General features: G+C 55.7%; 50 protein-coding genes and 5 tRNA genes. 39 read left to right on the forward strand and 16 right to left on the reverse strand.

What is annotated here, in order from left to right:
* The 3 genes from ACOT0L_RS04320 to corA all read left to right on the forward strand — a co-directional run.
* A partial coding sequence (locus ACOT0L_RS04320; protein WP_421637250.1) for a 3'-5' exonuclease occupies window positions 1-1,203 on the forward strand: 1,203 nt, incomplete at its 5' end.
* Between the two features lie 149 nt (window positions 1,204-1,352).
* The gene (gene ysgD, locus ACOT0L_RS04325) at window positions 1,353-1,409 is read left to right on the forward strand and encodes a YsgD/CorL family protein (RefSeq protein ID WP_212743980.1); all 57 of its coding nucleotides are present in this window, start codon (window positions 1,353-1,355) and stop codon (window positions 1,407-1,409) included.
* A 150-nt stretch (window positions 1,410-1,559) separates the two neighbouring features.
* On the forward strand, window positions 1,560-2,510 hold the full coding sequence (gene corA / locus ACOT0L_RS04330; RefSeq protein ID WP_003860807.1) for a magnesium/cobalt transporter CorA: 951 nt from the start codon (window positions 1,560-1,562) through the stop codon (window positions 2,508-2,510).
* 43 nt (window positions 2,511-2,553) lie between these two features.
* Here corA and rarD read toward each other — a convergent pair whose 3' ends face one another.
* Both rarD and yigI read right to left on the reverse strand, forming a co-directional pair.
* Entirely contained in the window at window positions 2,554-3,450 is an 897-nt protein-coding gene (rarD, locus tag ACOT0L_RS04335; RefSeq protein WP_032622061.1) for an EamA family transporter RarD, read from the reverse strand.
* A gap of 51 nt (window positions 3,451-3,501) precedes the next feature.
* Window positions 3,502-3,969, reverse strand: coding sequence for an acyl-CoA thioesterase YigI (yigI, locus tag ACOT0L_RS04340; protein WP_006812366.1), 468 nt, complete (start codon window positions 3,967-3,969; stop codon window positions 3,502-3,504).
* 160 nt (window positions 3,970-4,129) lie between these two features.
* On the opposite strand from yigI, the gene pldA reads away from it, so the two are divergent.
* The 3 genes from pldA to rhtC all read left to right on the forward strand — a co-directional run bounded on the left by pldA (window position 4,130) and on the right by rhtC (window position 7,601).
* The gene (pldA, locus tag ACOT0L_RS04345; RefSeq protein WP_022646666.1) at window positions 4,130-4,999 is read left to right on the forward strand and encodes a phospholipase A; all 870 of its coding nucleotides are present in this window, start codon (window positions 4,130-4,132) and stop codon (window positions 4,997-4,999) included.
* Window positions 5,000-5,089: 90 nt separating this feature from the next.
* The gene (gene recQ, locus ACOT0L_RS04350; RefSeq protein WP_032626543.1) at window positions 5,090-6,919 is read left to right on the forward strand and encodes an ATP-dependent DNA helicase RecQ; all 1,830 of its coding nucleotides are present in this window, start codon (window positions 5,090-5,092) and stop codon (window positions 6,917-6,919) included.
* A 61-nt stretch (window positions 6,920-6,980) separates the two neighbouring features.
* Complete coding sequence (rhtC, locus tag ACOT0L_RS04355; RefSeq protein WP_126502793.1) at window positions 6,981-7,601, forward strand: threonine export protein RhtC; 621 nt, start codon at window positions 6,981-6,983, stop codon at window positions 7,599-7,601.
* On the opposite strand, the gene rhtB is transcribed toward rhtC, so the two are convergent.
* Window positions 7,598-8,218: a homoserine/homoserine lactone efflux protein gene (rhtB, locus tag ACOT0L_RS04360; RefSeq protein WP_006812363.1), complete on the reverse strand. Its 621-nt coding sequence runs from the start codon at window positions 8,216-8,218 to the stop codon at window positions 7,598-7,600. The two genes, rhtC and rhtB, sit on opposite strands and share 4 nt — an antisense overlap.
* A 111-nt stretch (window positions 8,219-8,329) precedes the next feature.
* On the opposite strand from rhtB, the gene pldB reads away from it, so the two are divergent.
* From pldB to ACOT0L_RS04375, 3 genes are all read left to right on the forward strand, one after another.
* Window positions 8,330-9,322: a lysophospholipase L2 gene (gene pldB / locus ACOT0L_RS04365; protein ID WP_022646668.1), complete on the forward strand. Its 993-nt coding sequence runs from the start codon at window positions 8,330-8,332 to the stop codon at window positions 9,320-9,322.
* Window positions 9,323-9,353: 31 nt separating this feature from the next.
* Window positions 9,354-10,154: a sugar/pyridoxal phosphate phosphatase YigL gene (yigL, locus tag ACOT0L_RS04370; protein WP_023299050.1), complete on the forward strand. Its 801-nt coding sequence runs from the start codon at window positions 9,354-9,356 to the stop codon at window positions 10,152-10,154.
* Between the two features lie 82 nt (window positions 10,155-10,236).
* The gene (locus ACOT0L_RS04375; protein ID WP_045309031.1) at window positions 10,237-11,136 is read left to right on the forward strand and encodes a carboxylate/amino acid/amine transporter; all 900 of its coding nucleotides are present in this window, start codon (window positions 10,237-10,239) and stop codon (window positions 11,134-11,136) included.
* On the opposite strand, the gene metR is transcribed toward ACOT0L_RS04375, so the two are convergent.
* Entirely contained in the window at window positions 11,024-11,977 is a 954-nt protein-coding gene (gene metR / locus ACOT0L_RS04380) for an HTH-type transcriptional regulator MetR (RefSeq protein ID WP_015570000.1), read from the reverse strand. The genes ACOT0L_RS04375 and metR overlap by 113 nt on opposite strands.
* A 115-nt stretch (window positions 11,978-12,092) precedes the next feature.
* On the opposite strand from metR, the gene metE reads away from it, so the two are divergent.
* Window positions 12,093-14,354, forward strand: a complete 2,262-nt coding sequence (metE, locus tag ACOT0L_RS04385; RefSeq protein WP_023299051.1) for a 5-methyltetrahydropteroyltriglutamate--homocysteine S-methyltransferase — start codon at window positions 12,093-12,095, stop codon at window positions 14,352-14,354.
* Window positions 14,355-14,401: 47 nt separating this feature from the next.
* On the opposite strand, the gene ACOT0L_RS04390 is transcribed toward metE, so the two are convergent.
* On the reverse strand, window positions 14,402-15,208 hold the full coding sequence (locus ACOT0L_RS04390) for a dienelactone hydrolase family protein (protein ID WP_126502794.1): 807 nt from the start codon (window positions 15,206-15,208) through the stop codon (window positions 14,402-14,404).
* A gap of 259 nt (window positions 15,209-15,467) precedes the next feature.
* Here ACOT0L_RS04390 and udp point away from each other — a divergent pair, with 259 nt between their 5' ends.
* The 9 genes from udp to tatD all read left to right on the forward strand — a co-directional run bounded on the left by udp (window position 15,468) and on the right by tatD (window position 23,378).
* A complete protein-coding gene (gene udp, locus ACOT0L_RS04395) occupies window positions 15,468-16,229 on the forward strand; it encodes a uridine phosphorylase (protein WP_003860792.1) in 762 nt (253 codons plus the stop codon).
* A gap of 139 nt (window positions 16,230-16,368) precedes the next feature.
* The gene (gene rmuC, locus ACOT0L_RS04400; protein WP_046621691.1) at window positions 16,369-17,826 is read left to right on the forward strand and encodes a DNA recombination protein RmuC; all 1,458 of its coding nucleotides are present in this window, start codon (window positions 16,369-16,371) and stop codon (window positions 17,824-17,826) included.
* Window positions 17,827-17,892: 66 nt separating this feature from the next.
* Window positions 17,893-18,648, forward strand: coding sequence for a bifunctional demethylmenaquinone methyltransferase/2-methoxy-6-polyprenyl-1,4-benzoquinol methylase UbiE (gene ubiE / locus ACOT0L_RS04405; protein ID WP_022646673.1), 756 nt, complete (start codon window positions 17,893-17,895; stop codon window positions 18,646-18,648).
* A 13-nt stretch (window positions 18,649-18,661) separates the two neighbouring features.
* Window positions 18,662-19,267 (forward strand): ubiquinone biosynthesis protein UbiJ, encoded by a 606-nt coding sequence (gene ubiJ / locus ACOT0L_RS04410; RefSeq protein WP_022646674.1) that lies wholly within the window; start codon window positions 18,662-18,664, stop codon window positions 19,265-19,267.
* On the forward strand, window positions 19,264-20,904 hold the full coding sequence (ubiB, locus tag ACOT0L_RS04415) for a ubiquinone biosynthesis regulatory protein kinase UbiB (protein ID WP_022646675.1): 1,641 nt from the start codon (window positions 19,264-19,266) through the stop codon (window positions 20,902-20,904). Before ubiJ ends, ubiB begins: the two co-directional genes overlap by 4 nt.
* 76 nt (window positions 20,905-20,980) lie before the next feature.
* Window positions 20,981-21,235 carry a Sec-independent protein translocase subunit TatA gene (gene tatA, locus ACOT0L_RS04420; protein WP_022646676.1) on the forward strand — a complete coding sequence of 85 codons (255 nt, stop codon included), beginning with the start codon at window positions 20,981-20,983 and terminating at the stop codon, window positions 21,233-21,235.
* Window positions 21,236-21,238: 3 nt separating this feature from the next.
* On the forward strand, window positions 21,239-21,781 hold the full coding sequence (gene tatB, locus ACOT0L_RS04425; protein WP_038415050.1) for a Sec-independent protein translocase protein TatB: 543 nt from the start codon (window positions 21,239-21,241) through the stop codon (window positions 21,779-21,781).
* A gap of 2 nt (window positions 21,782-21,783) precedes the next feature.
* Window positions 21,784-22,554 (forward strand): Sec-independent protein translocase subunit TatC, encoded by a 771-nt coding sequence (tatC, locus tag ACOT0L_RS04430; RefSeq protein ID WP_022646678.1) that lies wholly within the window; start codon window positions 21,784-21,786, stop codon window positions 22,552-22,554.
* Window positions 22,555-22,595: 41 nt separating this feature from the next.
* Window positions 22,596-23,378, forward strand: a complete 783-nt coding sequence (gene tatD / locus ACOT0L_RS04435; protein WP_023299055.1) for a 3'-5' ssDNA/RNA exonuclease TatD — start codon at window positions 22,596-22,598, stop codon at window positions 23,376-23,378.
* On the opposite strand, the gene rfaH is transcribed toward tatD, so the two are convergent.
* Window positions 23,375-23,866, reverse strand: coding sequence for a transcription/translation regulatory transformer protein RfaH (gene rfaH / locus ACOT0L_RS04440; RefSeq protein ID WP_032626529.1), 492 nt, complete (start codon window positions 23,864-23,866; stop codon window positions 23,375-23,377). The genes tatD and rfaH overlap by 4 nt on opposite strands.
* A 172-nt stretch (window positions 23,867-24,038) precedes the next feature.
* On the opposite strand from rfaH, the gene ubiD reads away from it, so the two are divergent.
* The 3 genes from ubiD (at window position 24,039) to ACOT0L_RS04455 (ending at window position 28,110) form a co-directional block, all read left to right on the forward strand.
* Window positions 24,039-25,532, forward strand: a complete 1,494-nt coding sequence (ubiD, locus tag ACOT0L_RS04445; RefSeq protein WP_126502800.1) for a 4-hydroxy-3-polyprenylbenzoate decarboxylase — start codon at window positions 24,039-24,041, stop codon at window positions 25,530-25,532.
* A 39-nt stretch (window positions 25,533-25,571) separates the two neighbouring features.
* Window positions 25,572-26,273: an NAD(P)H-flavin reductase gene (gene fre / locus ACOT0L_RS04450; protein WP_003860778.1), complete on the forward strand. Its 702-nt coding sequence runs from the start codon at window positions 25,572-25,574 to the stop codon at window positions 26,271-26,273.
* A 217-nt stretch (window positions 26,274-26,490) separates the two neighbouring features.
* Window positions 26,491-28,110 (forward strand): ABC-F family ATP-binding cassette domain-containing protein, encoded by a 1,620-nt coding sequence (locus tag ACOT0L_RS04455; RefSeq protein ID WP_126502795.1) that lies wholly within the window; start codon window positions 26,491-26,493, stop codon window positions 28,108-28,110.
* A gap of 38 nt (window positions 28,111-28,148) precedes the next feature.
* On the opposite strand, the gene ACOT0L_RS04460 is transcribed toward ACOT0L_RS04455, so the two are convergent.
* On the reverse strand, window positions 28,149-28,436 hold the full coding sequence (locus tag ACOT0L_RS04460; RefSeq protein WP_003860776.1) for an HTH-type transcriptional regulator: 288 nt from the start codon (window positions 28,434-28,436) through the stop codon (window positions 28,149-28,151).
* Between the two features lie 330 nt (window positions 28,437-28,766).
* Between ACOT0L_RS04460 and ACOT0L_RS04465 the strand changes: the two genes are divergently transcribed.
* A complete protein-coding gene (locus ACOT0L_RS04465; RefSeq protein ID WP_126502796.1) occupies window positions 28,767-29,477 on the forward strand; it encodes a DUF3053 domain-containing protein in 711 nt (236 codons plus the stop codon).
* A 243-nt stretch (window positions 29,478-29,720) separates the two neighbouring features.
* The gene (gene cspE, locus ACOT0L_RS04470; RefSeq protein ID WP_003860775.1) at window positions 29,721-29,933 is read left to right on the forward strand and encodes a transcription antiterminator/RNA stability regulator CspE; all 213 of its coding nucleotides are present in this window, start codon (window positions 29,721-29,723) and stop codon (window positions 29,931-29,933) included.
* Between the two features lie 58 nt (window positions 29,934-29,991).
* Here the strand turns inward: cspE and ghrB are convergent, their stop codons facing one another.
* From ghrB to ACOT0L_RS04500, 6 genes are all read right to left on the reverse strand, one after another.
* Window positions 29,992-30,966, reverse strand: a complete 975-nt coding sequence (ghrB, locus tag ACOT0L_RS04475) for a glyoxylate/hydroxypyruvate reductase GhrB (protein WP_022646684.1) — start codon at window positions 30,964-30,966, stop codon at window positions 29,992-29,994.
* Window positions 30,967-30,992: 26 nt separating this feature from the next.
* Window positions 30,993-32,273, reverse strand: coding sequence for an MFS transporter (locus tag ACOT0L_RS04480; protein WP_001089079.1), 1,281 nt, complete (start codon window positions 32,271-32,273; stop codon window positions 30,993-30,995).
* Between the two features lie 117 nt (window positions 32,274-32,390).
* Window positions 32,391-33,329 (reverse strand): sugar kinase, encoded by a 939-nt coding sequence (locus ACOT0L_RS04485; RefSeq protein WP_126502797.1) that lies wholly within the window; start codon window positions 33,327-33,329, stop codon window positions 32,391-32,393.
* A 3-nt stretch (window positions 33,330-33,332) separates the two neighbouring features.
* Window positions 33,333-34,082: a sugar phosphate isomerase/epimerase family protein gene (locus tag ACOT0L_RS04490; RefSeq protein ID WP_032677165.1), complete on the reverse strand. Its 750-nt coding sequence runs from the start codon at window positions 34,080-34,082 to the stop codon at window positions 33,333-33,335.
* 102 nt (window positions 34,083-34,184) lie between these two features.
* On the reverse strand, window positions 34,185-35,201 hold the full coding sequence (locus ACOT0L_RS04495) for a LacI family DNA-binding transcriptional regulator (RefSeq protein ID WP_421637251.1): 1,017 nt from the start codon (window positions 35,199-35,201) through the stop codon (window positions 34,185-34,187).
* Window positions 35,202-35,359: 158 nt separating this feature from the next.
* Window positions 35,360-36,022, reverse strand: a complete 663-nt coding sequence (locus tag ACOT0L_RS04500; protein WP_022646688.1) for an OmpA family lipoprotein — start codon at window positions 36,020-36,022, stop codon at window positions 35,360-35,362.
* A gap of 122 nt (window positions 36,023-36,144) precedes the next feature.
* Between ACOT0L_RS04500 and ACOT0L_RS04505 the strand changes: the two genes are divergently transcribed.
* Entirely contained in the window at window positions 36,145-38,514 is a 2,370-nt protein-coding gene (locus ACOT0L_RS04505; protein WP_069596138.1) for a molybdopterin guanine dinucleotide-containing S/N-oxide reductase, read from the forward strand.
* Here the strand turns inward: ACOT0L_RS04505 and ACOT0L_RS04510 are convergent.
* Together ACOT0L_RS04510 and tag are read right to left on the reverse strand one after the other, a co-directional pair.
* Window positions 38,483-38,923 (reverse strand): N-acetyltransferase, encoded by a 441-nt coding sequence (locus ACOT0L_RS04510; RefSeq protein WP_022646690.1) that lies wholly within the window; start codon window positions 38,921-38,923, stop codon window positions 38,483-38,485. The two genes, ACOT0L_RS04505 and ACOT0L_RS04510, sit on opposite strands and share 32 nt — an antisense overlap.
* Window positions 38,901-39,482 carry a DNA-3-methyladenine glycosylase I gene (tag, locus tag ACOT0L_RS04515; RefSeq protein WP_022646691.1) on the reverse strand — a complete coding sequence of 194 codons (582 nt, stop codon included), beginning with the start codon at window positions 39,480-39,482 and terminating at the stop codon, window positions 38,901-38,903. The genes ACOT0L_RS04510 and tag overlap by 23 nt, the downstream gene beginning before the upstream one ends.
* Before the next feature lie 160 nt (window positions 39,483-39,642).
* Between tag and ACOT0L_RS04520 the strand changes: the two genes are divergently transcribed.
* The 9 genes from ACOT0L_RS04520 (at window position 39,643) to dppF (ending at window position 50,037) form a co-directional block, all read left to right on the forward strand.
* Window positions 39,643-40,185: a lipase gene (locus ACOT0L_RS04520; protein WP_023299064.1), complete on the forward strand. Its 543-nt coding sequence runs from the start codon at window positions 39,643-39,645 to the stop codon at window positions 40,183-40,185.
* Between the two features lie 236 nt (window positions 40,186-40,421).
* A complete protein-coding gene (locus ACOT0L_RS04525; RefSeq protein WP_023299065.1) occupies window positions 40,422-41,624 on the forward strand; it encodes an L-lactate MFS transporter in 1,203 nt (400 codons plus the stop codon).
* 239 nt (window positions 41,625-41,863) lie between these two features.
* Complete coding sequence (gene eptB / locus ACOT0L_RS04530; RefSeq protein ID WP_022646694.1) at window positions 41,864-43,558, forward strand: kdo(2)-lipid A phosphoethanolamine 7''-transferase; 1,695 nt, start codon at window positions 41,864-41,866, stop codon at window positions 43,556-43,558.
* Window positions 43,559-43,649: 91 nt separating this feature from the next.
* Window positions 43,650-43,726 (forward strand) — tRNA-Pro (locus ACOT0L_RS04535).
* Window positions 43,727-44,347: 621 nt separating this feature from the next.
* On the forward strand, window positions 44,348-45,955 hold the full coding sequence (gene dppA, locus ACOT0L_RS04540) for a dipeptide ABC transporter periplasmic-binding protein DppA (RefSeq protein ID WP_022646695.1): 1,608 nt from the start codon (window positions 44,348-44,350) through the stop codon (window positions 45,953-45,955).
* Window positions 45,956-46,116: 161 nt separating this feature from the next.
* Window positions 46,117-47,136: a dipeptide ABC transporter permease DppB gene (dppB, locus tag ACOT0L_RS04545; RefSeq protein ID WP_022646696.1), complete on the forward strand. Its 1,020-nt coding sequence runs from the start codon at window positions 46,117-46,119 to the stop codon at window positions 47,134-47,136.
* A 9-nt stretch (window positions 47,137-47,145) separates the two neighbouring features.
* Complete coding sequence (dppC, locus tag ACOT0L_RS04550) at window positions 47,146-48,048, forward strand: dipeptide ABC transporter permease DppC (RefSeq protein WP_126502798.1); 903 nt, start codon at window positions 47,146-47,148, stop codon at window positions 48,046-48,048.
* Window positions 48,049-48,058: 10 nt separating this feature from the next.
* A complete protein-coding gene (gene dppD, locus ACOT0L_RS04555) occupies window positions 48,059-49,042 on the forward strand; it encodes a dipeptide ABC transporter ATP-binding protein (RefSeq protein ID WP_010426220.1) in 984 nt (327 codons plus the stop codon).
* The gene (gene dppF, locus ACOT0L_RS04560) at window positions 49,039-50,037 is read left to right on the forward strand and encodes a dipeptide ABC transporter ATP-binding subunit DppF (protein ID WP_022646698.1); all 999 of its coding nucleotides are present in this window, start codon (window positions 49,039-49,041) and stop codon (window positions 50,035-50,037) included. The genes dppD and dppF overlap by 4 nt, the downstream gene beginning before the upstream one ends.
* Before the next feature lie 43 nt (window positions 50,038-50,080).
* Here dppF and coaA read toward each other — a convergent pair whose 3' ends face one another.
* Window positions 50,081-51,031 carry a type I pantothenate kinase gene (gene coaA, locus ACOT0L_RS04565; protein WP_032622068.1) on the reverse strand — a complete coding sequence of 317 codons (951 nt, stop codon included), beginning with the start codon at window positions 51,029-51,031 and terminating at the stop codon, window positions 50,081-50,083.
* A gap of 317 nt (window positions 51,032-51,348) precedes the next feature.
* Between coaA and ACOT0L_RS04570 the strand changes: the two genes are divergently transcribed.
* From ACOT0L_RS04570 to ACOT0L_RS04590, 5 genes are all read left to right on the forward strand, one after another.
* A tRNA-Thr gene (locus tag ACOT0L_RS04570) sits at window positions 51,349-51,424 on the forward strand.
* An 8-nt stretch (window positions 51,425-51,432) separates the two neighbouring features.
* Window positions 51,433-51,517, forward strand: a tRNA-Tyr gene (locus ACOT0L_RS04575).
* A gap of 116 nt (window positions 51,518-51,633) precedes the next feature.
* A tRNA-Gly gene (locus tag ACOT0L_RS04580) sits at window positions 51,634-51,708 on the forward strand.
* A gap of 6 nt (window positions 51,709-51,714) precedes the next feature.
* Window positions 51,715-51,790, forward strand: a tRNA-Thr gene (locus tag ACOT0L_RS04585).
* Between the two features lie 118 nt (window positions 51,791-51,908).
* A partial coding sequence (locus tag ACOT0L_RS04590) for a GTP-binding protein (RefSeq protein ID WP_240074714.1) occupies window positions 51,909-52,551 on the forward strand: 643 nt, incomplete at its 3' end.

The following is a 52,551-nucleotide window of genomic DNA, read 5'->3' on the forward strand; positions in this document are numbered from 1 at the left end:
TACTGCGCCTTCAACGAGCTCGACGAAGCCCGCTTCGTGGTGAACCGCATTAAAACCTGGCAGGAGAACGGCGGTGCGCTGGAGCAGTGTGCCATTCTCTATCGCAGCAACGCCCAGTCGCGCGTGCTGGAAGAGGCGCTGTTACAGGTGAGCATGCCGTACCGCATTTATGGCGGTATGCGCTTCTTCGAACGTCAGGAGATCAAAGATGCGCTCTCGTATTTGCGTCTGATTGCCAACCGTAACGACGATGCGGCGTTTGAGCGCGTGGTGAACACGCCGACGCGCGGCATCGGCGATCGTACGCTGGACGTGGTGCGTCAGGCCTCGCGCGATCGTCAGCTCACGCTATGGCAGGCATGCCGCGAGTTGTTGCAGGAAAAAGCCCTCGCCGGGCGCGCCGCCAGCGCATTGCAGCGCTTCCTGGAGTTAATCGACGCGCTGGCGCAGGAAACGGCCGACATGCCGCTGCACGTCCAGACTGACCGGGTAATCAAAGATTCCGGCCTGCGCACCATGTACGAGCAGGAAAAAGGCGAGAAGGGCCAGACTCGTATTGAGAACTTAGAGGAGCTGGTGACGGCAACGCGCCAGTTCAGCTACAACGAAGAAGACGAAGACCTGATGCCGTTGCAGGCATTCCTCTCTCACGCCGCGCTGGAGGCGGGTGAAGGGCAGGCCGATACCTGGCAGGATGCGGTTCAGCTGATGACCCTGCACTCCGCGAAAGGTCTGGAGTTCCCGCAGGTGTTCATCGTCGGGATGGAAGAGGGGATGTTCCCGAGCCAGATGTCGCTGGATGAAGGCGGGCGTCTGGAAGAGGAGCGTCGTCTGGCCTACGTGGGCGTGACCCGTGCGATGCAGAAACTGACCCTGACCTACGCGGAAACCCGCCGCCTGTACGGGAAAGAAGTGTATCACCGTCCGTCGCGCTTTATCGGCGAACTGCCGGAAGAGTGTGTGGAAGAGGTGCGCCTGCGCGCCAGCATCAGCCGTCCGGTCAGTCATCAGCGTATGGGCTCGCCAATCTCGGAAACCGATACCGGTTACAAGCTGGGCCAGCGCGTGCGCCACTCGAAGTTTGGCGAAGGCACCATCGTCAATCTGGAAGGCAGCGGCGAGCACAGCCGTTTGCAGGTCGCGTTCCAGGGGCAGGGGATCAAATGGCTGGTGGCAGCCTATGCCAAGCTGGAAAGTGTGTAACTTTCAGAAAAATATCACTATTTTGTAATAATCTGCTAGCCTTATACGTTGAAGGTCAATTAATGCCCTTCAGCGTTCCGTTGCGTGTTGACGCCACAGTTATTGCTGGCGTAACATGCGCGCACGATTACGCTAAGAGGACATTCGCCTTGGACACACCCAGTAGATACTGGCTCAATTCCCTGTCATCCAGGAACAACTCCTAAGGCTATCTCCTCTTGCTGATGGCCTTAGTGGTTGTCAGCGACTGCATCATTCCCGTCGCGCTGAGTCAGGCTGTTTAATGGTCTGAAACCCAATTTGTTTCTGTGTGCCCACCGAACTGTCCGATATTTTTTGCATTGGGAGTCCCGGTCATGTTGAGCGCATTTCAACTCGAAAATAACCGACTGACTCGGCTTGAAGCCGAAGAGTCACAGCCCCTCATTGATGCCGTATGGGTGGATCTGGTCGAGCCGGACGACGATGAGCGCCTTCGCGTACAATCTGAACTGGGGCAAAGCCTGGCGACACGCCCGGAACTGGAAGACATCGAAGCATCCGCCCGTTTTTTTGAAGACGAAGACGGCCTGCACATTCACTCCTTCTTCTTCTTCGAAGATGCCGAAGACCACGCGGGGAACTCCACCGTGGCGTTTACCATCCGCGATGGCCGCCTGTTCACCCTGCGCGAGCGCGAACTGCCTGCGTTTCGTCTCTACCGCATGCGCGCCCGCAGCCAGGCGATGATGGACGGTAACGCCTATGAGCTGCTGCTGGATCTGTTCGAAACCAAAATCGAACAGCTGGCGGATGAAATCGAAAACATCTACAGCGACCTGGAAAAGCTGAGCCGCGTGATCATGGAAGGCCATCAGGGTGATGAGTACGACGAAGCGTTGTCCACGCTGGCAGAGCTGGAAGATATCGGCTGGAAGGTGCGTTTGTGTCTGATGGATACCCAGCGCGCGCTGAATTTCCTGGTTCGCAAGGCGCGTCTGCCGGGCGGTCAGCTGGAGCAGGCGCGTGAGATCTTACGCGATATCGAATCCCTGCTGCCGCACAACGAATCCCTGTTCCAGAAGGTCAACTTCCTGATGCAGGCGGCAATGGGCTTTATCAACATCGAGCAGAACCGCATCATCAAGATCTTCTCGGTGGTTTCCGTGGTGTTCCTGCCGCCGACGCTGGTGGCATCCAGCTACGGGATGAACTTTGAGTTTATGCCGGAGCTGAAGTGGAGCTTTGGCTACCCGGGGGCGATTATCTTTATGATCCTCGCCGGGCTGGCGCCGTACCTGTACTTCAAGCGGAAGAACTGGTTGTAAAAATCAGGCGGGTGGCGCTGCGCTTACCCGCCCTACAAAGCACCTAAATTCCTCTGCGAGTCCTGCGCTGGGTATAAATTGCATCCGCAACGAAAATCGCCAGCGCCACCCAGATAAAGGCAAACGTCACCATCTTATCCGCACCCGGCACCTCGCCGTAAAACACCACCGCCAGCAGGAACATCAGCGTCGGGCCGATGTACTGGAAGAAGCCAAGCGTCGAGAGACGCAGACGCGTTGCCGCGCCGGTGAAGCACAGCAGGGGAATCGTCGTGACCACGCCCGCCGCCATCAGCATCAGGTTCAGCGACCATGGGTTGCTGCCCATGTGGCTGGTGGCGCTGTCGGCAATACCGAACAGGTAGATCGCGGCGACAGGCAGCAGCCACAGGGTTTCAAACAGCATTCCCGTCTGCGCTTCCACGGCGATTTTTTTACGCACCAGGCCGTAGAAGGCAAAGCTGAACGCCAGCCCCAGGGCGATAACCGGCAGTGAGCCGAAGGTCCACAGCTGTACCAGCACGCCGCAGAAGGCCAGAATCACTGCCACCCACTGCATCCGGCGGAAACGTTCGCCGAGGAAAATCATCCCCAGCACGATGTTCACCAGCGGGTTAATGAAGTAGCCCAGGCTGGCTTCGAGCATGTGATGGTTATTCACCGCCCAGATAAACAGCAGCCAGTTTCCGCCAATCAGCACCGCAGAGAGGGCAAGCAGGAAGACCTTCTTCGGGGTTTTTAGCAGCGTTTTGACGCCTGACCACTGACGGCTGATGCTCATCAGCGCGATCATAAAGAAAAACGACCAGATGACGCGGTGAGTGAGGATCTCGTCCGCCGGGACATAGGCGATAAGCTTGAAGTACGCCGGCGCGATACCCCAAATAAAATAAGCGGCAAGGGCGAGTAAAACGCCCTGCCGCGTCTGTTTAGCATCCATCGGGAAAATCCGTTACAAAAAAGTGAAGTAATTTTACCCGAATTTGCCGCCTCAACCCACCATATAAGTGGCGGTTGCGCTGGCGATATAAACCTGCTCCTCGTTATGCAGCTCAACGCGGGCGACGGCAACTTTATTCCCGGCGCGCAGCAGGCTGCTGGTGCAGGTGAAGCGGTTTCCGCGTCCCGGACGCAGATAGTCGACACGTAAATCGATGGTTCCCATGCGCGAGAGGCGCTGGCGTAACTCATCTTCGTTGATGGTGTCGTGGCGCGTCAGCGTGCTACCCACGCACACCAGACCGGCCGCCACGTCCAGCGCAGAGGCAATCACCCCGCCGTGCAAAATGCTTTGCGCCCAGTTACCGACCATCATTGGCTGATTATTGAAACTCAGCTGAGCGAAGTCTTTTTCGTATCGCTCCAGCTCAAGACCCAGTGCACGGTTGAATGGCATGTGGTACACAAAAATCTCGCCCACGAGCTTTAAGGTTTCTTCGGCGGTGAGTGTGGCTGACATCTGACGTGGCATCCTTGTTGTTAACAAAATGTTGATTTTATGCTTCAGGATAAAGGAATGCCACTTTAAGAAACGAGGAAGCGGAAGTTATCGCAGAAGTCTGTAGAATGCCCGGACAAAACTATTCATTAAATGTCACAATTTCAGGAGAACACCACCGATGCGGACGTATCTGGGTTGGTTACTGGCGGCGGTTGCGCTGCCCCTCACAGCATATGCGCAGGAAGCGACGATCAAAGAAGTGCATGATAAACCTGCCGTTCAGGGCAGCATCATCGCCAATATGCTTCAGGAGCATGACAATCCGTTCACGCTCTACCCCTATGACACAAACTACGTGATCTATACCCAGACCAGCGATCTCAACAAAGAGGCGATAAGCTCCTATAACTGGTCTGACAATGCGCGTAAAGATGAGGTGAAGTTCCAGCTCAGCCTGGCCTTCCCGTTATGGCGCGGCATCCTGGGGCCGAACTCGGTGCTTGGTGCATCTTACACGCAGAAGTCATGGTGGCAGCTCTCCAACAGCGGGGAATCTTCACCGTTCCGCGAAACCAACTATGAACCGCAGCTGTTCCTCGGTTTCGCCACTGATTATGAGTTTGCAGGCTGGACGCTGCGCGACGTGGAGGTGGGCTATAACCACGATTCCAACGGTCGTTCCGACCCAACCTCACGCAGCTGGAATCGCGTCTATACGCGTCTGATGGCGCAGAACGGCAATTTCATGGTGGAAGTGAAGCCGTGGTACGTGGTGGGCAGCACCGATGACAACCCGGATATCACCAAATACATGGGCTATTATCAGCTTAAAGTGGGCTATCAGCTGGGTGACGCGGTGCTGAGCGCCAAAGGGCAGTACAACTGGAATACCGGCTACGGCGGCGCAGAGCTGGGCCTGAGCTATCCGGTGACGAAGCACGTTCGTCTCTATACCCAGGTGTATAGCGGTTATGGCGAATCGCTGATTGACTATAACTTCAACCAGACCCGCGTTGGTGTGGGCGTCATGCTGAACGATATTTTCTAAGCTGCTCGAATGTTTTTGCGTTAAACGTTGAAGTTTCTCTCTCAGGCGCTGAAAATAGCGCCTGTTTCATTTCTGGCATATGGGGTTAACGTGGCGCAGGCGGAAGTATTGAATCAGGAATCGCTGGCTAAACAGGTTTTGCATGAAACCTTTGGCTACCAGCAGTTCCGTCCTGGCCAGGAAACCATCATTGAAACCGTGCTGGAAGGCCGCGATTGCCTGGTGGTCATGCCGACCGGCGGCGGAAAATCGCTCTGCTATCAGGTGCCCGCGCTGGTACTTAATGGCCTGACGGTTGTGGTCTCCCCCCTTATTTCCCTGATGAAAGACCAGGTCGACCAGCTGCTTGCCAACGGCGTGGCGGCGGCCTGTCTTAACTCGACGCAAACCCGCGAGCAGCAGCAAGAGGTGATGGCCGGGTGCCGCACCGGGCAGATCCGCCTGCTGTATATCGCGCCAGAGCGCCTGATGCTGGACAACTTCCTCGACCACCTGGCGCACTGGAACCCGGTGCTGCTGGCGGTGGATGAAGCGCACTGTATCTCCCAGTGGGGGCACGATTTCCGCCCGGAATATGCCGCCCTCGGCCAGCTGCGTCAGCGCTTCCCTGAGCTGCCGTTTATGGCGCTTACCGCCACGGCGGATGACACCACGCGTCAGGACATCGTTCGCCTGCTGGGGCTGAAAGACCCCTATATTCAGGTCAGCAGCTTCGACCGGCCGAACATCCGCTATATGCTGATGGAAAAATTCAAGCCGCTGGATCAGCTCCTGCGCTACGTGCAGGAGCAGCGCGGCAAGTCCGGCATCATCTACTGCAACAGCCGCGCGAAGGTGGAAGACACCGCTGCGCGTCTGCAAAATCGCGGCTTTAGCGCGGCGGCATACCATGCCGGGTTAGAAAACCACATCCGCGCCGACGTACAGGAAAAATTCCAGCGCGACGACCTGCAAATCGTGGTCGCAACGGTGGCGTTCGGGATGGGGATCAACAAGCCCAACGTGCGCTTTGTGGTGCACTTTGATATCCCGCGCAATATCGAATCCTATTATCAGGAAACCGGCCGCGCCGGGCGTGATGGCCTGCCTGCGGAAGCGATGCTGTTTTACGATCCGGCGGATATGGCGTGGCTGCGCCGCTGTCTCGAGGAGAAACCGCAGGGGCAGTTGCAGGATATCGAACGCCACAAGCTTAACGCGATGGGTGCCTTCGCCGAAGCGCAAACCTGCCGCCGTCTGGTGCTGCTCAACTACTTTGGTGAAGGGCGACAGGCGCCGTGCGGCAACTGCGATATCTGCCTCGACCCGCCGAAGCAGTACGACGGTCTGATGGACGCGCGCAAAGCGCTCTCGACTATCGGACGCGTGAACCAGCGCTTTGGGATGGGCTACGTCGTCGAAGTGCTGCGTGGGGCTAACAACCAGCGTATCCGCGACATGGGGCACGACAAGCTGCCGGTTTACGGCATCGGGAAAGACCAGAGCCACGAGCACTGGGTAAGCATCATCCGCCAGCTGATCCATCTCGGCTTTGCCACGCAAAATATTGCCCAGCACTCTGCGCTTCAGCTTACCGAAGCGGCGCGACCGGTCCTGCGCGGTGAGGTTGAACTGAAGCTCGCCGTTCCGCGCGTCGTCGCCCTGAAGCCGCGCGTGATGCAGAAATCCTACGGCGGCAACTACGATCGCAAGCTGTTCGCCAAGCTGCGCAAGCTGCGTAAAGCCATTGCCGATGAAGAGAACATCCCGCCATACGTGGTGTTCAATGACGCGACGCTGATCGAGATGGCCGAGCAAATGCCACTCAGCGCCAGCGAGATGCTCAGCGTCAACGGCGTCGGCACGCGCAAACTGGAGCGCTTTGGTAAAGAGTTTATGGCGCTTATCCGTTCCCACGCTGATGGTGATGATGAGGAGTAGTCAGCCGGGCGAAAAAGTGCCAGGATGATGACTCACTACATTATTTCCCCGCGAGCTAATTATGTTAATGCTATTTCTCACCGTGGCGTTAGTGCACATCGTTGCGCTGATGAGCCCTGGCCCTGACTTCTTCTTCGTGTCACAAACGGCCGTCAGCCGCTCCCGCAAAGAGGCGATGATGGGTGTGCTCGGTATCACCATGGGCGTTATGGTCTGGGCGGCGGTTGCGCTGCTTGGTCTGAACCTGATCCTGGCGAAAATGGCGTGGCTGCATAACATCATCATGGTTGGCGGCGGTCTGTACCTGTGCTGGATGGGCTACCAGATGCTGCGCGGGGCGCTGAAGAAAGAAGAGAAAAAGCCGGAAGAGCCAAAGGTTGAGCTGGCAACGGGCGGCCGTAGCTTTGTGAAAGGGCTGCTGACTAACCTGGCGAACCCGAAAGCGATTATTTACTTCGGCTCTGTGTTCTCGCTGTTTGTGGGGGATAACGTCGGTGCGGGCGCGCGCTGGGGGATCTTCCTGCTAATCGTTGTTGAGACGTTCGCCTGGTTTACCGTTGTGGCAAGCCTGTTTGCTTTACCGGCGATGCGTCGCGGCTACCAGCGCATCGCGAAGTGGATCGACGGCATTGCCGGCGCACTGTTCGCCGGATTCGGCATTCATCTCATCATTTCTCGCTAAGCATGACGCGCTGACGCAAGCAGCGCGCCAACCAGCATAAACAGCGAACCAAAGACTTTGTTCAGGGCCTTCATCTGCTTAGGCCCTTTGATCCACGCCGCAATTCGCTGCGCCAGCGTCGCGTAACCAATCATCACAATGATATCGACAATAATGGTGGTCGCGCCCAGCACCACGTACTGCATCACCTGGGGCTGATGCGGCACGATAAACTGCGGGAACAGGGCGGCGAGGAACACAATGCTTTTCGGGTTGGTCAGGTTAACGAATACCGCGCGCTTAAACAGGTGGCCGCGTGTTTGCGTCCGGGAGAGCGTATGCAGATCAATCGAGCCTGCGGCGCGCCACTGCTGAATGCCCAGCCAGATAAGATACGCTGCGCCAGCCCATTTCAGCACTTCGAAGGCCAGCACCGAACGGGAGAACAGCGTGCCCAGACCAATCCCCACCAGCACAATGTGAATGCCAAGCCCTGTCTGTAAACCGGCAATTGACGCCGCCGCGCCGCGATAGCCGTGATTAATGGAGGTGGTCATGGTGTTGATTGCGCCCGAGCCAGGTGAAAGGCTGAGGATGATGGATGTCAGCAGGTAAGCGAACCACCACTCGAAGGTCATTTGAAACTCCCGGATCGTCTGTTTTTATGCCACAATACGCTATTGTTGAGTCATTTTGTGACCGGTGACGAAAAAAACGATATTCCCTGAATTACGGGGGGTGGAAACCCAATGTTTCAGCAGAAAAAGGACTGGGAAACACGAGAAAACGCATTTGCTGCTTTCTCCATGGGGCCGCTGACCGATTTCTGGCGCCAGCGTGAGGAAGATGAGTTTATGGGCGTCGGGGATATCCCGGTACGCTTCGTTCGTTTCCATGATGAAAAAAATGACCGGGTGATTGTGGTTTGCCCCGGGCGCATCGAAAGCTATATCAAATATGCCGAGCTGGCGTATGACCTGTTCCATCTGGGCTTTGATGTGTTAATTATCGACCATCGCGGGCAGGGGCTATCCGGCCGGATGCTGCCGGATACCCATCGCGGCCACGTGGATAACTTCAGCGATTACGTCGACGATCTGGCCGCGTTCTGGCAGCAGGAAGTGCAGCCCGGACCGTGGCGCAAGCGTTATATTCTTGCCCACTCCATGGGGGGCGCGATCTCGACGTTGTTTTTGCAGCGCCATAAGCACCAGTGCGACGCCATTGCGCTGACCGCGCCGATGTACGGCATTGTGATTCGTTTTCCTGACTGGATGGTGCGCCATCTTCTCGACTGGGCTGAGGGCCATCAGCGCATTCGTGAAGGCTATGCCATCGGAACAGGACGCTGGCGGGCGTTGCCGTTTGCCATCAACGTGTTAACCCACAGTCGGCAGCGTTATCGCCGCAACCTGCGTTTTTATGCCGATGAACCGCGTCTGCGGGTCGGCGGCCCCACCTGGCACTGGGTGCGGGAAGGTATTCATGCCGGTGAGCAGGTACTGGCGGGCGTAGGCGATGATGACACGCCGACGCTCCTGATCCAGGCGGAAGAAGAGCGTGTGGTGGATAACCGCATGCATGACCGCTATTGTGAACTTCGCGCCGCGGCGGGCCATCCCTGTGAAGGGGGTAAACCGCTGGTCATCAACGGTGCGTACCATGAGATCCTTTTTGAAAAGGACGCTATGCGCTCAGTCGCGCTCAACGCCATTGTTGAATTTTTCAACAGGCATAACTGATTATTGTTTTCCACCAGAGGTTGAAATCCCTATGTACCAGGTTGTTGCATCTGATTTAGATGGCACGCTGCTTTCCCCCGACCACACCCTGTCGCCTTATGCGAAAGAGACCTTAAAACTCCTGACTGCCCGTGGCGTGAACTTTGTGTTCGCCACCGGCCGCCACCACGTGGACGTGGGGCAGATCCGCGATAACCTGGAGATCAAGTCGTACATGATCACCTCCAACGGTGCGCGCGTACACGACACGGACGGCAACCTGATTTTTACCCACAATCTCGATCGCGACATCGCCACTGATTTGTTCGGCATTGTGCATAACAACCCGGATATCGTCACTAACGTTTACCGCGACGACGAGTGGTTTATGAACCGTCATCGCCCGGACGAAATGCGTTTCTTCAAGGAAGCCGTCTTCAACTACTCCCTGTATGAACCGGGTTTGCTGGATCCGGAAGGGATCAGCAAGGTGTTCTTTACCTGCGAAAGTCACGAAGCGCTGCTTCCGCTGGAGCAGGCGATCAACGCCCGCTGGGGAGACCGCGTGAACGTGAGCTTCTCCACGCTGACTTGTCTGGAAGTGATGGCGGGCGGGGTGTCCAAAGGTCACGCGCTGGAAGCGGTCGCGAAGCGTCTGGGCTTTGATCTGAAAGACTGCATCGCGTTCGGCGATGGCATGAACGATGCCGAGATGCTCTCCATGGCGGGCAAAGGCTGCATCATGCAGAACGCGCACCAGCGCCTGAAAGATCTGCACCCGGAGCTGGAAGTGATTGGCACCAACGCAGACAACGCGGTACCTAAGTATTTGCGCAAACTGTTCCTTGAATAATCTTCATTTGATTGTTTATTGTTCAGATGTCAACTAAAGAGTTCGCTACAATGCCTCTCCTTCTTTCTGAGAGACAAGCATTGTGGCGCTACTCATTATCACCACTATCCTGTGGGCCTTCTCCTTTAGCCTGATTGGCGAATACCTTGCCGGATCGGTCGACAGCTACTTTTCGGTGCTGATGCGTGTGGGGCTGGCGGCGCTGGTGTTCCTGCCGTTCCTGCGTACCCGCGGGCAATCGCTGAAAACCATTCTGCTGTATATGCTGGTGGGCGCAATGCAGCTCGGCATCATGTACCTGTTCAGCTTCCGGGCTTACGTCTACCTCTCCGTCTCGGAATTTCTGCTCTTTACCGTGCTCACGCCGCTCTATATCACGCTGATTTACGACCTGCTCAGCAGGCGCCGCCTGCGCTGGGGATATCTGCTGAGCGCGGCGCTGGCAGTCATTGGCGCGGCGATAATTCGCTATGACAAGGTGAGCGATCACTTCTGGACCGGGCTGATGTTCGTCCAGCTCGCCAATATCAGCTTCGCCATCGGGATGGTGGGCTACAAACGCCTGATGGAGACCCGCCCGATGCCGCAGCATAACGCGTTTGCGTGGTTCTATATGGGCGCGGCGATTGTCGCGATTGCGGCATGGTTTATGCTCGGCAACCCGCAAAAGCTGCCGACCACCACCGTGCAGTGGAGCGTTCTGGTCTGGCTGGGCGTGGTGGCCTCGGGGCTGGGCTACTTTATGTGGAACTACGGCGCGACGCAGGTAGACGCCGGAACGCTGGGGATCATGAACAACGTGCACGTGCCGGCGGGGCTACTGGTGAACCTCGCCATCTGGCAGGAACAGCCGCACTGGCCGAGTTTCCTTATTGGGGGAACGGTGATCCTGGCTTCGCTGTGGGTACATCGCCGCTGGGTCGCTCCGCGCTCCGCACAAACGGAAGATGGTCGCACGCGTGGTTCCGCGCTGAGCGAATAAACGCTTCCGTAATCGGCTGACGCTGCTCGCCGTCGCGCACGGCGGCGTACAGCCGGCTCCACAGTCCTTCACCCAGGGTTTTGGTAACCACCAGACCCTGGCGTTCAACCGTCTCGACCACCCAGTGCGGCAGCGCCGCAATTCCCATTCTGGCCGCCACCATCTGAATTAACAGCAGCGTGTTATCCACGCTTTTCAGCTGTGGGCTGATGCCTGCGGGTTGCAGGAAATGGCGCCAGATATCCAGACGACTGCGCTGTACCGGGTAAATCAGCAGCGTCTCCGTTGCCAGATCTTCCGGCGTGATACGCGTTTTGGCGGCCAGCGGATGGTCCGGGGCCAGCACCAGACGCACCTCAAAATCAAACATTGGCGAATAGTGCAGACCGCTGCGCGGCAGAATATCTGAGGTCATCACCAGATCCAGCTCACCCTGCTGAAGCGACGGCTGCGGATCAAACGTGACGCCGGACTTGAAGTCCATCTCCACCTGCGGCCACTTCTGGCGGAAGTTCTCAAGCGCGGGGGTCAGCCACTGAATACAGCTGTGACACTCAATGGCGATGCGCAGGGTGGTCTGCTGCGGCTCGTTGCAGGACTGCAACGCGCTGGCAATCTGCGGCAGCACCTGGTTCGCCAGCTGAAGCAAAATTTCGCCCTGCGGCGTAAAGCGCAAAGGCTGGCTCTTACGCACAAAAAGACGAAAGCCGAGGCGTTGTTCCAGATCGCTGAACTGGTGAGAAAGGGCAGACTGAGTCTGGTGCAGCGTGGCCGCTGCCGCCGCAAGAGAACCGCAGTTCCGCAACGCTTGTAGCGTTTTCAGGTGTTTTATCTCGATCATGAAAGTCCTTCACTTCGCCATGAACATTTTGCGCTTGAGGAATATACAGTACCTGCCAATTATAGATGTGTAAACATCTGGACGTCTAAATAACGAATTTCACAAGGGGCATACCATGACAATCCGCACTCACACTCTCGGTTTCCCTCGCGTTGGCCTGCGTCGCGAGCTAAAAAAAGCGCAAGAAAGCTACTGGGCAGGTAACGCCACCCGTGAAGAACTGCTGGCGGTGGGACGTGAGCTGCGCGCGCGTCACTGGGATCAGCAAAAACAGGCGGGCATTGACCTGCTGCCGGTGGGCGATTTCGCCTGGTACGACCATGTTCTGACCACCAGCCTGCTGCTTGGCAACGTGCCGGCTCGTCATCAGAACAACGATGGATCGGTGGATATCGATACCCTGTTCCGCATCGGCCGTGGCCGCGCGCCAACGGGTGAGCCAGCGGCGGCGGCGGAAATGACCAAGTGGTTCAACACCAACTATCACTATATGGTGCCGGAGTTCGTTAAAGGCCAGCAGTTCAAACTGACCTGGACCCAGCTTCTGGATGAAGTGGACGAAGCGCTGGCGCTGGGTCACCAGGTGAAACCCGTGCTGCTGGGGCCGATAACCTACCTGTGGCTGGGCAAAGTGAAAGGCGAACAGTTCGACCGCCTCAGCCTGCTGAACGACATTCTGCCGGTTTATAAGCAGGTGCTGATTGAGCTGGGCAAACGCGGCATTCAGTGGGTGCAAATCGATGAACCGGCGCTGGTGCTTGAGCTGCCGCAGGCGTGGCTGGACGCCTTCAAACCGGCGTATAACGCGCTCACCGGGCAGGTGAAGCTGCTGCTGACCACCTACTTCGAAGGCGTAACGCCGAACCTGAAAACCATTACCGCGCTGCCGGTTCAGGGTCTGCACGTTGACCTCGTTCACGGCAAAGACGATGTAGCAGAGTTGCACAAGCGTCTGCCAGTGGACTGGCTGCTCTCTGCCGGTCTGGTGAATGGTCGTAACGTCTGGCGTGCCGATCTCACCGAGAAATATGCACAAATTAAAGACATAGTCGGTAAACGTGAATTGTGGGTGGCCTCTTCCTGTTCCCTGCTGCATAGCCCGATTGACCTGAGCGTGGAGACCCGACTCGACCCTGAGGTGAAAAGCTGGTTTGCCTTCGCCCTGCAAAAGTGTGAGGAGCTGGCTCTGCTGCGCGACGCGTTGAACAGCGGCGACACGGCAGCGATTAGCGACTGGAGCGCTCCGATCCAGGCGCGCCGTCACTCGACGCGCGTGCATAACCCGGCAGTGGAAAAACGTCTGGCGGCCATCACCGCCCGGGACAGCCAGCGCCAGAGCCCGTATGAAGTGCGCGCCGAAGCCCAGCGTGCGCGCTTTAACCTGCCCGCGTGGCCGACCACGACAATCGGCTCCTTCCCGCAGACTACCGAGATCCGCAGCCTGCGCCTGGACTTCAAAAAGGGCAATCTGGATGCGAATCACTACCGCACCGGTATTGCGGAACACATCAAACAGGCGATTATCGAGCAGGAACGTTTAGGTCTGGACGTGCTGGTGCACGGTGAAGCCGAGCGTAACGACATGGTGGAATACTTCGGTGAGCACCTGGACGGGTTTGTCTTTACCCAGAACGGTTGGGTGCAGAGCTACGGCTCCCGCTGCGTGAAGCCGCCGGTAGTAATCGGCGACGTCAGCCGCCCGGAAGCGATTACCGTGGAGTGGGCGAAGTATGCCCAGTCTCTGACCGACAAACCGGTAAAAGGCATGCTGACGGGTCCGGTGACCATTCTCTGCTGGTCGTTCCCGCGTGAAGACGTAACCCGGGAAACCATCGCCAAACAGATCGCCCTGGCGCTGCGCGATGAAGTTGCGGATCTGGAAGCGGCCGGGATTGGCATCATTCAGATCGACGAACCTGCGCTGCGTGAAGGTTTGCCGCTGCGTCGCAGCGACTGGGATGCTTACTTACAGTGGGGCGTGGAGGCGTTCCGCCTCAACGCGGCTGTCGCGAAGGACGATACGCAGATCCACACCCACATGTGTTACTGCGAATTTAACGACATCATGGACTCCATTGCCGCGCTCGACGCCGATGTGATCACCATCGAGACCTCGCGTTCAGACATGGAACTGCTGGAGTCGTTCGAAGAGTTCGACTACCCGAACGAAATCGGGCCGGGCGTGTACGACATTCACTCCCCGAATGTGCCAAGCGTGGAGTGGATTGAATCGCTGCTGCAAAAAGCGGCCCAGCGCATCCCGGCGGAACGTCTGTGGGTAAACCCGGACTGCGGCCTGAAAACCCGTGGCTGGCCTGAAACCCGCGCGGCGCTGGCGAACATGGTGCAGGCGGCGCAGAATTTGCGTCAGGCTTGATGAAATGTAGGCCCGGTCAGGCGTAGCCGCCACCGGGCTTTTTGCTTTTACGCTTTTTTCCCGCCGTACTGGCTAAACCATGTCAGCATCCGCTGCCAGCCATCTTTCGCCGATTCCGCATGATAGCTCGGACGATAATCGGCATTAAAGGCGTGCCCGGCTTCCGGATACACCACAATTTCCGCCTTCGCGTTTGCTGCGCGCAACGCATGGCGCATGGTCTCGACCGTATCAAGCGGGATCCCGGTATCCTGACCGCCATAGAGCCCCAACACAGGCGCATTTAAATCCGTGGCAATATCAACAGGTTGCTTCGGTGAATTCAGCGTTTTTTCACCCACCAGCTTGCCGTACCAGGCCACGGCCGCTTTTAGCTGCGGGTTATGCGCGGCGTACAACCAGCTAATGCGTCCGCCCCAACAGAAGCCAGTCACCATCAGACGATGCGCATCGCCACCGTTGCGCGCTGCCCAGCTGGCAACGTGGTCGAGATCGGCCAGCACCTGCGCGTCCGGCACTTTGCTGACCAGGTTGCTGAACAGCGTCGGGATGTCACTGTAATCATTCGGATCGCCCTGACGGAAATAGAGTTCCGGCGCAACGGCCAGGTAACCTTCCAGCGCCAGACGGCGGCAGAGGTCGCGAATATGTTCATGAACGCCAAATATTTCCTGCACCACGATCACGATGGGCAGCGGGCCATCGGCGGATTTTGGCCGCGCGTGGTACGCTGGCATGTTCTCTCCCTGGGAGGGAATGGAGGTCTCGCCTGCGGTAATGGTCTCTTCAGGGGTTGAGACGATGGTTGAAGCATGCGGGGCCGCAGCAGGTGCAAAACCGGTTTTTTCAGTCATGGCATTCTCCGTACCAATGAATGGATTAGCGCAAAGATAAATATAGACACCAGGTTAACAACCCACAGTGCCTTATAGCGTCTATCTTTTGTGCAGCACCCGGCGATATAACTTGTTAATGTGATGTGAATCACCATTTTATGGAAATTAACTGCAATCATTTTCATTCATGGTGAGGTGTGTCACGAAATAATGCACATTGCTTCTGTAAAGTACCGTTTTACTTCTTCTGACAAACCGACCCACAGAGGAGTCACCTATGTCTAAGTCTGATGTTTTTCATCTCGGCCTCACTAAAAACGATTTACAAGGGGCTACGCTTGCTATCGTCCCTGGCGATCCTGAGCGTGTGGAAAAGATCGCCGCGCTGATGGATAAGCCGGTTAAGCTGGCAGCGCATCGCGAATTCACCACCTGGCGCGCAGAGCTGGACGGTAAAGCGGTGATCGTGTGCTCTACCGGTATCGGTGGCCCGTCTACCTCTATCGCCGTTGAAGAGCTGGCACAGCTGGGCATTCGTACTTTCCTGCGCATTGGCACCACAGGCGCCATTCAGCCGCACATCAACGTGGGCGACGTGCTGGTTACCACCGCATCCGTGCGTCTGGACGGGGCAAGCCTGCACTTTGCACCGATGGAATTCCCGGCAGTGGCTGATTTCGAATGCACCACCGCGCTGGTTGAAGCCGCGAAGTCCGTGGGCGCCACCACCCATGTGGGCGTCACGGCATCTTCCGATACCTTCTACCCGGGCCAGGAGCGTTACGACACCTTCTCTGGTCGCGTGGTGAGCCGTTTCAAAGGCTCAATGGAAGAGTGGCAGTCGATGGGCGTCATGAACTACGAAATGGAATCTGCGACGCTGCTGACCATGTGCGCAAGCCAGGGTCTGCGTGCCGGTATGGTGGCGGGCGTTATCGTCAACCGTACCCAGCAGGAGATCCCGAACGCTGAAACCATGAAGCAGACTGAAAGCCATGCGGTGAAAATCGTGGTTGAAGCGGCGCGCCGTCTGATCTAATTCTCTCTTCAGTGCTAAAAGGCCGACATGCTCGGCCTTTCTTTTTTGCGTAACGCCTCGCAGGAAAACCCTTTCAAACTGGACGTTCATACAGCACAATTCTATTTTGTGCGGGTTACACGTGGATGCAGGGGGCATTGTGGATATCTCAATCCTGGTTTATGCGGTAGTTGCGCTGGTGAGCGTGGGGATTGGCTGGCTCATTTGCGGCTACCAACATGCTCAGCAGAAAGCCGATCAGCTGGCAGAGCGCGAAGAGATCGTCGCCGAACTCAGCGCGACGAAACAACAGCTTGCGCTGTGTGACCATTGGCGCGATGAGTGTGAACTGCTCAATAACGAACTGCGCAATCTGCGCGACATTAACACCTCGCTGGAGGCCGATCTCCGGGAAGTGACCACCCGCCTTGAATCCACCCAACTGCACGCCGAAGACAAAATCCGTCAGATGATCAACAGCGAGCAGCGTCTTAGCGAGCAGTTTGAGAACCTCGCGAACCGCATTTTTGAGCACAGCAATCGCCGCGTGGATGAGCAGAACCGCCAGAGCCTGAACAGCCTTCTGACGCCGCTGCGTGAACAGCTGGACGGCTTTCGCCGTCAGGTGCAGGACAGCTTTGGTCAGGAGGCCCGCGAACGCCACACGCTGGCGCATGAAATTCGTAATCTCCAGCAGCTGAATGCGCAGATGGCTCAGGAGGCGGTTAACCTGACGCGCGCACTGAAAGGTGATAACAAAGCGCAGGGAAACTGGGGCGAAGTGGTCATGACGCGCGTGCTGGAGGCCTCTGGCCTGCGTGAAGGATACGAATACGAAACGCAGGTCAGCATTGAAAACGATGCGCGCTCGCGGATGCAGCCGGATGTCATTGTTCGTCTGCCGCAGGGCAAAGATGTGGTTATCGACGCCAAAATGACGCTGGTGGCCTATGAGCGCTACTTCAACGCGGAAGATGACTATACCCGCGAGACAGCGTTGCAGGAGCATATCGCCTCCGTGCGTAACCATATCCGTCTGCTGGGCAGAAAAGATTATCAACAGTTGCCGGGGCTGCGATCGCTGGATTATGTGCTGATGTTCATTCCGGTTGAGCCAGCCTTCCTGCTGGCGCTCGACAGACAGCCCGAACTGATCACCGAAGCGCTGAAAAATAACATTATGCTGGTCAGCCCCACCACGCTGCTGGTGGCGTTACGTACCATTGCCAACCTGTGGCGTTATGAGCACCAAAGCCGAAACGCGCAGCAGATTGCCGATCGCGCCAGCAAGCTGTACGACAAAATGCGGCTGTTTGTGGACGATATGTCCTCGGTGGGGCAAAGCCTGGATCGCGCGCAGGATAACTACCGCCAGGCGATGAAAAAACTCTCCTCCGGGCGCGGCAATTTGCTGGCGCAGGCGGAGGCGTTTCGCAGCCTGGGGGTGGAAGTTAAACGCGAGATTAATCCGGAACTGGTGGAGCAGGCTACGGCTCAGGACGAAGAGTTTCGTCTGCGTGAAGGCGATGGTGAGCAAAATAGCCGCAATGAAGACAATGGGTTAGCGGCGAGTTTATCCCCCGAAGCGCAGTCGGCGCGTTTCTTTCGCGGTGGTTGAAACGTAGGGCAAATGCGCCCAATCTGTTACACTTCACGAACATTTGACTGATTAGCAGGCTCTGAGATGGTTGACGATTCACAAGACACAACGCACTTTGGCTTTCAGACTGTCGCCAAAGCGCAGAAAGCTGACATGGTGGCCCACGTATTTCATTCCGTGGCGGCGAAGTACGATGTGATGAATGATTTGATGTCGTTTGGCATTCATCGCTTGTGGAAGCGCTTCACTATTGATTGCAGCGGCGTGCGCCGTGGACAAAAGGTGCTGGATTTAGCCGGCGGCACAGGGGATCTGACCGCTAAATTCTCCCGTCTGGTTGGCGAAACCGGTCGCGTGGTGCTGGCAGATATCAACGACTCCATGCTGAAAATGGGACGCGAAAAGCTGCGTAACATCGGCGTGGTAGGCAACGTTGAATATGTTCAGGCCAACGCCGAAGCGCTGCCGTTCCCGGACAATACGTTCGACTGCATCACCATCTCCTTCGGCCTGCGTAACGTGACCGATAAAGATAAAGCGCTGCGCTCTATGTACCGCGTGCTGAAGCCGGGCGGCCGACTGCTGGTTCTCGAGTTTTCTAAACCAATTATCGACCCGCTGAGCAAAGCTTACGATGCCTATTCCTTCCACGTTCTGCCGCGCATCGGCGAGCTGGTGGCAAACGATGCAGAAAGTTACCGTTATCTGGCCGAATCCATCCGAATGCACCCGGATCAGGACACGCTGAAAGCGATGATGCAGGATGCGGAGTTTGAAAACGTGGAATACTTCAATATGACGGCGGGTGTCGTCGCGCTGCATCGTGGTTACAAGTTCTGAGTGGAGGTTTCCCGTGCCCATTAAACCCTTAGTCACCGCAGGCATCGAGAATGTACTGAATGCCTTTCTGTATCGCGCCCCGGCGCTGAAAACCGCACGTCAGCGGCTTAACGGAAAGGTGCTGCGTATCGTTTTAAAAGAGTTCTCGACGCCGCTTGTGCTGGTCTTCAGCGAACGCCAGCTTGACGTTCTGGGGGAGTGGGAAGGCGAGGCTGACTGCTCGGTGATTACGCACATGAGCGTATTGCCAAAACTGCGTGACCGTCAGCAGATGACGGCGCTTATTCGCAGCGGTGAGCTGGAGGTCGAGGGCGATATTCAGGTAGTACAGAACTTCGTTGCACTCAGCGATCAGGCTGAATTTGACCCCGCGGAACTGCTGGCGCCCTATATCGGCGACATCGCGGCTGAAGGGATAAGCAAAACGCTGCGCACGGGTTCCACTTTCCTGCGTAAAGGCCTGCTCCGTCAACAGCGCTATGCTGCCGAGGTGCTGACCGAAGAGTGGCGTATGGCGCCTGGGCCTTTAGAAGTCGCCTGGTTTGCAGAAGAGACCGCGGCAGTTGAGCGCGCAGTTGATGCGTTAACCAAACGGCTGGAAAAACTGGAGGGCAAATGACGCCTGGTGAAATTCGGCGCCTCTATTTTATCGTTCGCACCTTTTTGAGCTACGGGCTCGACGAGCTTATCCCCAGAATGCGTATTACCCTGCCGCTTCGGCTTTGGCGTCGCACGCTGTTCTGGATGCCGAATCGCCATAAGGATCAGGAGCTGGGCGCACGCCTGCGTCTTGCGTTGCAGGAGCTGGGACCGGTCTGGATCAAGTTTGGGCAGATGCTCTCAACGCGTCGCGACCTTTTCCCGCCGCAGATTGCCGATCAGCTCGCGCTATTGCAGGACCGCGTCGCTCCGTTTGACGGAGAGAGAGCGAAGAAACAAATCGAAGAAGCGATGGGCAATATCCCCATCGAGACCTGGTTTGATGATTTCGACATTCAGCCTCTGGCCTCTGCCTCTATTGCGCAGGTTCACACCGCGCGCCTGAAGGAAAATGGCAAAGAGGTGGTCATTAAGGTGATTCGCCCGGATATCCTGCCGGTTATCAGAGCGGACATGAAGCTGATCTATCGCCTGGCTCGCTGGGTGCCGCGTCTGTTGCCGGATGGCCGCCGTCTGCGTCCGCTGGAAGTGGTACGGGAATACGAAAAAACGCTCATCGATGAACTTAACCTGCTGCGTGAATCGGCGAACGCCATTCAGCTGCGTCGAAACTTTGAAGACAGCCCGATGCTGTATGTTCCTGAAGTCTATTCTGACTATTGCAGTCAGAACATGATGGTGATGGAACGTATCTACGGCATCCCGGTCTCGGACGTGGTAGCGCTGGAAAAACAGGGCACCAACATGAAGCTGCTGGCCGAGCGCGGCGTGCAGGTCTTCTTTACTCAGGTTTTCCGCGACAGCTTCTTCCATGCTGACATGCATCCGGGCAACATTTTCGTCAGCTATGAGCACCCGGAAGACCCGAAGTACATAGGCATCGACTGCGGTATTGTCGGCTCGCTGAATAAAGAGGATAAGCGTTATCTCGCCGAGAACTTTATCGCTTTCTTCAATCGCGACTACCGTAAGGTGGCCGAACTGCACGTGGATTCAGGCTGGGTTCCGCCAGATACCAACGTGGAAGAGTTTGAATTTGCGATCCGTACCGTCTGTGAGCCAATTTTTGAAAAGCCGCTCTCAGAGATCTCTTTCGGGCATGTTCTGCTCAACCTGTTCAACACCGCACGCCGTTTTAATATGGAAGTGCAGCCACAATTAGTTTTACTTCAGAAAACATTACTTTACGTTGAGGGCGTAGGCCGCCAGCTCTATCCTCAGTTAGACTTGTGGAAAACCGCGAAACCGTTCCTCGAATCCTGGATTAAGGATCAGGTCGGTATTCCAGCCCTGGTTCGCTCGCTTAAAGAGAAAGGCCCGTTCTGGATTGAAAAAATGCCAGAAATTCCTGAACTGGTTTACGACAGTTTGCGTCAGAGCAAGAACCTTCAGCACAGCATGGATAAAATCGCGCACGAGCTTCAATCCAGTCGCGTGCGTCAGGGGCAGTCCCGCTATCTCTTCGGAATTGGCGCGACGCTGCTGATAAGCGGCACGTTGCTGTTGATCAATCGTCCGGACTGGGAAATGATGCCAGCCTGGATTATGGCTGCCGGTGTGGTTGTCTGGCTTGCTGGCTGGCAAAAAACACGCTGAATTAGCGTCACTATCGAGGGATTGCATACGTATAATGCGATCTGACTAATTAATCATCTATCACTGGGGAACACGCATGGGTGGTATCAGTATCTGGCAGTTAGTGATCATTGCCGTCATCGTTGTGCTGCTGTTCGGCACGAAAAAACTCGGATCAATTGGTTCCGACCTGGGCGCGTCAATCAAAGGCTTCAAGAAAGCCATGAGCGATGATGAGAATAAGCAGGAAAAAAGCGGTCAGGACGCTGATTTTACCGCTAAATCTATCGCCGATAAGCAGGACGAAGCCAAAAAGGAAGAGGCCAAACGTCACGATAAAGAGCAGGTGTAATTCGTGTTCGACATTGGTTTTGGTGAGTTACTGCTGGTCTTTGTGATTGGTTTGATTGTGCTGGGGCCGCAGCGTTTACCCGTTGCGGTAAAAACTGTCGTGGGCTGGGTGCGTGCGCTCCGTTCGCTGGCAACGACCGTGCAGAACGAGCTGGCGCAGGAACTGAAGCTTCAGGAATTTCAGGACAGCCTGAAAAAGGTTGAAAAGGCGAGCATGGATAACCTGACGCCGGAGCTGAAAGCATCCATGGATGAGTTGCGCGAAGCGGCTGAATCCATGAAGCGCTCATACAGCGTTAACGATCCTGAGAAGGCGAGTGATGAAGCAAACACCATCCATAATCCGGTGGTGAAGGGCAGCGAAGAGCAGCGCGAGGGTGTGACGCCTTCCAGCGCGGAGCATCAGGCTGCTTCTCCAGAGCAATCGCCGCAGAAGCCCGAAGTGAAAAAGCAGGTGCCGCCGGAAGAGCCCGTGGTCAAAACGGCTGAGGTAAAACCCGCCGCGCCCGTTTCCGAATCATCCCCCTCGTCGAGTGATAAAGCGTAAACATGGCAGTAGATGATACTCAACCGCTGATTACGCACCTCATTGAGCTGCGTAAGCGTCTGTTAAACTGCATTATTGCGGTTTTCCTCATTTTTTTATGTCTGGTCTATTTTGCCAACGATATCTATCAGGTGGTTTCCGCACCGCTGATTAAGCAGATGCCGCTGGGCGCAACGATGATTGCAACGGACGTTGCTTCGCCGTTCTTTACCCCGATCAAGCTGACCTTCTGGGTGTCGTTGATTGCCTCTGCGCCGGTCATTTTGTATCAGGTCTGGGCATTTGTGGCACCCGCGCTGTACAGGCATGAACGCAAGCTGGTTATTCCGCTGCTGGTGTCCAGTTCGCTGCTGTTTTATATCGGTATGGCGTTCGCCTACTTCGTTGTCTTCCCGCTGGCCTTCGGCTTCCTGACGCATACCGCGCCGGAAGGGGTACAGGTGTCGACGGACATCGCCAGCTACCTCAGCTTCGTTATGGCGCTGTTTATGGCCTTTGGTGTCGCCTTCGAGGTGCCCGTCGCGATTGTCCTGCTCTGCTGGGTGGGGGTGACCACGCCTGACGATCTGCGTAAGAAGCGCCCGTACATCCTGGTAGGGGCATTTGTCGTAGGTATGCTGTTAACGCCACCGGACGTCTTCTCGCAAACCTTACTGGCGATACCCATGTACTGCCTGTTTGAAGTCGGCGTATTCTTCGCTCGTTTCTACGTCGGAAAGGGGCGTACCCGGGACGAAGAAGACGAGCCGTCTGAAGAGACCACTAAAGAATAAAACCAACCGCCCGTCAGGGCGGTTGTCATATGGGGATACGTATGTTTGATATCGGGCTTAACCTGACCAGCGCCCAGTTTGCGAAAGACCGCGATGAGGTGGTGGCGCGCGCCTTTGCCGCCGGCGTGAACGGGCTGTTACTGACGGGAACAAATCTGCATGAGAGTGAGCAGGCACGGCAGCTGGCGCAACGCTATCAACACTGCTGGTCCACCGCAGGCGTGCATCCTCATGACAGCAGCCAGTGGACGCATGAAAGCGCTGAGGCGCTTCATCGTCTGGCGGCTACGCCAGAAGTGGTTGCCATTGGCGAATGCGGGCTTGATTTCAACCGTAACTTCTCGACGCCTGAAGAGCAGGAGAAGGCATTTACCGCCCAGCTCGCGCTGGCTGCAGAGCTGGGGATGCCGGTGTTTATGCACTGTCGCGATGCGCATGAACGTTTTCTGGCGCTACTGGACCCCTGGCTGGAGAAACTGCCAGGCGCGGTGTTGCACTGCTTTACGGGCTCCCGTCAGGAAGCGCTGGATTGCCTGAACCGCGGGCTTTACTTGGGTATCACGGGCTGGGTGTGCGATGAGCGTCGTGGGCTGGAACTGCGCGAGCTGTTATCCGTAATCCCGGCCGATCGTTTGTTGCTGGAAACGGATGCGCCGTATCTGTTGCCCCGGGATATGCAGCCCAAACCGGCATCACGACGTAACGAACCGGCTTATCTGGGACACATTGCTGAGCGAGTGGCGTACTGGCGCGGGGAAGATGCGCAGTGGCTGGCAGCCCAAACCGATGACAACGTGCGTCGTCTGTTCGGCGTGCAGTTCTAAACTTTGCGGAAATCGGTGTTTTTAACGCTCTGCAACACCTCTTTGTTCAGCAGGTTGAGCAGCAGCATAGAACGCGCTTCACCGTCTGGTTCAGCGAAGATGGCCTGTAACCCTTCAAAAGCGCCTTCGGTGATCACCACGCTGTCCCCGGCATAAGGGGTTTCCGGATCGGTAATATCTTCAGGCTGCTGGTAGACAGAGAGCTGATGAATAACCGATGACGGTACTCTTGCCGGATGGGCGCCAAAACGCACAAAATGGCTGACGCCGCGCGTGGCGCTGATCGTCGTGGTGTGGATCACTTCGGGGTCGAACTCAACGAACAGATAGTTCGGGAACAGAGGCTCACTGACGGTCGTGCGTTTTCCACGCTGCATTTTTTCAAGCGTGATCACGGGCGTCAGGCAGTTAACAGACTGACGTTCAAGATGTTCCTGTGCGCGCTGAAGTTGCCCGCGTTTGCAATACAGTAAATACCAGGCCTGCATAATCACTCTTCCCATTGTTCGGGGCGCAAGCATACCAAAACCCTGGCGGGATCGCTAAGGTGATTATAATGGCGAAAAAGAGAGTAAGTCGTGGAAGTTCACGCTAATTTAACAAAATTACAGCATCACGCGGTCTTACGCCGTATAATGAAGCGCTTACAGAGAGGCCATGATTAACTGCATGAAATACCACGATCTACGCGACTTCCTGGCGCTGCTGGAAAAGCAGGGCGAACTCAAACGCATTACGCTTCCTGTTGATCCGTATCTGGAAATGACAGAAATCGCTGACCGCACCCTGCGCGCGGGCGGCCCGGCGTTGCTGTTTGAAAACCCAAAAGGCTACGCTATGCCTGTACTGTGCAACCTGTTTGGCACACCTCGCCGCGTGGCGATGGGCATGGGGCAGGAAGATGTCACGGCGTTACGTGAAGTGGGCAAACTGCTGGCCTTTCTGAAAGAGCCGGAGCCGCCAAAAGGGTTCCGCGACCTGTTCGACAAGCTGCCGCAGTTTAAGCAGGTGTTGAATATGCCCACCAAACGCCTGCGCGGCGCGCCATGCCAGCAAAAAGTGCTGGAAGGCGATGCAGTTGATCTGACCAAAATTCCCATCATGCAGTGCTGGCCTGAAGATGCCGCACCGCTGATTACCTGGGGCCTCACCGTGACGCGTGGGCCGCATAAAGAGCGTCAAAACCTCGGCATTTATCGCCAGCAGCTGATTGGCAAGAACAAGCTCATCATGCGCTGGTTGTCCCACCGCGGTGGCGCGCTGGATTTCCAGGAGTGGTGCGCGGCCTATCCGGGCGAACGCTTCCCGGTTTCCGTCGCGCTGGGTGCCGATCCGGCAACCATTCTGGGCGCGGTGACGCCTGTTCCTGATACGCTGTCTGAATATGCCTTTGCAGGGCTGCTGCGCGGCACCAAAACCGAAGTGGTGAAGTGCATCTCCAATGACCTGGAAGTGCCAGCCAGCGCAGAGATCGTGCTGGAAGGTTACATTGAACAGGGCGAGCTGGCACCCGAAGGGCCGTACGGCGACCACACCGGCTATTACAACGAAGTGGATAACTTTCCGGTATTCACCGTCACGCACATTACCCAGCGTGAAGATGCCATTTATCATTCAACTTACACTGGCCGCCCACCGGATGAACCGGCGGTACTTGGCGTGGCGCTGAACGAAGTGTTCGTGCCGATCCTGCAAAAGCAGTTCCCGGAAATTGTTGATTTTTATCTGCCGCCGGAAGGGTGTTCGTATCGCCTGGCGGTGGTGACGATGAAGAAGCAGTATGCCGGTCACGCTAAGCGCGTGATGATGGGCGTATGGTCTTTCCTGCGCCAGTTTATGTATACCAAGTTTGTGATTGTCTGCGATGATGACGTCAATGCCCGCGACTGGAATGACGTCATCTGGGCCATCACCACGCGTATGGATCCGGCGCGTGATACGGTGTTAGTGGAAAACACGCCGATTGATTATCTGGACTTTGCCTCGCCGGTTTCCGGCCTTGGTTCAAAAATGGGACTGGATGCCACGAACAAATGGCCTGGCGAAACCGACCGTGAATGGGGTCGCCCGATCGAAAAAGATCCTGCCGTGACCGCGCGAATTGACGCGATCTGGGACGAGCTGGCCATAATGAATAACGGTAAGGCAGAATAAGACCGTTTAGCCCTATAGACTTCCCGACAGAGAGAGCGAATGACAACCTTAAGCTGTAAAGTGACGTCGGTAGATGCTATTACCGACACCGTATATCGCGTCCGTTTGGTTCCTGAAGCGGCATTCTCATTCCGTGCCGGTCAGTACCTGATGGTCGTGATGGACGAGCGTGATAAGCGTCCTTTCTCTATGGCCTCAACGCCAGCAGAGAAGGAATTTATTGAGCTGCATATTGGTGCGTCTGAGCTTAACCTGTACGCGATGGCCGTGATGGATCGCATCCTGAAAGAGCGTGAAATCGTGGTCGATATTCCTCATGGCGAGGCCTGGCTGCGTGAAGACGAAGACCGTCCGCTGATCCTGATTGCCGGTGGTACAGGCTTCTCCTATGTCCGCTCTATTCTGTTGACGGCGCTGGCGCGTAATCCCAATCGCGATATCACCATCTACTGGGGCGGCCGTGAAGAGAAGCACCTTTACGATCTGTCTGAGCTGGAAGCGCTGAGCGTCAATCATCCAAACCTGCGCATTGAGCCGGTTGTCGAGCAGCCGGAAGAGGGCTGGCGCGGGCGCAGCGGTACGGTGCTGACTGCGGTATTGCAGGATCACGGAACGCTGGCCGGGCACGATATCTACATTGCCGGTCGCTTTGAAATGGCGAAAATTGCCCGCGACCTGTTCTGCAATGAGCGTGACGCGCGGGAAGATCGTCTGTTTGGCGATGCGTTTGCGTTTATCTGATTGTGAGACCCGCTTCGGCGGGTTTTTTACGCTCGGGCAATAGCGCTGGTGAAAATTTAACCTTGAAATGGGCGGCGCATTGCCGTTATTCTTGTTCCCGTTAAATTTCGCCCTCAGGAGCGCCCCCCAAAAATGAACAAACACGACTGATGAATTTCGATCCTTGCTCAACGCATCGCGTCGGCAGGGGATGTTTTGATTTCATTCAGGAGTGCTTATGGCTCATTTTGCGCAATCCCCCTCTTTTATTTTGCATCAGGTCACCTGTCAGTTTGCGACGGGCGATATCCTTTTTGGTCCACTGAATCTTTCTCTGGATGCGTCAGTGTGTGCGCTGGTTGGCCGCAACGGCAGCGGTAAAACACGCCTTCTGCGTCTGCTGGCAGGGGTTGATGAACCCGCCAGCGGTCACATTGAGCGCTTTGGTACACACGTCTATGTGGCGCAGCAGCAGGATATTTCTGCGGATACGACTCTTGCCGGAATGCTTGGTTACGACGCGATCTTTGCGGCGCGCACGCGCATCGACGGCGGTCATTATGAACCCGACGATCTCGACACGCTCGATGGTTACTGGGATCTGGCTGAACGGCTAAGCCAGGCTTTTATCGCTGCAAAACTTCCCTCTTTTGAGCCGAACAAACGCGCGGCAGAGCTAAGCGGCGGCGAGCGCATTCGTGCCTTGCTGTGCGGCGCATTCACCGCGGATGCTGATTACCTGCTGCTGGACGAACCGACCAACCACCTCGACAGGCAAGGCCGCGTGTGGTTCTACGAGCAGCTTTCCCGGTATCAGGGCGGGGTGCTGGTGGCCTCTCACGACCGTGAGTTGCTGGCCCAGGTACCGCGTATCCTTGAACTGAGCGCGTTGGGCTTGCGCAGCTACGGCGGAAATTATGCTGACTATCGAACCCAGCGTAATGCTGAGCAACTGGCTGCCCGCGCCGCGCTGGAGCATGCTGCCACCGAACGCAAGCGTACCCGCGCCCGTATGCATAAAGAGCATGACGACAGCCAGCGGCGTTCGGCCAAAACGCTTCGCACGGTCGACAGCCTTAACATCGCCTCGTTTGAACGGGTCAAATACAAAGGGGCGGCGAAAGAGCGGATTGGTTCCTGGAAAAAACAGCATAGCGATCAAAATCATGCCCTGAACGCTGCGGTTAACCAGGCACGCAAGCGGGTTGAAGAGGATAACGCGGTGATGTTTACCCTGCCGGGCAGTGAAATCCCGGAAGGAAAACAGGTGCTGGTGCTGGAAGAACTGGTGCTTCCGCACGTGCCTGTCTCCCCGATAAACTGGCGAATGGATGGCCCGATGCGCGTGGCGCTACGCGGGCCGAACGGCTGTGGGAAATCCACGCTGTTGAAAGTGATGTTGGGCGAAACCGCCCCTGTTACGGGAACCTGTAAGGTCTCCGTCAGATGTGCTTATCTCGATCAGCATCTTTCCCGGCTGGATCTGTCGCAGTCGGTGATGACACACCTTAGCCTGGGCAATACACCGCTCGAAGAGGGGGCGCTGCGTACCCGTTTAGCGCAGCTTCAGCTGGGCGCGGAGAAAGTGACACTTCCACTGGCCGATCTAAGCGGCGGCGAGCGCCTGAAGGCCGCGCTGGCCTGCGTATTGTGGCGTGAAGCGGCAACGCAGCTGTTGCTTCTGGATGAGCCGACCAACCACCTCGATCTGGCTTCCGTTCAGGCCATTGAAGCGGCCCTGGCCGATTATCCCGGCGCGCTGCTGGTGGTGTCGCACGATGAAGCGTTTTTAGCAGGATTAAAGCTGACGCATGAGCTGGTGTGGGAAGAGTCGGGATGGCGATGTGAAAGCCTCTAAACACAAGCCCCCGCAAGGGCGGGGGCAAACAAACTTTATCAGGCTAACTGCTTGCGAAGGTCAGGGTTTGCCTGGATCAGGCGCATCAGCTTTAGCTCGGCTGGGGTAGGTTTTTCACGCTTTGACTCCCACTCCAGCACCATCGCTACGCTGACACCCATCGCTCTTGCGAATTCATCTGTTTTCAGGCCCGACCCTTTGCGTAAACGCTCAAATTCACTAAAAGGATTGGACTTTTGATTCAGGGTAACCGTCGGCGGTACATCTTTAAAAATAATCTGTTCCAGGCTGCTCAGCAGCTCAAACTCAGGATCTTTTAATTCCATTGAGAACTCCTCATAAATCACACATCGGGATCATGAACATCAGAGAGCATGTTAAGAATAGTCCCTAAACCAAACACAGGATCGTCACGGTTGTGATTAATTGTGCGATAACGATCGCTTTACCCGTTTCAGCTATATGGATAGTTATGCTAATTACCTGATTAATCATATGTAGGGATGCACAGGTATTTTTTTGTAAATAGTCAGTACAAAAACGGCAATACCCGTTTTGCATGAAAACTCTATCTTGCAAGGCTGACCTGGACTATCCTTGTCAGCGTTGGGCACGCGTGTGCCGGTGTGCGCTTTTTGGGTGAAAGGAGTAATAAAATGGCGACAGGAAAGTCCTGCTCTCGCTGGTTTGCGCCTATTGCGGCGTTGTTGATGGTTGTTAGCCTGAGTGGGTGTTTCGATAAAGAAGGCGATCAGCGCAAAGCGTTTATCGATTTTCTACAGAATACAGTGATGCGTAGCGGCGAGCGTTTACCAACGCTGACTGCGGATCAGAAAAAACAGTTTGGTCCATTCGTGTCGGATTACGCCATTCTGTATGGCTATTCACAGCAGGTAAGCCAGGCGATGGATTCGGGCATTCGCCCGGTCGTGGATAGCGTCAATGCCATTCGCGTTCCACAGGATTATATGACCCAGCGCGAACCGCTGCGCCAGTCCAACGGCGCCCTTGGGGTGCTGAGCCAGCAGTTGCAAAATGCCAAAATGCAGGCTGATGCGTCGCGCTCCGCGTTGAAGCAGGACGAGGATCTCAAGACGGTTTATGACCAGGTGTATGAGAAAGTCGTGACCAAGCCGTCAAACGCCTTGCAACCACTGATCCCGGCGGCGCAAGTCTTTACTCAGCAGCTGGTTCAGGTGGGTGACTTTATTAATGAGCAGGGTACGCAGGTGAGCTTCGTCTCTAACGGTATCCAGTTCCCGACCTCCCAGCAGGCGAGTCAGTACAATACGCTGATAGGGCCGCTGGCGTCCCAGCATCAGGCCTTTAGCCAGGCCTGGAGCGCAGCGGTCGCTGCAACGGAATAAGAAAAACCCCCGCTTCGGCGGGGTTTTTTTATGCATGATGAAAATAACGCTTGTCATTCTTCTACCATATCGGTATAACTATCTTCGTCGGTTTGTTACACAGACCTAAAGCAGTTTAGTAAAGCAGTCCAGATTGTTATCCATAGATACCCTTCGTAGTGACCCTTCCTTCATCGCTTAAAAATCTGTAACGCAATCCATCAAGCCGGAAGGCACAATATATTTGTTAATAAGGTAATTTCTATGTCTGCTAAAATGACTGGTCTGGTAAAATGGTTCAACGCTGATAAAGGTTTCGGCTTCATCACTCCTGACGATGGCTCTAAAGACGTGTTCGTACACTTCTCTGCTATCCAGAACGATGGCTACAAATCTCTGGATGAAGGTCAGAAAGTTTCCTTCACCATCGAAAGCGGCGCTAAAGGCCCAGCAGCTGGTAACGTTGTAAGCCTGTAAGCTTCCAACCCAGTAGCACAAAATTCAAAAACCCGCCAGAAGGCGGGTTTTTTCGTTTCTACTGTTGTATCTGCGGGTTAACGCAGTTCTTATCCACTTTACCGCCGAGCGCGGCAATCAGGTTATCCACGGCGGTCGCCGCCATGTTGTAGCGTGTTTCATGAGTTGCAGAGCCGATGTGGGGCAGGGCGACGACGTTTGGCATGTTCAGTAGCGGAGAATCCACCGGCAGTGGCTCCTGTTCAAACACGTCCAGACCGGCGGCGTGGATCTCACCGTTTTGCAGTGCCTCAATCAGCGCCTTCTCATCGACCACCGGACCACGACCCGCGTTGATGAAAATGGCCGATTTCTTCATCTTTTCAAACGCCGCCCTGCCGATGAGATGACGCGTTTCATCCGTCAGCGGCAGGATCAGGCAGACAAAGTCGGCTTCCTGCAACAACGTATCAAGCTCGCAGTAACGGGCGTTGAAACGTTCTTCAGCTTCAGCGTGATGACGGCGTGCATTATACAGAATGGGCATGTTGAAGCCGAAATGGGCGCGCTGTGCCAGCGCCAGACCGATACGGCCCATCCCAACAATCCCCAGCGTTTTGCCATGTACGTCCACGCCGAACCAGTCCGGGCCAATGCTTTTCGTCCATTCGCCCGCTTTCACGCGCTCAGCCACCTCCACCACGCGACGAGCAGTGCTGAGCACCAGCGCCATCAGCGTGTCGGCGACGGTTTCCGTCAGAGCATGTGGCGTGTGCATCAGCAGGATGTTGCGCGCGTTAAGCGCATCCACGTCGAAATTGTCGTAGCCCACAGAAACGGTTGAGGTTGCACGAAGCTTCGGCATTTTCTCCAGCAGCGCTGCATCCACCTTTTCGCTTGAACCCAGCAGGCCCTCGGCGCAGGCAAACGCGTCGGCGTGCTGTGCCACGGTTTGCGGGCTGAGGTTCTTTACCCGGGTAACGGTAAAGTGTTCCTCCAGGCGTTTTTGCAGATCTTCAGGCAGTGCTTTGTACAAAATGACGGACGGCTTCATGCTAATCTCCGTTGATTTAAAAGGATTCAGGCGTGGCGTGCGCCGACGGGTAGCTGTTGATTATTAGCAGGCTTAACGATCAGAGTAAGCCATACCGAGGCAAAAAGCGCCACCCCCATAAAGATGTAAGAAGCTGAAGGGCTGCCGGTGGCGCCGTTCAGATAGCCCACAAACCACGAGCCAAAGAACGAACCCAGCGCACCCATACTGTTGATCAGCGCCATCGCGCCCCCTGCGACGTTACGCGGCAGCATTTCCGGGATGATGGCAAAGAACGGACCATACGGGGCATACATGGCCGCACCCGCAATCACCAGCAGCGTATACGAGGCCCAGAAGTGGTTCGCGCCTACGGCCCAGGAACCAATGAAGGCAAAAGCAGCGATCAGCAGGAGTGGCCAGACGAACAGCTTACGGTTTTGCAGCTTGTCCGATGCCCAGGAGACGATAATCATCGCGATGGTTGCAGCCAGGTAAGGCACTGATGACAGCCAGCCCACTTCCACCATGCCAAGGTTTTCACCGCCGCTGCGGATAATCGACGGCAACCACAGAACAAAGCCGTACACGCCAATACTCCAGGTAAAATACTGTGCGCATAGCAGAATAACGTTCCGGGAGCGGAAGGCTTCGCCGTAGTTACGCACCGCTTTCAGCCCCTGCTGCTCTTTATCCAGCTGCGCCTGGAGTGCGGCTTTTTCGTCTTCAGAAAGCCATTTTGCCTGGGCTGGCTTATCTTTCACCAGCACCCACCAGCAGAAGGCCCAGATAATCGCGGGAACCCCTTCGATGATGAACATCTCGCGCCAGCCGAAGGACTGGATCAGATAGCCGGAAACCACCGACATCCACAGCACGGTGACCGGGTTACCGAGTATCAGGAACGTATTGGCACGTGAACGCTCAGATTTTGTGAACCAGTTGCTGATGTAAATCAGCATTGCTGGCATGACGGCCGCCTCAACCACGCCGAGAATAAAGCGAATAGCCGCCAGAGCAGGAATATTATTCACCACGCCAGTCAGCGATGCACATGCACCCCATAAGATCAGGCAGATGAAAATGAGCTTTCGCACGCTGCGGCGTTCAGCGTAAATCGCGCCGGGGATCTGGAAGAAGAAATAACCCAGGAAGAAGAGGGCGCCCAGCAGGGAGGAGACCCCTTTGGTGATCCCGAGGTCTTCGTTGATCCCGGCGGCGGATGCAAAACTGAAGTTGGCACGATCCAGGTACGCCAGGCTGTACGTGATAAACACGATTGGCATGATGTACCACCAGCGTTTTACTGCATTGGTCGAACTGTTCATAGGCTTGCCTCTGTTGTTGAGGTTGTTGCCGCCGTTGTCTGTAGGGTACACGGTGGCTTAATTATCTGGTGCGGATTGCTGCCCTCACCCTGGCCCTCTCCCGCAGGGAGAGGGGATTCAGACTCCGAGCTCTGCTCGTGTTGGTAATCCTTCGCTGTCGCCCTGCACCCGAATCGCCAGCGAACCAATTTTGTTGCCTCGCGCCACGGCCTGCGACAGCGGTTTGCCCTCCAGCAGGGCGCTGATGATCCCGACGGCAAACCCATCGCCCGCACCCACGGTATCGACCACGTTATCGACTTTTACCGCAGCGACGGCGCCTTGCTCGCCGTCGGCAGTTTTGAACCATGCACCGTCAGCACCGGTTTTCAGCACCACGGCTTTTACTCCTTTGTTGAGGTAAAAATCAGCAATGCCTTCCGGCGTGCTCTCGCCAGTGAGGATCATTCCCTCTTTTACCCCCGGCAGTACCCAGTCCGCCTGAAACGCCAGTCGGTTGAGTTTCTCAACCATCTCCGCTTCGCTTTTCCACAGCACCGGACGCAGGTTTGGATCAAAGGAGATTGTTTTGCCCTGCGCTTTCATTGCCGAAGCGGCATGATCGAGTAAATCGTACGAACTGGCCGAGAGCGCCGCCGCCACGCCGCTCAGGTGCAGGTGGCGCGCAGAGGAGAAATACGCGGCGTGATAATCATCCACGGAGAGATGGCTTGCCGCTGAGCCTTTACGGAAATACTCCACGATGGGATCGGTTCCATTTTCAACTTTAGATTTCAGCTGAAAGCCCGTCGGGAAGCGTCCGTCGAGGGTCACGCCTGCGGCATCAATGCCCTCTTTTTTCAGCGAGTCGAGTACGAAATGGCCAAAGCTGTCATTTCCCACGCGGCTTACCCAGCCAACATTCAGCCCCAGCCGCGCAAGGCCGGTAGCAACATTCAGCTCAGCACCTGCAACGCGTTTGATAAAGTGCTCCACTGCGCTCAGCTCGCCTGTTTCGGTGGCGACAAACATCGCCATGGCCTCGCCGATGGTGATGACATCCAGCGTCTTGTGCATGGTTTACTCCTCGCGCAGCAGGTTGACGTAATGGCGGGTGACGGCGGTGAGATCCGTCCCTTCCAGCGGAAATTCGATACCGCGTGGCGCATCGGCAGGGAGTTGATTAAGCAGATCCCGCCAGCGAGAATCGGTCTGATCCGGCGCGACGGCGCGGAATTGCGCCTTATGCGGGATCGCGGCCTTCACATGAATGTAGCTCACGGCGGGAGCCAACTGACGTGCAGCCTCTTCCGGGGAGTCGCCAACCCACAGCCAGTTGCCCATATCGAACGTCAGCGTGACCGGCAGCGCCATTACCCGGCAGGCGGCTTTGAAGCGCTGCATCGGAGCGAGCTGACCGCAGTCGGTCTGGTCGTTTTCCACCACCAGCGTCATGCCGCTTTCATCCAGCAGTACGCGCAGGGCTTCAAGCGGTTGTTTGTCGCTGAAATGGCCCAGCGAGACTTTAAGCCACAGCGCGTTCAGGGTGCTGGCTTCGCTAAGGTAGCGCGGAAGATCCGGGTTGAGGGTTCCATCGGGCATAAACAGGGGGGCCGGGGCGGAGTAGCACGCCAGTAAACCCAGCAGTTCAATGGACTCGCCGAGCGCAGGCAGGGCCATTAACTCGTCGCTGCTGAAGAGCTCGCGGCGGATTTCAACGCCATCAGCCCCTGCGCCGGCAATAACGGGAAGCATCGCCCGTTGACCGCCTGCTTGTCGCACCTGATCCGCGCCATACGCGGCGGTGACCACCATAATTTTCCTGCTCATTTCCTGACTCCAGGGCGTAATCGATAGTATTACGCTAGATGGAACCGGTTCCAAAGAAAAGATCGGGATGCTGAATTTATGATCGCTGTCACGAAGGGGAAATTAACGGGTAGTAGAGCCGCGAACGATCAGCTCGCCAGAAAAAACCTGCTCGCGTACGGCGTCGCGGGTGCCTTCAATGCGGCGAACCAATTGTTCAACCGCGGCATAGCCGATCTGCCAGGTGGGTTGTTTGAGGGTGGTAATGCCTACGCCAGCAAGTTCAGCCCACTCCAGTTCATCAAAGCCGAGTAAGCCGATGTCGCTGCCCCAGTGCAGGCCAATGCGTTTAAGCGAGCGGGCAACCTGAAGCGTCAGCGCCCCGTTCGCGGAGATCACCGCTTTGCGCATACCCCGATGGCGGGTATGGAACTGGCGCAGGGTATTATCCAGCTGACCGGCTTCATGGAGAGAGATTTCGGCATTTTCGGCGATCACACCGGGATAACGCGCCAGCGTGGCACGAAATGCAGCCAGGCGGTCGCGGCGGGTGTTAACCATACCCAGCGGTTCGCTCAGGAACAAAATGGCTTCGAAACCCTGTTCAATCAGATGTTCGGTAGCAGTGGTGGCCGCCTGGGTGTTATCCAGCCCGACCACATCGCAGGCAAATTCCGGGATTTTGCGGTCAATAAGCACCATCGGCAGCGACGATTGTTGCAGGCGATTCAGTCCCTCTTCGCGCATCCCGACGGCATTGACCACGATCCCTTCCACCTGATAGCTGCGCAGCAGATCGAGGTAGTGCAACTCCTGATCAACTTCGTTATTGGTGTTACAGACCAGCGGGGTAAAGCCTTTCTCACGGCACGCCGCCTCAATGCCGCTGAGGACGTTAACGGAGTAAGGGTTGGTGATATCGGCGATGATGAGGCCAATCAGACGGGTACGACCCCGCTTGAGGCCGCGCGCCATCAGGCTGGGACGGTAGTCGAGATCGGCAATGGCCTGTTCAATTCGCGCCAGCAGCGCATCGGAAAGCAGGTGTTTCTCGCCGTTGAGGTAGCGTGAAATGCTGGTTTTACCGGTTTTGGCGGCTTTCGCCACGTCGCTGATGGTGGCCCGGGTTGGTTTGCTCATCGCTGATTTCCCTGAAATTAGTGAGAATACCTTAGCGGGAAAATCTGACGAATCAAGCAATTTGCCGGGTGGCGGCCTGATGCCCTCACCCCAACCCTCTCCCACGGGAGAGGGCGCAAACACTAAAAACGGCAACGGGGTTGCCGTTTTGCTTTTACCTACTGCACAGGGCTCAACGTAATCTCAACGCGGCGGTTCTGCGCTTTGCCTTCCGCCGTGCTGTTGCTGGCGATCGGGTTAGCCGGACCCATGCCGCTGGTGCGGATGCGGTTCGCTTCTACGCCCTGGGTGATCAGCGAGCTGGCCACGGAATCGGCACGCTGCTGCGACAGACGCATGTTCAGATCCTGGCTGCCGGTACTGTCGGTGTAGCCAATCACGTTCACGGCAGTTTTGTTGTACTCTTTCAGCACCGCGGCCACGCCGGTCAGGGTGTTCGCGCCTGCGGGTTTCAGCGTCGCGCTGCTGCTGTCAAAGGTCACGTTGTTTGGCATGTTCAGGATGATGTTGTCACCGCTGCGCGTCACGCTCACGCCTGTACCTTTCATTTTGTCACGGAGTTTTGCTTCCTGCACATCCATGTAATAACCCACGCCGCCGCCCAGGGCTGCGCCTGCCGCTGCGCCAATCAGCGCACCTTTACCGCGATCTTTCTTGGAGGAGGAGAGTGCGCCAACGCCAGCGCCCACCAGGGAACCAATACCCGCGCCAATGCCGGATTTACCCGCTTCGCGTTCGCCGGTGTAAGGGTTGGTTGTGCAGCCTGAAACAGCCAGTGCACCGCTCACCAGAGCGGCAATAACGAGTACGCGTTTTTTCATCTTATTTCCTTAATCCTTTTTATTCTTTGCCACGACGGACGTGGCAGTGGATTATGACGTCCGAATACGGAGAAAATTCAGTGTATAACTCTGAAATTTGTCACAAACGATAAACTGCCTCAATGAAAGGCCGTCATACCTGCACGCAACCAGGAGCGCACGCTTTGAGCACCTCAACAAAAACCATTCTGACCGCCGCCCACTGGGGGCCGATGCTGGTCGAAACCGATGGCGACACCGTGCTGTCGTCTCGCGGGGCTTTGCCTTCGCGCCATCTCAACTCTTTACAGACCGTCGTTCGCGATCAGGTACATAGCAAAACCCGCGTACGCTGGCCGATGGTGCGTAAAGGCTTTCTGGCGTCACCGGATAAACCGCAAGGTATTCGCGGGCAGGATGAGTTCGTGCGCGTGAGCTGGGACGATGCCCTGGCGCTGATCCATACGCAGCATAAACGCATCCGCGACAGCTATGGCCCGTCGTCCATTTTTGCCGGCTCCTATGGCTGGCGCTCAAACGGCGTGCTGCATAAGGCCGCAACCCTGCTGCAACGCTATATGAGCCTGGCCGGAGGATATACCGGCCATCTGGGTGATTACTCGACCGGCGCGGCGCAGGCGATCATGCCGTATGTCGTGGGCGGGAATGAGGTTTATCAGCAGCAGACCAGCTGGCCGCTGGTGCTGGAGCATACAGAGGTGGTGGTGCTGTGGAGCGCCAACCCGCTCAATACCCTTAAAATTGCCTGGAATGCGTCCGACGAGCAGGGCGTTTCCTACTTTGATGCGCTGCGCAAAAGCGGCAAGCGCATCATCTGTATCGATCCGATGCGTTCTGAAACGCTTGATTTCTTCGGCGACAGCGCCGAGTGGATCGCGCCGCATATGGGCACCGACGTGGCGATGATGCTGGGTATCGCCCACACCCTGGTGGAGAACGGCTGGCACGACACGGAATTTCTGACGCGCTGCACAACGGGGTTCGATAAATTTGCCGACTATCTGACGGGCAAAACCGATGGTATCGCCAAAACCGCAGAGTGGGCTGCGGCGATTTGCGGCGTTGATGCCGCTAAAATCCGCGAACTGGCAGCGTTATTCCATAGCCATGTCACGATGCTCATGTCCGGATGGGGGATGCAGCGCCAGCAGTTTGGCGAGCAGAAGCACTGGATGCTGGTGACGCTCGCCGCGATGCTTGGGCAGATTGGCACACCCGGCGGCGGTTTTGGCCTTTCCTATCACTTTGCCAACGGCGGCAACCCGACGCGTAAAGCGGCGGTGCTGGCGTCCATGCAGGGCTCGGTGCAGGGTGGCGTGGACGCTGTGGATAAAATTCCGGTGGCACGCATTGTTGAAGCTCTGGAGAACCCCGGCGGGTTTTATCAGCACAACGGTCAGGATCGCCATTTCCCGGATATTAAGTTTGTCTGGTGGGCGGGTGGGGCCAACTTCACCCATCACCAGGATACCAACCGCCTGATCCGCGCCTGGCAGAAACCGGAGCTGGTGGTGATCTCGGAGTGCTTCTGGACCGCGTCAGCGAAACATGCCGATATCGTTTTGCCCGCCACGACCTCGTTCGAGCGTAACGATCTCACCATGACGGGGGATTACAGCAACCAGCATATGGTGCCGATGAAGCGCGTCGTGGCTCCCCGGGATGAAGCGCGGGATGATTTTGACGTCTTTGCTGACCTGAGTGAATTATGGGAAGCGGGCGGACGGGAGCGTTTCACCGAGGGTAAAACGGATCTGCAATGGCTGGAAACGTTTTACCAGATTGCCTGCCAGCGCGGGGCTGCGCAGGGCGTGACGCTGCCGCCATTTGCTGAGTTCTGGGAGGCGAATCAACTCTTCGAAATGCCGGAAAGCGAGCAGAACGCGCGGTTTGTGCGCTTTGCTGACTTCCGTCGCGATCCGGAGAATCACCCGTTAAAAACCGAAAGCGGGAAGATTGTGATCCACAGCGAGCGCATCGCCAGCTTTGGCTACGCGGACTGCCCGCCGCACCCGGCGTGGCTGGAGCCGGACGAATGGCATGGCAATGCGCAGCCGGGGCAGCTTCAGCTGCTGTCTGCCCATCCTGCCCATCGTCTGCACAGCCAGCTCAACTATTCGGCTCTGCGCGAGCAGTATGCGGTGGCGGGTCGTGAGCCGATCGCGCTGAATAGCGACGATGCAAAGGCGCGGGGGATTAACGACGGCGATCTCGTTCGCGTCTGGAACGCACGCGGGCAGGTGCTGGCTGGCGCCGTGGTGAGTGACGGGATCCGCCCAGGCGTGTTCTGCATTCATCAGGGAGCATGGCCGGATCTGGCGCTGGACGAGGGCGGTATTTGTAAGAACGGCGCCGTAAACGTGCTGACCAAAGATCTCCCCAGCTCGAAGCTGGGGAACGGCTGTGCGGGGAATACGGCGCTGGCATGGGTGGAGAAATATGAGGGGCCGGCGCTTCCCCTTACGGCATTTGATCCGCCTGCCAGCTCATGATCCACGTCGGGTGTTGGGTATCATCCTGCCAGGCGCTGTCTTCGATGCGAAAACCCTGAGCATGATAGAAATTCACCGCCCGCACGTTTTTCTGATACACCTCCAGGGTTAAATATGGGTAGTGCTGCTGAACATAGTTCAGCAGCGCACGCCCGATCCCCCTTCCGATGAACGCCGGGGCGACAAACAACGCCCCCACGAACTGGAACTGCATGACGCTGATAAAACCGCACAGGGTACCGTTTTCTTCCCAGACCCAGGTCTCGGCGGCGGGAAGGTAATCATCCCGCACTACCGCTTCATTCGCTTGCCAGTAACTTGCGTCGATAAACGGATGCGCCTCGGTGGTGCTCTCCAGCCACAGACTCAAAAGCGGAGCGGTATCCTCACTTTGCCATTTGCGGATCATGGTGGCCCTCCGGGTGGCAGAAGCAGCCCTTAATATGGTCATTGACCAGCCCGCAGGCCTGCATAAAGGAGTAACAGATGGTGGTGCCCACAAACTTAAAGCCGCGTTTTTTCAGTGCTTTTGACAGGGCATCTGAGGCGGGGGTCGACGTTGGGATCTCTGCAAGCGTGGCGGCCTGCGTCACCTTCGGCTCGTTATCCACAAACGACCAGACAAAAGCTGAGAAGGGTTCGCCGTTTTGCTCCATCGCCAGATAAGCACGCGCGTTACCAATAATGGCCTGAATTTTACCGCGATGGCGGATGATACCGGTATCCAGAACCAGCCTTTCCACGTCTTCGTCGGTCATGGCGGCCACCGCAACCGGATCGAAATGGTGGAAGGCCTTGCGATAGTTCTCACGCTTTTTCAGAACGGTGATCCACGACAGCCCGGCCTGCTGGCCTTCAAGGCAAATCATTTCAAACAGTTTTTTACCGTCGGTTTCCGGCACGCCCCATTCCTTGTCGTGATAATCGATATAAAGCTGATCCTGGCTTACCCAGCCGCAACGTTGCATAGGTCATCTCCCTTCCTGATACGGTAAACGCAAAAATTTCAATCTGCCCGGCTTGACGTGTTTGCTAAAGAGACAATAGTTAATACAGGGCTATACGCCCTAATACCTCTTCGAACAATGACATATATCGCCGAACTCGGCTCTTTCTGGAGTCGCTTTGATGATGTTAAAAAAAATCAGTGGTCGCCATGCTGCTTCTGGCCTGGTGGGTGTCTCAGCCTGCCTGCTTATATGTAACACCGCTTTTGCGTGGCAACAGGAATATATCGTTTCAGATGCACAAAGTAATACGACGGAACGCTATACATGGGACGCCGATCACCAACCTCGTTATGAAGATATTCTCGCGGAGCGTATCAACCATTCGCAGAATGCTGCGGGCTTTGCCCTGAACGACCCATCCGGTTCAGATGCGGAAACCGTTCTGAGCGTTGGCTGGAATTTTCCCGTGGCGGGACATTTTACCACCGGCCCCGTCATGGCGTGGCGCACTGATGGCGCTCCCCCTGCAACGGTGAATGCATTTGGTGAGGTAACTACCACGCAGCCGCTTACCGATCCCCTCTGGCATGCCAGCGTGAACTCGTTGGGGTGGCGCGTTGATACGCAGTATGGTGATTTACATCCCTGGGCGAAGATCAGCTACAACCAGCAGTCGGAGGAAGAATATTTGTACACCCTGGGCTTAAGCGCCAAATTTTAGGGTTGTTACTTTTTTAAACGCTGCGGTAACATATTTAATACAATAACGGCGCGGGCTGTGGTGATAGTGGTCACTCACCTTTAAGCGTTTTCTTTTCCGGCAAGGTCATTCATTCCCGCTTCCAGGCATTTCATTCCGTATCTCCTGCATTTCATGCCGTTTTACCCCTGGCGTTTTGGGGTTTTGTTTATCGTGTCCTCAGCGAACTTCCTTAATTTTTCTTGCAGGACACTGCCATGAACACATCAACTTATAACCGCACGCGTTGGCTGACGCTTTTCGGCACCATCGTTACCCAGTTCGCACTGGGCTCGGTCTATACCTGGAGCCTGTTTAACAGCGCCCTGTCCGATAAGCTCGGCGCACCGATAAGCCAGGTGGCATTCTCCTTCGGCTTGCTGAGCCTTGGATTAGCGATTTCCTCTTCCGTGGCGGGCAAACTTCAGGAGCGCTTCGGCGTGAAGCGCGTAACCATGGCCTCCGGGATCCTGCTGGGCGTGGGCTTCTTCCTGACGGCACATTCAAACAACCTGATGATGCTGTGGCTAAGCGCCGGGGTGCTGGTGGGTCTGGCGGACGGCGCAGGTTATCTGCTGACGCTGTCTAACTGCGTGAAGTGGTTCCCGGAGCGTAAAGGGCTTATCTCCGCGTTTGCCATTGGTTCATATGGCCTGGGCAGCCTGGGGTTCAAATTCATTGACTCCCATCTGCTGGCCTCGGTGGGGCTTGAGAAAACCTTTATGATCTGGGGCGTGATTGTGCTGGTAATGATCCTCTTCGGCGCCACGCTGATGAAAGATGCGCCGCAGCAGGAAGTGAAAACCGTTAACGGCGTGGTGGAGAACGATTTCACCCTCGCTCAGTCCATGCGTAAGCCGCAGTACTGGATGCTGGCGGTGATGTTCCTGACGGCCTGCATGAGCGGTCTGTATGTCATCGGTGTGGCGAAAGATATCGCGCAGGGGATGGTAAAACTGGACGCGGCGACGGCGGCGAACGCGGTAACGGTCATCTCCATCGCTAACCTCTCGGGTCGTCTGGTACTGGGTATCCTGTCTGACAAAATCGCCCGTATCCGTGTGATTACGCTGGGGCAGGTCATCTCCCTGGTGGGTATGGCAGCTCTGCTGTTCGCTCCGCTGAACGAGGCGACATTCTTTGCAGCAATTGCCTGCGTAGCCTTTAACTTTGGCGGCACTATTACCGTCTTCCCGTCACTGGTGAGCGAGTTCTTCGGCCTGAACAACCTGGCGAAAAACTACGGCGTCATTTATCTCGGCTTCGGTATCGGCAGTATTTGCGGTTCACTGATTGCCTCGCTGTTTGGCGGCTTCTACGTGACCTTCTGCGTGATATTCGCTTTGCTGATTATTTCGCTGGCGCTGTCCACCACGATCCGTCAGCCGCAGCGCGAACTGTATAAAGAAGCGCATGTATGATGCGATGAAAAGAGGCCGCAGGGCCTCTTTTATTTATTTCTAAATCGCTTCCGGACTTGCTATTTTGTAAAAATCTTCATCGATTCACATTCTCTGCTGCCACTTTTCTTCCCTGCTGTGGTCTACTTATCGCGCTTGTAGACGTTTCTGATAACGGTTTCTCTCGCATCTACTTACTCTGTCAGCTTTCTCACTGAGATTCGGCGGGTTTTTATACCCCTTCCCCCAGGGTTGTTTGCATGAAATATATTAGGTCTCTTACCCAGCAAAGATTGTGTCTGATGCTGGCTGTCTATATCGGTTTGTTTCTGAATGGCGCGGTGCTGTTCAGACGAGTGGAAGGTTATTTCGAACACCTCACTGTAAGAAATGGAATTTTTGCCGCGATTGAAGTGTTTGGCTCAATTCTGGCGACCTTCTTCCTGTTACGCCTGCTCTCTCTCTTTGGCCGTCGTACATGGCAAATTCTGGCCTCGCTGGTGGTGATTATCTCCGCCGCCGCAAGCTATTACATGACATTCATGAACGTAGTCATTGGCTACGGTATTGTGGCCTCGGTGATGACCACGGACATCGACCTCTCGAAAGAGGTGGTGGGTCAAGGGTTCATCCTGTGGACGATTCTGACCTGCCTGATCCCGCTCTTCTTTATCTGGAGTAACACCTGTCGCTACACCCTGTTACGCCAGTTGCGTACCCGGGGACAGCGCATCCGCAACGTCGCCGTCGTTCTTCTGGCGGGTCTGCTGGTATGGGCGCCTATTCGCCTGATGGAAAAGCAGCAAAAACGGATCGAAAAAGCGACAGGCGTGGATATGCCAAGCTACGGCGGCGTGGTGGCTAACTCGTACCTGCCGTCTAATTGGCTGTCGGCGTTAGGTCTTTATGCCTGGGCTCAGGCGGACGAATCCAGCGATGTGAAATCGCTGATTAACCCAACCAAAAAGTTCACCTACCAGGCTCCGGCTGACGGGCTGGATGATACTTACGTGGTCTTCGTTATCGGCGAAACGACGCGCTGGGATCATATGGGTATTCTCGGTTATGACCGCGATACCACCCCGAAACTGGCGCAGGAAAAGAATCTGGTGGCATACCGCGGCTACTCCTGCGATACCGCCACGAAGCTCTCGTTGCGCTGTATGTTTGTTCGCGAGGGCGGTGCGAGTGATAACCCTCAGCGCACTCTCAAAGAGCAAAACGTATTTGCTGTTCTGAAGCAGCTTGGATTTAGCTCCGATCTGTTCGCCATGCAAAGTGAGATGTGGTTCTACACCAACACCATGGCGGATAACATCGCCTACCGCGAGCAGATTGGCGCCGAGCCGCGTAACCGCGGAAAGAACGTTGATGACATGCTGCTGCTCTCTGAGATGGAACAGTCGCTGAAAAACCATCCGCAGGGTAAGCACCTTATTGTTCTGCATACCAAAGGGTCACACTACAGCTACTATCAGCGTTACACGCGCGATTTCGCCAAATGGACGCCTGAGTGCGTCGGCATTAACAAGAACTGTAGCAAGCAGGAGTTGATCAATGCCTATGATAACTCGATTCTGTATGTGGATACCTTCCTCAGCCGGGTGATTGACCAGCTTCGCGATAAGAAAGCGATTGTGATCTACGCGGCCGACCACGGCGAGTCCATCAACGAGAAAGAGCATTTACACGGTACGCCGCGTAAGCTGGCGCCACCAGAGCAGTTCCGCGTGCCGATGATCATGTGGATGTCGGACAAGTATCTGGAAAACCCGGACAAAGCCAAAATGTTTGCCCACCTGAAACAGCAGGCAGAGATTAAGGTACCGCGCCGTCACGTTGAGCTGTACGACACTATTATGGGCTGTCTCGGCTATACCTCACCGAACGGTGGGATTAACGAAAACAACAACTGGTGTAAACTCCCTGATAACACCACAAAAGCCGCGCAGTAGCTGGTCTGGCGAGAATATCGCCAGTTGAATGGCTTTTTGAAAATAAGGGATTGACGAGGGCGCACCTCAGCAGTAAGATGCGCTCCGCATTCGGCGAGTAGCGCAGCTTGGTAGCGCAACTGGTTTGGGACCAGTGGGTCGGAGGTTCGAATCCTCTCTCGCCGACCACATTCTAAAAAGGGCTAACCGCAAGGTTAGCCCTTTTTGCATTAACGCGTTACCCCACCCGAGTCCTCAAAATACCCCTTAGCCCTGCTTCCCCCTGCCTGCTTGCGGTTTTGTGACATAATCCATTGTATTTTTTTATATATAGTTTGATCTTTTTTCGCGTTGCTTATGGATAACCTCAGCATTTTTCGCTGTGCGTTTTAACGTTCGCGGTATTTAGTGCTCAGATAATCACCATTCTGTAAGAAAATTTACCCATTCTGAATAAAACTTAATCACTGGGTGTTGCGAAATAGGGAGGGGTTTGTGCTGCAACATGGCGAGTAGCATAAATTTCTCTGCTGAAAACTGGCATTCAGAGTTTTTTTAATCTTTGTTTGCGGTTTCTCACACTCCACGTAAATCCCCGCCACCTGTATTGACGTTTTCACATTCTGTTGACAGATTGTAGGGCACGAGGGGCATTTCAGGGAGGATCTGCGCTGCAACTCAAACGCTCTTCTGAAAGGATTCTCTATCCCTTTTAACGCCCTCGGGCATCACCGACCGGACCGGGTAAAAAATAAATAAAGGTCAGGCGGCGTAACACAACAAAGCAAAACATCACATTGGAGCACAATAATGAGTATTTCCTTGAAGAAGTCAGGGATGCTGAAGCTTGGTCTGAGCCTGGTGGCCATGACCGTCGCAGCAAGCGTACAGGCAAAAACCCTGGTTTACTGTTCTGAAGGCTCTCCGGAAGGCTTTAACCCACAGCTCTTTACCTCTGGTACGACTTACGACGCAAGCTCTGTACCGATCTATAACCGTCTGGTTGAATTTAAAACCGGTACCACGGAAGTGATTCCTGGCCTGGCTGAAAAGTGGGATATCAGCGAAGACGGTAAAACCTATACCTTCCACTTGCGTCAGGGCGTGAAGTGGCAGGACAGCAAAGAATTCAAACCTACGCGCGACTTTAACGCCGACGACGTAGTGTTCTCCTTCGACCGTCAAAAAAATGCCCAGAACCCGTACCATAAAGTGTCTGGCGGCAGCTATGAATACTTCGAAGGGATGGGTCTGCCAGACCTGATTGCTGAAGTGAAAAAAGTGGACGATAAAACCGTTCAGTTCGTGCTGACGCGTCCGGAAGCGCCATTCCTCGCTGACCTGGCGATGGACTTCGCCTCTATTCTCTCTAAAGAGTACGCGGACAACATGCTGAAAGCCGGCACGCCGGAAAAAGTGGACCTGAACCCAATCGGTACCGGCCCGTTCCAGCTGCTTCAGTACCAGAAAGATTCCCGTATTCTGTATAAAGCCTTCCCGGGCTACTGGGGCACCAAGCCGCAGATCGACCGTCTGGTCTTCTCCATCACGCCTGACGCATCCGTGCGTTACGCAAAATTGCAGAAAAACGAATGTCAGGTGATGCCGTATCCAAACCCGGCTGACATCGCGCGCATGAAGCAGGACAAAAATATCAACCTGATGGAGCAGGCGGGCCTGAACGTGGGGTATCTCTCCTTCAACACCGAGAAGAAACCGTTCGATGACGTGAAAGTGCGTCAGGCGCTGACCTACGCGGTGAACAAAGAAGCGATCATCAAAGCCGTTTACCAGGGCGCTGGCGTTGCGGCCAAGAACCTGATCCCACCAACCATGTGGGGCTATAACGACGACATTAAGGACTACACCTACGATCCTGAGAAAGCGAAAGCGCTGCTGAAAGAAGCGGGCCAGGATAAAGGTTTCACCGTTGAGCTGTGGGCGATGCCGGTACAGCGTCCTTACAACCCGAACGCACGTCGTATGGCGGAAATGGTTCAGGCTGACTGGGCGAAGATAGGCGTACAGGCCAAAATTGTGACCTACGAGTGGGGCGAGTACCTGAAACGCGCCAAAGCGGGCGAACACCAGGCGGTCATGATGGGCTGGACCGGCGACAACGGGGATCCGGACAACTTCTTCGCGACCCTGTTCAGCTGTGCGGCAGCGAAAGACGGTTCCAACTACTCTCGCTGGTGCTACAAGCCGTTTGAAGACCTGATCCAGCCGGCGCGTGCGACCGATGATCACAACAAACGTATCGAACTGTACAAGCAAGCGCAGGTTGTCATGCACGATCAGGCTCCGGCGCTGATTGTTGCTCACTCCACCGTGTACGAGCCAGTGCGTAAAGAAGTGAAGGGCTACGTGGTCGATCCACTGGGCAAACACCACTTCGAAAACGTGTCTGTTGAATAATAAGTAGGGTGTTCTCCCTCTCCCTGTGGGAGAGGGCAGGGGTGAGGGGCGTGCATGCATCCCCTCACCCTAACCCTCTCCCGAAGGGAGAGGGAATTTACATTTGTGAGCAATACAGACGTCACGCTACTGAGCGTGCGTCATCAGAGAGAATCCGGGTTATGTTGCAGTTCATCCTCCGACGTCTGGGACTGGTTATCCCGACGTTTATCGGTATCACCCTTCTCACTTTTGCCTTCGTCCATATGATCCCGGGTGATCCGGTGATGATTATGGCGGGCGAGCGTGGTATCTCCCCTGAACGTCATGCGCAACTGCTGGCTGAACTCGGCCTTGATAAGCCGATGTGGCAGCAGTACCTCCACTACATCTGGGGCGTATTACACGGCGATTTAGGGATTTCACTGAAAAGCCGTCTTCCGGTGTGGGACGAGTTCGTGCCGCGTTTCCAGGCGACGCTGGAACTCGGCATCTGCGCCATGATCTTCGCGACCGCGGTGGGGATTCCCGTCGGCGTGCTGGCTGCCGTTAAGCGTGGCTCTATTTTCGACCACACCGCCGTTGGCCTGGCACTGACCGGCTACTCCATGCCTATCTTCTGGTGGGGCATGATGCTGATCATGCTGGTCTCGGTGCAGTGGAACCTGACGCCGGTCTCCGGACGTGTCAGCGATATGGTTTTCCTTGACGACACCAACCCGTTAACCGGCTTTATGCTGATTGATACGGCGATCTGGGGCGAAGAGGGCAACTTCATTGATGCGGTTGCGCACATGATCCTGCCTGCAATGGTGCTGGGCACCATCCCACTTGCGGTGATCGTGCGTATGACTCGTTCCTCCATGCTGGAAGTGCTGGGCGAAGATTATATTCGTACTGCCCGCGCTAAAGGTCTGACCCGTATGCGCGTCATCATCATTCATGCCCTGCGTAACGCCATGCTGCCGGTGGTGACCGTTATCGGTTTGCAGGTCGGTACGCTGCTGGCCGGGGCGATCCTGACCGAAACCATCTTCTCCTGGCCAGGCCTTGGACGCTGGCTGATTGATGCGCTGCAACGCCGTGATTATCCGGTTGTGCAGGGCGGTGTATTGCTGGTCGCGACGATGATTATCCTCGTCAACCTGCTGGTCGATTTGCTGTACGGCGTGGTGAACCCGCGTATTCGTCATAAGAAGTAAGGGGCCATCATGTCACAAGTTACTCAAAATAAAGCGGTTACCGCACCGGTGCCAATGACGCCGATGCAGGAATTCTGGCACTACTTCAAGCGCAACAAAGGCGCGGTCGTCGGGCTGGTATATGTTTCCATCATGATCCTGATTGCGGTGTTTGCGAACTTCCTTGCGCCGTATAACCCCGCGGACCAGTTCCGTGATGCGCTGCTCGCGCCACCGGCCTGGCAGGAAGGTGGTAGCCTGACGCACCTGCTCGGTACTGATGACGTTGGCCGCGATGTGCTGTCTCGTCTGATGTACGGCGCGCGCCTCTCTCTGCTGGTTGGCTGTCTCGTGGTGGTGTTGTCGCTGATCATGGGCGTTGTGCTTGGTCTGGTGGCGGGCTACTTCGGCGGCATCGTTGATAACGTCATCATGCGTATCGTCGATATCATGCTGGCATTGCCAAGCCTTCTGCTGGCCCTGGTGCTGGTCGCGGTCTTTGGTCCTTCGATAGGCAATGCCGCGCTCGCGCTAACGTTCGTTGCGCTTCCTCACTATGTCCGATTAACCCGTGCGGCCGTGCTGGTCGAGGTGAACCGCGATTATGTGACGGCATCTCGAGTGGCGGGTGCGGGGGCGATGCGCCAGATGTTCGTCAATATTCTTCCTAACTGCCTTGCACCGCTGATTGTTCAGGCGTCGCTCGGTTTTTCTAACGCCATTCTCGATATGGCCGCTCTTGGCTTCCTTGGCATGGGTGCGCAGCCGCCAACACCGGAATGGGGCACCATGCTCTCCGACGTGTTGCAGTTCGCGCAAAGCGCCTGGTGGGTCGTCACCTTACCGGGTCTGGCGATTCTGCTGACGGTGCTGGCATTTAACCTGATGGGTGATGGTCTGCGTGATGCACTTGATCCCAAACTGAAGCAGTAAGAGGCACGAGATGGCGTTATTAAATGTAGATAAATTATCGGTGCACTTCGGCGATGAAGGCACACCGTTTCGTGCTGTGGACCGCATCAGCTATAGCGTAAATCAGGGCGAAGTGGTTGGTATCGTTGGGGAGTCCGGTTCCGGTAAGTCAGTGAGTTCACTGGCAATCATGGGGCTGATTGATTATCCCGGCCGCGTAATGGCGGAAAGCCTGGAGTTCAATGGTCAGGATCTGCAGCGCATTTCCGAAAAACAGCGCCGCCAACTGGTGGGAGCGGAAGTGGCGATGATCTTCCAGGACCCGATGACCAGTCTGAACCCGTGTTACACCGTGGGTTTCCAGATTATGGAAGCCATTAAGGTGCACCAGGGCGGTAACAAGCAAACCCGTCGCCAGCGCGCTATTGACCTGCTGACGCAGGTGGGTATACCCGATCCGGCATCGCGTCTGGACGTTTATCCGCACCAGTTGTCCGGTGGGATGAGTCAGCGTGTAATGATCGCGATGGCCATTGCCTGTCGTCCAAAACTGCTGATTGCCGATGAACCGACAACCGCGCTGGACGTGACCATTCAGGCGCAAATTATTGAGCTACTGCTGGAGTTGCAGCAGAAAGAGAATATGGCGCTGGTGCTGATTACGCACGATCTGGCGCTGGTGGCTGAAGCGGCACACAAAATCATTGTGATGTATGCAGGCCAGGTGGTGGAGACCGGGAGTTCACACGATATCTTCCGGGCCCCGCGTCATCCCTATACGCAGGCGCTGCTGCGCGCGCTGCCGGAGTTCGCGCAGGATAAAGCGCGTCTGGCCTCGCTGCCGGGGGTGGTACCGGGTAAATATGACCGTCCTCAGGGCTGTCTGCTTAACCCGCGCTGCCCGTATGCGACGGATAAATGCCGCGTCGACGAGCCGGAGCTGAACCTGTTAGCTGACGGACGTCAGTCGAAATGCCACTACCCACTCGATGATGCCGGGAGGCCAACACTATGAGTACGCAACAAATGCTGTTGCAGGCCATCGACCTGAAAAAACATTACCCGGTGAAGAAGGGCCTCTTTGCTCCTGAGCGCCTGGTAAAAGCGCTGGATGGTGTCTCCTTTACTCTCGAACGCGGAAAAACGCTGGCGGTGGTAGGGGAATCTGGCTGTGGGAAGTCCACGCTGGGCCGTCTGTTAACGATGATTGAAGTTCCGACTGGCGGCGAGCTTTACTATCAGGGCCAGGATCTGCTCAAGCACGATCCGCAGGCGCAGAAACTGCGACGTCAGAAAATCCAGATTGTGTTCCAGAATCCGTATGGTTCGCTGAACCCGCGAAAAAAAGTGGGGCAGATTCTGGAAGAGCCGCTGCTGATCAACAGCAACCTGAGCAAAGAGCAGCGTCGTGAAAAAGCGCTGGCGATGATGGCGAAGGTGGGCCTGAAAACCGAGCATTACGATCGCTATCCGCATATGTTCTCTGGCGGTCAACGTCAGCGTATCGCCATCGCCCGTGGTCTGATGCTCGACCCGGACGTGGTGATTGCCGATGAACCGGTTTCGGCGCTCGACGTATCCGTGCGTGCGCAGGTGCTGAACCTGATGATGGATTTACAGCAGGATCTTGGGCTGTCGTACGTTTTCATCTCCCATGACCTGTCTGTGGTTGAGCACATTGCCGATGAGGTGATGGTGATGTATCTGGGACGCTGCGTAGAGAAGGGGACGAAAGATCAGATCTTTAATAACCCGCGTCATCCATATACTCAGGCACTACTGTCTGCGACGCCGCGACTGAACCCGGATGACCGCCGTGAGCGCATTAAGCTGACCGGCGAGTTACCAAGCCCGCTTAACCCGCCGCCGGGATGTGCGTTCAACGCCCGCTGCCGTCGCCGCTTCGGTCCGTGTACGCAGTTGCAGCCACAACTGAAAGATTATGGTGGACAGCTGGTGGCCTGCTTCGCGGTCGATCAGGATGAAAACGGCGAAAAGCCGCATGCATAAAGGAAAAAACCGGCGATTAGCCGGTTTTTTTTACGTCTGAGATCTACTTCCGTAAACGAATCTGGTCAACGGCGTGTTTCTCACTCTTGGTAAGGATCAGGCTTGCACGTTCGCGCGTCGGCAGGATGTTCTCTTTGAGGTTGACGTAGTTGATCTCATTCCACAGCCCGGTCGCCACGTTGATAGCCTCTTCTTCAGAGAGCTGAGCGTAGTTGTGGAAGTAAGAATCCGGGTCGGTGAACGCCCCTTCACGGAACTTCAGGAAGCGGTTGATATACCAGCGTTGCAACAGATCTTCAGGCGCATCCACATAAATTGAGAAATCGACGAAGTCAGAGACAAACACGTGATGCGGATCGTGAGGGTAATCCATCCCGCTTTGCAGTACGTTTAAGCCCTCCAGAATCAGGATGTCGGGCTGCACCACCGTTTTGTCACCATCCGGGATGCGGTCGTAGATCAGATGCGAGTAGACCGGTGCGGTAACGTTCGGCACGCCCGATTTTAAATCAGAGACAAACTTTACCAGGCGGTGCATATCATAAGAGAGCGGGAAGCCCTTCTTCTTCATCAGGCCGCGTTCTTTCAACACCTCATTGGGATGCAGGAAGCCGTCGGTGGTGATCAGCTCCACGCTGCGGTGTTCCGGCCAGCGGCTCAGCAGCGCCTGTAGCACGCGCGCGGTGGTACTTTTACCCACTGCCACGCTGCCCGCAATACTGATGATATAAGGAATACGTTGACCGTTCGTGCCGAGGAACTGTTCCAGTACGGCCTGACGACGCAAGTTGGAGCTGATATAAAAGTTAAGCAAGCGAGAGAGGGGGAGATAGATTTCTGCCACCTCTTCCAGGGAGAGATCTTCGTTTATCCCTTTTAGCCGTGCGATTTCACCTTCCGTCAGTGTCATAGGGACGGAGTCACGCAGGGCTGCCCACTGGCTACGGTTAAACTGAAGATAGGGCGTCATTAACGTTTGCTCTTTTTTGCTCATAAGCATGCTTCTGTGAACCATCACGAAACGGCGGGTGCGGGCTCATCACATAGTTAATTTTGGACAATGGGCAGGAGGTTAACACCAGATGAGAGGAATAATAAGAAAAAATATGGGAAAGCGATGCTTAACCGGGCAGGCATCACCCGGGGCTATAGCGTGCCGAAATCAGGCGTTCATGTTGGATTTTTAATCGCGAGCGGATGAATTTACAGCGGTTAGCCCTGGTTTCGAATAAAATGTGAGCGAAAGAACGTTTTATGCAATTTTTTAGTTGCATGACTGCGCAGGTCTCCATAGAATGCGCGCTACTTGATGCCGACTTAGCTCAGTAGGTAGAGCAACTGACTTGTAATCAGTAGGTCACCAGTTCGATTCCGGTAGTCGGCACCATCAAGTCCGGTGGGGTTCCCGAGCGGCCAAAGGGAGCAGACTGTAAATCTGCCGTCACAGACTTCGAAGGTTCGAATCCTTCCCCCACCACCACTTTCTGGCAGCGTCAACGCCGCCGGAGCTGGTTGGAAAAATTGACCAGCTCGAACAGAAAAGAGAGAAATCTCTTTTTTTGTTACAGAAAGAACTGGGTAGCCGAGTTTCAGGATGCGGGCATCGTATAATGGCTATTACCTCAGCCTTCCAAGCTGATGATGCGGGTTCGATTCCCGCTGCCCGCTCCAATACGTGCTGATATGGCTCAGTTGGTAGAGCGCACCCTTGGTAAGGGTGAGGTCCCCAGTTCGACTCTGGGTATCAGCACCACTTCACTTCTCCCTCCCTTTCTCTCTGTTTCAATGTAAATGTATTCAACAGTTCAGGCATTTTCGCCTGGTTGATGTGGTGATATCACCGATTTATCCGTGTCTTAGAGGGACAATCGATGTCTAAAGAAAAGTTTGAACGTACAAAACCGCACGTTAACGTCGGTACTATCGGCCACGTTGACCATGGTAAAACAACGCTGACCGCTGCAATCACTACCGTACTGGCTAAAACCTACGGCGGTGCTGCTCGTGCTTTCGATCAGATCGATAACGCACCAGAAGAAAAAGCTCGTGGTATCACCATCAACACCTCTCACGTTGAGTATGACACCCCGACTCGCCACTACGCACACGTAGACTGCCCAGGCCACGCCGACTATGTTAAAAACATGATCACCGGTGCTGCGCAGATGGACGGCGCGATCCTGGTTGTTGCTGCGACTGACGGCCCTATGCCTCAGACTCGTGAGCACATCCTGCTGGGTCGTCAGGTAGGCGTTCCTTTCATCATCGTGTTCCTGAACAAATGCGACATGGTTGATGACGAAGAACTGCTGGAACTGGTAGAGATGGAAGTTCGTGAACTGCTGTCTCAGTACGATTTCCCAGGCGACGACACTCCAATCGTTCGTGGTTCCGCGCTGAAAGCGCTGGAAGGCGACGCAGAGTGGGAAGCGAAAATCATCGAACTGGCTGGCTTCCTGGATTCTTACATCCCAGAACCAGAGCGTGCGATTGACAAGCCATTCCTGCTGCCAA

The sequence above is a fragment of the Enterobacter cloacae complex sp. XAL002 genome (assembly GCF_049236805.1).
Lineage (GTDB): Bacteria > Pseudomonadota > Gammaproteobacteria > Enterobacterales > Enterobacteriaceae > Enterobacter > Enterobacter intestinihominis.

What these genes read in the sequence shown, in the direction of transcription:
- corA (WP_003860807.1), top strand. Translation starts at nt 1,560, where the DNA reads ATGTTGAGCGCATTTCAACTCGAAAATAACCGACTGACTCGGCTTGAA.
- rarD (WP_032622061.1), bottom strand. Translation starts at nt 3,450, where the DNA reads ATGGATGCTAAACAGACGCGGCAGGGCGTTTTACTCGCCCTTGCCGCT.
- yigI (WP_006812366.1), bottom strand. Translation starts at nt 3,969, where the DNA reads ATGTCAGCCACACTCACCGCCGAAGAAACCTTAAAGCTCGTGGGCGAG.
- pldA (WP_022646666.1), top strand. Translation starts at nt 4,130, where the DNA reads ATGCGGACGTATCTGGGTTGGTTACTGGCGGCGGTTGCGCTGCCCCTC.
- rhtC (WP_126502793.1), top strand. Translation starts at nt 6,981, where the DNA reads ATGTTAATGCTATTTCTCACCGTGGCGTTAGTGCACATCGTTGCGCTG.
- rhtB (WP_006812363.1), bottom strand. Translation starts at nt 8,218, where the DNA reads ATGACCTTCGAGTGGTGGTTCGCTTACCTGCTGACATCCATCATCCTC.
- pldB (WP_022646668.1), top strand. Translation starts at nt 8,330, where the DNA reads ATGTTTCAGCAGAAAAAGGACTGGGAAACACGAGAAAACGCATTTGCT.
- yigL (WP_023299050.1), top strand. Translation starts at nt 9,354, where the DNA reads ATGTACCAGGTTGTTGCATCTGATTTAGATGGCACGCTGCTTTCCCCC.
- metR (WP_015570000.1), bottom strand. Translation starts at nt 11,977, where the DNA reads ATGATCGAGATAAAACACCTGAAAACGCTACAAGCGTTGCGGAACTGC.
- metE (WP_023299051.1), top strand. Translation starts at nt 12,093, where the DNA reads ATGACAATCCGCACTCACACTCTCGGTTTCCCTCGCGTTGGCCTGCGT.
- ACOT0L_RS04390 (WP_126502794.1), bottom strand. Translation starts at nt 15,208, where the DNA reads ATGACTGAAAAAACCGGTTTTGCACCTGCTGCGGCCCCGCATGCTTCA.
- udp (WP_003860792.1), top strand. Translation starts at nt 15,468, where the DNA reads ATGTCTAAGTCTGATGTTTTTCATCTCGGCCTCACTAAAAACGATTTA.
- ubiE (WP_022646673.1), top strand. Translation starts at nt 17,893, where the DNA reads ATGGTTGACGATTCACAAGACACAACGCACTTTGGCTTTCAGACTGTC.
- ubiB (WP_022646675.1), top strand. Translation starts at nt 19,264, where the DNA reads ATGACGCCTGGTGAAATTCGGCGCCTCTATTTTATCGTTCGCACCTTT.
- tatA (WP_022646676.1), top strand. Translation starts at nt 20,981, where the DNA reads ATGGGTGGTATCAGTATCTGGCAGTTAGTGATCATTGCCGTCATCGTT.
- tatC (WP_022646678.1), top strand. Translation starts at nt 21,784, where the DNA reads ATGGCAGTAGATGATACTCAACCGCTGATTACGCACCTCATTGAGCTG.
- tatD (WP_023299055.1), top strand. Translation starts at nt 22,596, where the DNA reads ATGTTTGATATCGGGCTTAACCTGACCAGCGCCCAGTTTGCGAAAGAC.
- rfaH (WP_032626529.1), bottom strand. Translation starts at nt 23,866, where the DNA reads ATGCAGGCCTGGTATTTACTGTATTGCAAACGCGGGCAACTTCAGCGC.
- fre (WP_003860778.1), top strand. Translation starts at nt 25,572, where the DNA reads ATGACAACCTTAAGCTGTAAAGTGACGTCGGTAGATGCTATTACCGAC.
- ACOT0L_RS04455 (WP_126502795.1), top strand. Translation starts at nt 26,491, where the DNA reads ATGGCTCATTTTGCGCAATCCCCCTCTTTTATTTTGCATCAGGTCACC.
- ACOT0L_RS04460 (WP_003860776.1), bottom strand. Translation starts at nt 28,436, where the DNA reads ATGGAATTAAAAGATCCTGAGTTTGAGCTGCTGAGCAGCCTGGAACAG.
- ACOT0L_RS04465 (WP_126502796.1), top strand. Translation starts at nt 28,767, where the DNA reads ATGGCGACAGGAAAGTCCTGCTCTCGCTGGTTTGCGCCTATTGCGGCG.
- cspE (WP_003860775.1), top strand. Translation starts at nt 29,721, where the DNA reads ATGTCTGCTAAAATGACTGGTCTGGTAAAATGGTTCAACGCTGATAAA.
- ghrB (WP_022646684.1), bottom strand. Translation starts at nt 30,966, where the DNA reads ATGAAGCCGTCCGTCATTTTGTACAAAGCACTGCCTGAAGATCTGCAA.
- ACOT0L_RS04480 (WP_001089079.1), bottom strand. Translation starts at nt 32,273, where the DNA reads ATGAACAGTTCGACCAATGCAGTAAAACGCTGGTGGTACATCATGCCA.
- ACOT0L_RS04485 (WP_126502797.1), bottom strand. Translation starts at nt 33,329, where the DNA reads ATGCACAAGACGCTGGATGTCATCACCATCGGCGAGGCCATGGCGATG.
- ACOT0L_RS04490 (WP_032677165.1), bottom strand. Translation starts at nt 34,082, where the DNA reads ATGAGCAGGAAAATTATGGTGGTCACCGCCGCGTATGGCGCGGATCAG.
- ACOT0L_RS04495 (WP_421637251.1), bottom strand. Translation starts at nt 35,201, where the DNA reads ATGAGCAAACCAACCCGGGCCACCATCAGCGACGTGGCGAAAGCCGCC.
- ACOT0L_RS04500 (WP_022646688.1), bottom strand. Translation starts at nt 36,022, where the DNA reads ATGAAAAAACGCGTACTCGTTATTGCCGCTCTGGTGAGCGGTGCACTG.
- ACOT0L_RS04505 (WP_069596138.1), top strand. Translation starts at nt 36,145, where the DNA reads ATGAAAGGCCGTCATACCTGCACGCAACCAGGAGCGCACGCTTTGAGC.
- ACOT0L_RS04510 (WP_022646690.1), bottom strand. Translation starts at nt 38,923, where the DNA reads ATGATCCGCAAATGGCAAAGTGAGGATACCGCTCCGCTTTTGAGTCTG.
- tag (WP_022646691.1), bottom strand. Translation starts at nt 39,482, where the DNA reads ATGCAACGTTGCGGCTGGGTAAGCCAGGATCAGCTTTATATCGATTAT.
- ACOT0L_RS04520 (WP_023299064.1), top strand. Translation starts at nt 39,643, where the DNA reads ATGATGTTAAAAAAAATCAGTGGTCGCCATGCTGCTTCTGGCCTGGTG.
- ACOT0L_RS04525 (WP_023299065.1), top strand. Translation starts at nt 40,422, where the DNA reads ATGAACACATCAACTTATAACCGCACGCGTTGGCTGACGCTTTTCGGC.
- eptB (WP_022646694.1), top strand. Translation starts at nt 41,864, where the DNA reads ATGAAATATATTAGGTCTCTTACCCAGCAAAGATTGTGTCTGATGCTG.
- dppA (WP_022646695.1), top strand. Translation starts at nt 44,348, where the DNA reads ATGAGTATTTCCTTGAAGAAGTCAGGGATGCTGAAGCTTGGTCTGAGC.
- dppB (WP_022646696.1), top strand. Translation starts at nt 46,117, where the DNA reads ATGTTGCAGTTCATCCTCCGACGTCTGGGACTGGTTATCCCGACGTTT.
- dppC (WP_126502798.1), top strand. Translation starts at nt 47,146, where the DNA reads ATGTCACAAGTTACTCAAAATAAAGCGGTTACCGCACCGGTGCCAATG.
- dppD (WP_010426220.1), top strand. Translation starts at nt 48,059, where the DNA reads ATGGCGTTATTAAATGTAGATAAATTATCGGTGCACTTCGGCGATGAA.
- dppF (WP_022646698.1), top strand. Translation starts at nt 49,039, where the DNA reads ATGAGTACGCAACAAATGCTGTTGCAGGCCATCGACCTGAAAAAACAT.
- coaA (WP_032622068.1), bottom strand. Translation starts at nt 51,031, where the DNA reads ATGAGCAAAAAAGAGCAAACGTTAATGACGCCCTATCTTCAGTTTAAC.